This window comes from Jiangella endophytica (assembly GCF_003427025.1).
Taxonomy (GTDB): Bacteria; Actinomycetota; Actinomycetes; order Jiangellales; family Jiangellaceae; genus Jiangella; species Jiangella endophytica.
Map to the genome: position 1 here is coordinate 1 of NZ_QVAI01000027.1, position 55,234 is coordinate 55,234.

At 70.6% G+C, this 55,234-nt stretch carries 43 protein-coding genes, 1 tRNA gene and 1 pseudogene; 21 read left to right on the forward strand and 24 right to left on the reverse strand.

The annotated features are described in order from the left end of the window. The 8 genes from DZA62_RS32495 to DZA62_RS32530 form a co-directional block, all read right to left on the reverse strand. On the reverse strand, nucleotides 1-450 hold a 450-nt coding region (locus DZA62_RS32495), incomplete at its 3' end, for an alpha-L-fucosidase (RefSeq protein WP_198664435.1). 23 nt (nucleotides 451-473) lie between these two features. Further along, nucleotides 474-3,260, reverse strand: a complete 2,787-nt coding sequence (locus tag DZA62_RS32500) for a hypothetical protein (protein WP_116953129.1) — start codon at nucleotides 3,258-3,260, stop codon at nucleotides 474-476. 27 nt (nucleotides 3,261-3,287) lie between these two features. Further along, on the reverse strand, nucleotides 3,288-4,985 hold the full coding sequence (locus DZA62_RS32505; RefSeq protein ID WP_116953130.1) for an extracellular solute-binding protein: 1,698 nt from the start codon (nucleotides 4,983-4,985) through the stop codon (nucleotides 3,288-3,290). 26 nt (nucleotides 4,986-5,011) lie between these two features. Then, on the reverse strand, nucleotides 5,012-5,914 hold the full coding sequence (locus DZA62_RS32510) for a carbohydrate ABC transporter permease (protein ID WP_116953131.1): 903 nt from the start codon (nucleotides 5,912-5,914) through the stop codon (nucleotides 5,012-5,014). After that, nucleotides 5,914-6,885, reverse strand: a complete 972-nt coding sequence (locus DZA62_RS32515; protein ID WP_198664436.1) for an ABC transporter permease — start codon at nucleotides 6,883-6,885, stop codon at nucleotides 5,914-5,916. The genes DZA62_RS32510 and DZA62_RS32515 overlap by 1 nt, the downstream gene beginning before the upstream one ends. Before the next feature lie 28 nt (nucleotides 6,886-6,913). Beyond that, the gene (locus DZA62_RS32520; protein WP_116953132.1) at nucleotides 6,914-7,666 is read right to left on the reverse strand and encodes an SDR family NAD(P)-dependent oxidoreductase; all 753 of its coding nucleotides are present in this window, start codon (nucleotides 7,664-7,666) and stop codon (nucleotides 6,914-6,916) included. Then, nucleotides 7,663-8,670 (reverse strand): mannonate dehydratase, encoded by a 1,008-nt coding sequence (locus DZA62_RS32525; RefSeq protein ID WP_116953133.1) that lies wholly within the window; start codon nucleotides 8,668-8,670, stop codon nucleotides 7,663-7,665. Before DZA62_RS32525 ends, DZA62_RS32520 begins: the two co-directional genes overlap by 4 nt. Further along, a complete protein-coding gene (locus DZA62_RS32530) occupies nucleotides 8,661-10,682 on the reverse strand; it encodes a beta-galactosidase (RefSeq protein WP_116953134.1) in 2,022 nt (673 codons plus the stop codon). Before DZA62_RS32530 ends, DZA62_RS32525 begins: the two co-directional genes overlap by 10 nt. A gap of 222 nt (nucleotides 10,683-10,904) precedes the next feature. On the opposite strand from DZA62_RS32530, the gene DZA62_RS32535 reads away from it, so the two are divergent. From DZA62_RS32535 to DZA62_RS32565, 7 genes are all read left to right on the forward strand, one after another. After that, nucleotides 10,905-11,888 (forward strand): LacI family DNA-binding transcriptional regulator, encoded by a 984-nt coding sequence (locus DZA62_RS32535; RefSeq protein WP_269813950.1) that lies wholly within the window; start codon nucleotides 10,905-10,907, stop codon nucleotides 11,886-11,888. Beyond that, on the forward strand, nucleotides 11,885-12,988 hold the full coding sequence (locus DZA62_RS32540; RefSeq protein ID WP_116953136.1) for a Gfo/Idh/MocA family protein: 1,104 nt from the start codon (nucleotides 11,885-11,887) through the stop codon (nucleotides 12,986-12,988). Before DZA62_RS32535 ends, DZA62_RS32540 begins: the two co-directional genes overlap by 4 nt. Continuing rightward, nucleotides 12,985-13,896 carry a DUF6807 domain-containing protein gene (locus DZA62_RS32545; protein WP_116953137.1) on the forward strand — a complete coding sequence of 304 codons (912 nt, stop codon included), beginning with the start codon at nucleotides 12,985-12,987 and terminating at the stop codon, nucleotides 13,894-13,896. Before DZA62_RS32540 ends, DZA62_RS32545 begins: the two co-directional genes overlap by 4 nt. A 74-nt stretch (nucleotides 13,897-13,970) precedes the next feature. Further along, nucleotides 13,971-14,219 (forward strand): hypothetical protein, encoded by a 249-nt coding sequence (locus DZA62_RS32550; RefSeq protein WP_157988048.1) that lies wholly within the window; start codon nucleotides 13,971-13,973, stop codon nucleotides 14,217-14,219. A gap of 4 nt (nucleotides 14,220-14,223) precedes the next feature. After that, nucleotides 14,224-15,795, forward strand: a complete 1,572-nt coding sequence (locus DZA62_RS32555; RefSeq protein WP_116953139.1) for a C2 family cysteine protease — start codon at nucleotides 14,224-14,226, stop codon at nucleotides 15,793-15,795. Then, nucleotides 15,792-16,304: a hypothetical protein gene (locus tag DZA62_RS32560; protein ID WP_116953140.1), complete on the forward strand. Its 513-nt coding sequence runs from the start codon at nucleotides 15,792-15,794 to the stop codon at nucleotides 16,302-16,304. Before DZA62_RS32555 ends, DZA62_RS32560 begins: the two co-directional genes overlap by 4 nt. Before the next feature lie 35 nt (nucleotides 16,305-16,339). Next, the gene (locus DZA62_RS32565) at nucleotides 16,340-16,936 is read left to right on the forward strand and encodes a hypothetical protein (protein ID WP_116953141.1); all 597 of its coding nucleotides are present in this window, start codon (nucleotides 16,340-16,342) and stop codon (nucleotides 16,934-16,936) included. Nucleotides 16,937-16,952: 16 nt separating this feature from the next. On the opposite strand, the gene DZA62_RS32570 is transcribed toward DZA62_RS32565, so the two are convergent. After that, nucleotides 16,953-17,387: a DUF6069 family protein gene (locus tag DZA62_RS32570; RefSeq protein ID WP_116953142.1), complete on the reverse strand. Its 435-nt coding sequence runs from the start codon at nucleotides 17,385-17,387 to the stop codon at nucleotides 16,953-16,955. Between the two features lie 118 nt (nucleotides 17,388-17,505). On the opposite strand from DZA62_RS32570, the gene DZA62_RS32575 reads away from it, so the two are divergent. Next, nucleotides 17,506-17,940, forward strand: a complete 435-nt coding sequence (locus DZA62_RS32575; RefSeq protein ID WP_116953143.1) for a MarR family winged helix-turn-helix transcriptional regulator — start codon at nucleotides 17,506-17,508, stop codon at nucleotides 17,938-17,940. Nucleotides 17,941-17,976: 36 nt separating this feature from the next. Here DZA62_RS32575 and DZA62_RS32580 read toward each other — a convergent pair whose 3' ends face one another. Further along, nucleotides 17,977-18,819, reverse strand: a complete 843-nt coding sequence (locus DZA62_RS32580; protein WP_116953144.1) for a helix-turn-helix transcriptional regulator — start codon at nucleotides 18,817-18,819, stop codon at nucleotides 17,977-17,979. Nucleotides 18,820-18,967: 148 nt separating this feature from the next. On the opposite strand from DZA62_RS32580, the gene DZA62_RS32585 reads away from it, so the two are divergent. After that, a complete protein-coding gene (locus DZA62_RS32585) occupies nucleotides 18,968-19,903 on the forward strand; it encodes an SDR family oxidoreductase (RefSeq protein ID WP_116953145.1) in 936 nt (311 codons plus the stop codon). Between the two features lie 71 nt (nucleotides 19,904-19,974). On the opposite strand, the gene DZA62_RS32590 is transcribed toward DZA62_RS32585, so the two are convergent. After that, nucleotides 19,975-21,585, reverse strand: coding sequence for an FAD-dependent oxidoreductase (locus DZA62_RS32590; RefSeq protein ID WP_116953164.1), 1,611 nt, complete (start codon nucleotides 21,583-21,585; stop codon nucleotides 19,975-19,977). Between the two features lie 157 nt (nucleotides 21,586-21,742). Here DZA62_RS32590 and DZA62_RS32595 point away from each other — a divergent pair, with 157 nt between their 5' ends. From DZA62_RS32595 to DZA62_RS32625, 7 genes are all read left to right on the forward strand, one after another. Next, complete coding sequence (locus DZA62_RS32595; RefSeq protein ID WP_116953146.1) at nucleotides 21,743-23,050, forward strand: extracellular solute-binding protein; 1,308 nt, start codon at nucleotides 21,743-21,745, stop codon at nucleotides 23,048-23,050. Further along, nucleotides 23,047-23,997 (forward strand): carbohydrate ABC transporter permease, encoded by a 951-nt coding sequence (locus tag DZA62_RS32600; protein WP_116953147.1) that lies wholly within the window; start codon nucleotides 23,047-23,049, stop codon nucleotides 23,995-23,997. The genes DZA62_RS32595 and DZA62_RS32600 overlap by 4 nt, the downstream gene beginning before the upstream one ends. Continuing rightward, nucleotides 23,987-24,862, forward strand: coding sequence for a carbohydrate ABC transporter permease (locus DZA62_RS32605; protein WP_116953148.1), 876 nt, complete (start codon nucleotides 23,987-23,989; stop codon nucleotides 24,860-24,862). Before DZA62_RS32600 ends, DZA62_RS32605 begins: the two co-directional genes overlap by 11 nt. A 44-nt stretch (nucleotides 24,863-24,906) precedes the next feature. Next, entirely contained in the window at nucleotides 24,907-26,862 is a 1,956-nt protein-coding gene (locus DZA62_RS32610) for a hypothetical protein (RefSeq protein WP_157988049.1), read from the forward strand. Between the two features lie 67 nt (nucleotides 26,863-26,929). Continuing rightward, nucleotides 26,930-27,673, forward strand: coding sequence for an IclR family transcriptional regulator (locus DZA62_RS32615; protein WP_116953150.1), 744 nt, complete (start codon nucleotides 26,930-26,932; stop codon nucleotides 27,671-27,673). Beyond that, complete coding sequence (locus DZA62_RS32620; RefSeq protein ID WP_198664439.1) at nucleotides 27,670-29,043, forward strand: hypothetical protein; 1,374 nt, start codon at nucleotides 27,670-27,672, stop codon at nucleotides 29,041-29,043. Before DZA62_RS32615 ends, DZA62_RS32620 begins: the two co-directional genes overlap by 4 nt. Next, nucleotides 29,043-31,352, forward strand: a complete 2,310-nt coding sequence (locus tag DZA62_RS32625) for an FAD-dependent oxidoreductase (protein ID WP_116953151.1) — start codon at nucleotides 29,043-29,045, stop codon at nucleotides 31,350-31,352. The genes DZA62_RS32620 and DZA62_RS32625 overlap by 1 nt, the downstream gene beginning before the upstream one ends. 312 nt (nucleotides 31,353-31,664) lie before the next feature. Here DZA62_RS32625 and DZA62_RS32630 read toward each other — a convergent pair whose 3' ends face one another. The 7 genes and pseudogenes from DZA62_RS32630 to DZA62_RS32655 form a co-directional block, all read right to left on the reverse strand. Further along, entirely contained in the window at nucleotides 31,665-32,825 is a 1,161-nt protein-coding gene (locus tag DZA62_RS32630; RefSeq protein WP_157988050.1) for a GDSL-type esterase/lipase family protein, read from the reverse strand. A gap of 91 nt (nucleotides 32,826-32,916) precedes the next feature. Next, on the reverse strand, nucleotides 32,917-35,715 hold the full coding sequence (locus DZA62_RS32635) for a glycoside hydrolase family 99-like domain-containing protein (protein ID WP_116953153.1): 2,799 nt from the start codon (nucleotides 35,713-35,715) through the stop codon (nucleotides 32,917-32,919). Between the two features lie 106 nt (nucleotides 35,716-35,821). Further along, nucleotides 35,822-38,791, reverse strand: a complete 2,970-nt coding sequence (locus tag DZA62_RS32640) for an alpha-mannosidase (protein WP_198664441.1) — start codon at nucleotides 38,789-38,791, stop codon at nucleotides 35,822-35,824. Nucleotides 38,792-38,795: 4 nt separating this feature from the next. Next, a pseudogene (locus DZA62_RS37750) lies at nucleotides 38,796-38,897 on the reverse strand (fumarylacetoacetate hydrolase family protein); the annotation flags it as partial. A 222-nt stretch (nucleotides 38,898-39,119) separates the two neighbouring features. Further along, nucleotides 39,120-40,520 (reverse strand): ABC transporter substrate-binding protein, encoded by a 1,401-nt coding sequence (locus DZA62_RS32645; RefSeq protein WP_157988051.1) that lies wholly within the window; start codon nucleotides 40,518-40,520, stop codon nucleotides 39,120-39,122. Between the two features lie 100 nt (nucleotides 40,521-40,620). Further along, on the reverse strand, nucleotides 40,621-41,535 hold the full coding sequence (locus tag DZA62_RS32650; RefSeq protein WP_198664442.1) for a carbohydrate ABC transporter permease: 915 nt from the start codon (nucleotides 41,533-41,535) through the stop codon (nucleotides 40,621-40,623). Continuing rightward, nucleotides 41,532-42,482: a carbohydrate ABC transporter permease gene (locus DZA62_RS32655; protein ID WP_198664443.1), complete on the reverse strand. Its 951-nt coding sequence runs from the start codon at nucleotides 42,480-42,482 to the stop codon at nucleotides 41,532-41,534. The genes DZA62_RS32650 and DZA62_RS32655 overlap by 4 nt, the downstream gene beginning before the upstream one ends. Before the next feature lie 139 nt (nucleotides 42,483-42,621). Between DZA62_RS32655 and DZA62_RS32660 the strand changes: the two genes are divergently transcribed. Further along, nucleotides 42,622-43,608: a zinc-dependent alcohol dehydrogenase gene (locus tag DZA62_RS32660; RefSeq protein WP_198664444.1), complete on the forward strand. Its 987-nt coding sequence runs from the start codon at nucleotides 42,622-42,624 to the stop codon at nucleotides 43,606-43,608. Here the strand turns inward: DZA62_RS32660 and DZA62_RS36085 are convergent. Continuing rightward, nucleotides 43,605-44,423, reverse strand: a complete 819-nt coding sequence (locus DZA62_RS36085; protein ID WP_198664445.1) for an IclR family transcriptional regulator — start codon at nucleotides 44,421-44,423, stop codon at nucleotides 43,605-43,607. The genes DZA62_RS32660 and DZA62_RS36085 overlap by 4 nt on opposite strands. Nucleotides 44,424-44,481: 58 nt before the next feature. Between DZA62_RS36085 and DZA62_RS32675 the strand changes: the two genes are divergently transcribed. Together DZA62_RS32675 and DZA62_RS32680 are read left to right on the forward strand one after the other, a co-directional pair. Beyond that, nucleotides 44,482-45,600 carry an enolase C-terminal domain-like protein gene (locus DZA62_RS32675; RefSeq protein WP_116953156.1) on the forward strand — a complete coding sequence of 373 codons (1,119 nt, stop codon included), beginning with the start codon at nucleotides 44,482-44,484 and terminating at the stop codon, nucleotides 45,598-45,600. Beyond that, on the forward strand, nucleotides 45,597-46,640 hold the full coding sequence (locus DZA62_RS32680) for a Gfo/Idh/MocA family protein (RefSeq protein WP_116953157.1): 1,044 nt from the start codon (nucleotides 45,597-45,599) through the stop codon (nucleotides 46,638-46,640). The genes DZA62_RS32675 and DZA62_RS32680 overlap by 4 nt, the downstream gene beginning before the upstream one ends. Here DZA62_RS32680 and DZA62_RS32685 read toward each other — a convergent pair. The 3 genes from DZA62_RS32685 to DZA62_RS32695 are packed head-to-tail and all read right to left on the reverse strand — an operon-like array spanning nucleotide 46,621 to nucleotide 52,419. Further along, complete coding sequence (locus DZA62_RS32685) at nucleotides 46,621-47,454, reverse strand: amidohydrolase family protein (RefSeq protein WP_157988053.1); 834 nt, start codon at nucleotides 47,452-47,454, stop codon at nucleotides 46,621-46,623. The two genes, DZA62_RS32680 and DZA62_RS32685, sit on opposite strands and share 20 nt — an antisense overlap. Before the next feature lie 10 nt (nucleotides 47,455-47,464). Further along, the gene (locus DZA62_RS32690) at nucleotides 47,465-49,954 is read right to left on the reverse strand and encodes a hypothetical protein (protein ID WP_116953159.1); all 2,490 of its coding nucleotides are present in this window, start codon (nucleotides 49,952-49,954) and stop codon (nucleotides 47,465-47,467) included. Then, a complete protein-coding gene (locus DZA62_RS32695) occupies nucleotides 49,951-52,419 on the reverse strand; it encodes a glycoside hydrolase family 3 C-terminal domain-containing protein (RefSeq protein WP_198664446.1) in 2,469 nt (822 codons plus the stop codon). The genes DZA62_RS32690 and DZA62_RS32695 overlap by 4 nt, the downstream gene beginning before the upstream one ends. Nucleotides 52,420-53,144: 725 nt before the next feature. Between DZA62_RS32695 and DZA62_RS36600 the strand changes: the two genes are divergently transcribed. After that, nucleotides 53,145-53,291: a hypothetical protein gene (locus DZA62_RS36600; protein WP_198664447.1), complete on the forward strand. Its 147-nt coding sequence runs from the start codon at nucleotides 53,145-53,147 to the stop codon at nucleotides 53,289-53,291. A gap of 309 nt (nucleotides 53,292-53,600) precedes the next feature. Here the strand turns inward: DZA62_RS36600 and DZA62_RS32700 are convergent. Beyond that, nucleotides 53,601-53,676, reverse strand: a tRNA-Arg gene (locus DZA62_RS32700). A gap of 53 nt (nucleotides 53,677-53,729) precedes the next feature. Then, entirely contained in the window at nucleotides 53,730-54,497 is a 768-nt protein-coding gene (gene map, locus DZA62_RS32705; RefSeq protein ID WP_116953161.1) for a type I methionyl aminopeptidase, read from the reverse strand. A 162-nt stretch (nucleotides 54,498-54,659) separates the two neighbouring features. Here map and DZA62_RS32710 point away from each other — a divergent pair. Continuing rightward, on the forward strand, nucleotides 54,660-55,234 hold a 575-nt coding region (locus DZA62_RS32710), incomplete at its 3' end, for a hypothetical protein (protein ID WP_116953162.1).

Genomic DNA, 55,234 nt, shown 5'->3' on the forward strand with positions numbered 1-55,234 from the left:
TTCGACGCCGTCGCGTTCGAAGTCCGGGTGCAGGGCGTCTAGGGGGAAGTCGGGCTGCTGCCAGTCCAGCAGCGAGTGGTAGAACCCGACGCCCAGGCCCTCGCGGCGGAACGCGTCGGTGATGGGCCCGACGAGGTCCTTGCCCCAGGGCGTCGAGCGCACCGAGTAGTCGGTGAGCTCGGAGTCCCAGAGGCAGAAGCCGTCGTGGTGTTTGGTGGTGAGCACCAGGTACCGCATCCCGGCGTCGTGCGCGGCGCGGGCCCAGACCGACGGGTCGAACAGGTCGGGGTCGAAGCGGTCGAGGTAGGGCTGGTACTCCTCGCGGCTGAGCCGTTCGCGGTTGCGCACCCACTCGTGCCGAGCGGCCAGGGCGTAGACACCCCAGTGGATGAACATCCCGAAGCGCTGCCGGCGGAACTCGTCGAGGCGGGCCGGGTCGGCTGCGGTCATGACCTTCTCCTTGGGTTCGCTGATCAGTTCGTGGTGGCGCCGAGGACGGCGGCCTGGCGGAGCAGCAGGGCGGCGTGGTCGCGCGACACGGCGTCGCCGCCGGCCGCCGCCAGGGTCGCGGCGTAGTCGTCCAGTGCCGACGACCGCCCGGTCCGGCGGCCGCGCTGCTGGTACCGCTCGGCGGAGGCCAACGTGGTGGTCAGCCGGCGGGCCAGCGCGTGGTCGGTGACGAACCGCTCCGTGTTCGCGCGCAGGGCCGCGAGCGTCACGTCGAGGGTGAACTGCAGCGACCCGCGCGTGACCCGGACCGACGAGCCGTTGGCGGCCGGGAACGCCGGGTCGGTGCCGAACTCCCACACGTCGGTGACGCCGCCGGACCAGGCCACCTCGGCGCCGGCGTGGCCGGCGGTGACGGCGGGCAGCGGGTCGCCCGCGCGGTGCGGGTAGAGCAGCACGCGGTACCGCGGCTCGACGGTGGTCGTCGTGGCCTTCAGCCGGAACACCCGGCCCCAGTTCTCGCCGTTGTCGGTGCGGTGGCGGCGGAACGTCTCGGCGGTCAGCGTCACCGGCGCCGGGCTGAGCACCCGGACCAGGCAGCGTGGCGGGTTCGTGGCCGCCGGCAGCAGCGTCCAGCCGGTCGGCGCGGGCAGGTCCGACAGCCGCACCAGCACGCTCCCGGCGGGGAACGACGACGGCGGCACCGGCCCGGTGGGGTCGAAGCCGTCCGGCGCGACCAGTAGCGCGGCGTGCTTGATGACGCCGCGCGGCGTGAACGACGCGGTGTGCGCGCCCGCAGTCAGAGCCGTCGGCGTGTCGGCGGTGTTCATCGAGATCGGCAGCCAGTGCGGCTGGGCGGCGTCGCCGCTGCTCGGGTGCTCCGCGCCGCCGGCGTCGCGCAGGGCGCCGCCGTCGAGCGCCATCGACGTCTTCCAGGTGCCGTTGACCGGCGCCGTGTGCTCGCGGCCGGCCAGCACCCAGAACCGGTAGTCACCGGCGGTGGCGACGCTGAACGGCACGGACAGCGGCTGCGCGCCGGACTGGCTCGACTGCAGGAACGGCCCGGCGTCGACCTGCTCGAGCAGCCAGCTGGACGCGTCGGCCTGGGTGATCTTCGTGCCGAGCGGGACCAGCGCCTCCCACGAGTACGCGTGCGCGGCGTCGTCCTTGCGGATGTCGTCGCTGACGACGGCGTAGGTGTGCGCGCCGCGGACCAGCGTGCCGGTGCGGAACGCGCGCTGCACCGGGTTGAACGGGTACGACCACTGGCCGTTGACCTGCACCCAGCCCGGCTCGTCCGGCGGGTTCGCCGCGCACCGCCAGTCGTAGGCGTCCTTGGCGTCGCCCATGATGCCCGCCGCCCAGCCGCCGTCGTCCTGGGCCAGGACGTGCCCCTGCTGCGGGAAGTAGCCCTGCCCCTCGCCGTCGATCATCACCAGGTTGTGGCCGGTGGAGAACGGGAACCAGGCGGCGCCGTCGATGATCCAGACCCGGCCCTTGCCGTTGAGTGTGAACGAGTTGCGGTCGGCGTGCGCGTGCGTCTCGCCGTACATGCCCTGGTCGGACTGGAACTGGAAGTAGACGTCGTCGGTGCCCCAGTCGTCGCGCAGGTACGCCAGGCCGCTGCGCAGGAAGAACTGGCTGGGCTCGAGGTCCAGCGAGGCGGCCGTCAGCGCGAGGTCGGACGGCTCCAGCTCGCTGGCCCACAGGACGGCGCTCAGGTGGTCGGTCTGCTGCGCCGGCGCCTGGAGGTAGTTGGTGTAGACCCAGCGCATCAGCGGGTCGTCCGGGTAGGCCAGCCGCAGCAGGTGGTACACGGCCGGCACGCCGGTCCAGAAGTCGCGGGTGTCCTGCAGCGCGCCCCAGTCGCGGCCCCACGGATACAGGTCCGCCGTCCACCAGCGCGGGACGTTCATCAGGTGCGGGTGGGCGAGGATCGGCTCGCCGCGCTTGGCCATGGCGGCGGTGAAGTAGGACCCCTGCCACATGCCGTAGGCGAAGTAGTGCAGCAGCTCCAGTGGCGCGCCCTCGGGCCCGATGCCCCACTCGATGAAGTCGTTCATGCTGGTGACGGGCTTGTCGTACCAGCGGTCGAGGAAACCGGTCTCGCCCTCGATCGCCAGTGCGGCCGGGCCGAACGCGCCCATGCCGTGCGGGATCCAGTTGTAGTTGCGCTGCTCGGCCACGCCGGGCTTGAAGCCGTAGACGGCGTTCTCCAGCCGGGTCTCGTAGGCGGTGACGCGGTCGACCAGCCACTGCCGGGCGGCGGCGCGGCGGGTGGCGTCCATCAGCGGGGCCAGCCAGTCGTAGGCCAGGGCCGCGCCCTGCGTGGTGCGGCTGAAGTCCGGCGACGTCGACGGCGCGATGTTGGCGACCCAGACGTCGAACGCCTGCACCGCCTTGCCGGCGATGATCTCGTCCTCGCCGACCAGCGCGACCAGCGCGGACCCGGCGATCGCCTTGCCCAGCGTCTCCTGATCGCCCCACGACAGCGTCTCGCCGTTCTCCAGCCGGGCGAGCAGCAGGTTGACACCGCTGGTGGCGTTGTCGCCGAGCGTCGCGGCGACGTTGTGCAGCGCCGTGTAGGCCACCTGGGCCTGGCCGGTCAGGACGCGGGTGCGCAGCGCCGGCAGCTCCGCCGGGGTGAGGACGACGCGCGGGTGCACGCCGGTGGCCGGTGGCGGCGCGAAGCCGTACGGCGGATCGGGCAGGGGAGCGGCCGCGGCCGTGCGCAGCAGCGTGGACGGGACGGCGGCGACGCCGGCCGCGGCGGCGGAGAGCTGAAGGAAACGCCGTCGGTCGAGGGGTCTCATGATCGGTTCCTCCCGGGGGTGAGGGGATCAGCTGTCGACGCGTTCGAGGGCGTCCTGGAACTCGCGGCGCATGGCGTCGCCGCCGCCGGAGCGCCACCGGTCGCGCCATTCGTCGAGCTCGTCGAGGGAGCGCTGGCCGGTGACGATGCCGGTCTCGTAGTCGTTGTTGAGCTGGCCCAGCGCCGCGCCCTGGCGGATCGCGGTGTCGGAGATGAGGCCGGTGACGGGGTTAGGCGCCGACGACCGCACCACGGTCTCCATGGCGCCCTGTGCGAGCCCGGCGTCGGCCTGCGCGCCGGGGAAGTAGAACAGCGTCTCGCGCACCTGGGTGAGGTAGGGGACCAGCGCCTCGGCAGGCGCCTGGTCCGGCGGCACCGGCACCAGCTGGCCGGAGTCCTCGAACGTCACCTGCCGGCCTTCCAGTCCATAGTTGACCAGCACGTACTCCTCGCTGCCGAACGGCGCGGACCAGTAGTCGACGATGCCGAGCAGCTCGTGCAGCCGTGCGTCGTCCTGGGCCGCCTCGGCCGAGATGGCGGCCATGCCGTAGTAGCCGCGCTGCTCGTACGTGAGCGGGTCGCCGCCGTCGTGCCCGGGCGGCGCGAGCGGCTGCACGTCCGAGCCGGGGTCGCCGGTCAGCGTTCCCGGCCGGCGCAGCGCGAACTGGGCGTTGAGGCTGCCCGCGTAGAACCCGGTCTGCCCGGACTGCAGCAGGTCGATGGCGCGGGTGTAGGTGTCGCCGCCCATGGTGGCGTCGGGGTGGTAGACGCCGGCGTCGAACTCCTGGAGGTGGAACTCGAGGGCCGCGCGGTACTCGTCGCTCTCGACGTAGTGGGTGAGCGTGCCGTCCTCCTCCAGCCGCCACTCGTTGGGCACCCGGAACATCTGCCGGACGAAGCCGGCGTCGAGCACCGCCGCGCCCCAGCTCTGCCCGGACCCTCGCGGGGCGCCCTTCGAGAACGCCGTCATCAGCTCCAGGTACTCGGCGGCGTCGGCCGGTGCCTCCGGGAAGCCCAGCGCGGCCGCCCAGTCGGCGCGGTACAGCGCGACCGAGTTGTTCAGCAGCGGGATGCCGCGCGGGACGCCGTACAGCACGCCCTCGACGGCGCAGTTGCGCCAGGCGTAGCTCGGTAGCTGGGCGAGGTTCGGGTAGGCGCTGACGCCGTCGCCGCCGAGCACGTCGGAGAGGTCGGCGAACGCGCCCTGCTGGAAGTAGCTGACGGCGGCCGGCACCGTCTCGGTGTTCACCCAGGTGATGTCCGGGATCGACCCGCCGGCCAGCACCGTCGCCAGCTTGTTCTCGTAGGAGCCGATGGGCGTGTAGGTCGGCTCCAGCGTCACGTTGAGGCCACGCTGGAAGGCCTGGAACACCTCGCTGCCCTGCAGGTCGTCGGGCGGCGCGGTGAACAGCGGGTGCAGCGACGTGACGGTGCCGCCGCGGCCGGGCGGCTGGGCGACGCTCTTGAACGGCGGCAGCGGGAACTGCTCGTACGCCGGCAGCACGCCGGGCACGTCGCTGATGGTGGCGCCGGCCAGGTCGCGCGGCGCCGCGTAGTCGGGCAGCGAGAAGCCGGTGCCGCCGCCGGCCGTGCCGCCGCTGGTGGGCCCGGAGCCGCCGCTGGAGCAGCTCGAGAGCAGGTACGCGCCGGCGCCGAGACCGGCGAGGCCGCCGAGGAAGCGGCGCCGGCTCAGGCCGCCGCCCGGAAGGGGTCGCGAGGTGGTCATGGTCGGTCCTTTCGCAAGGGGCGAGGTCAGCCCTTGATCGCTCCGGTGAGCACGCCCTTGGTGAAGAAGCGCTGGAGGAAGGGGTAGACGAGGAGGATGGGGACGGTGGCGACGACCACCACGGCCATCTGGATGGTCTTGGGCGCGGCCTCGACCTGGCCCGAGACGGCCATCTGGTCCAGCGGCGAGCCCTGCAGCACGTACTGCTGCAGCACCAGCTGGATCGGCCACTTCTCGCTGTCGTTGAGGTAGATCATCGCGTTGAAGAAGTCGTTCCAGTACGCGACGCCGTAGAACAGGGCGATGACGGCGATGACCGCCTTCGACAGCGGGACGACGATGCGCCAGAGGATCTGCGCCTCGCTGGCGCCGTCGATGCGCGCCGAGTCGAACAACTCCTGCGGCAGGTTCATGAAGAAGTTGCGGACGACGACGAGGTTGAACGCGCTGACGGCGCCGGGCAGGATCAGCGAGGCGTACGTGTCGAGCAGCCCCAGCTCCTTGACCAGCAGGTAGTTCGGGATGATGCCGGCGCCGAACAGCATGGTGAACAGCACGAGGTAGAGCACGAACCTCGATCCGGGCACCTCGCGGGTGCGCGTGAGTCCGTAGGCCAGGGTCACGGTCATGACCACCGACAGCAGGGTGCCGACCAGCGTCACCCCGGCGCTCACCAGCAGCGCACGGGTCACCACGTCGCCGGCGAAGATGGTGCGGTAGGCGGCCAGCGAGAACTCGGCCGGAATGAGCAGGGTGTCGCCGGAACGCGCAGCGTCGGCGGCGGAGAAGCTGATCGCGATGACGTAGACGAACGGGTAGAGCATCACCAGGGTGATCGCCGCGATCACCACGCCCTTGGCGACGGTGGTGATGCGACGCGGCGGCTCCTGCCAGGCCGGCCGGACCGGTGCGGTGCGTGCGGCGCCCATCAGAAGACCCCCTGTCCGCCCATGCGCTTGGCCAGCCGGTTCGCCCCGATGACCAGCACGGTCCCGATGACGCCCTTGACCAGCCCCACCGCGGCGGCCAGGCCCCAGTCGCCGCCCAGGACGCCGCGGTAGTAGGTGAAGGTGTCGACCACCTGCGCGGCGTCGGCGCCGACGGCGGGCTGCTGCAGCAGCAGCTGCTCGAACCCGACGGTGAGGACGGTGCCGAGGCGCAGGATGAGCAGCAGGACGATGACGCTGGAGATGCCGGGCAGCGTCACGTGCCACAGCCGGCGCCACGGCCCCGCGCCGTCGACCGCGGCCGACTCGTAGAGCTGCGGCGAGATCATGGTGATCGCGGCGAAGAAGATGATGGTGCCCCAGCCGACCTCCTTCCAGATCACCTGCGCGGTGATGAGGCCGGCGAAGGTGTCGGGGTCGGCCATGAGGTTGAGCGGGCCGACGCCCAGCGGCTCGAGCATCCGGTTGAGCACGCCGGCGCCGCCGAAGATCTCCTGCCACAGCGACACGACGATGACCCAGCCGATGAAGTGCGGCAGGTACACGACCGACTGCACGATCCGTTTGATCCGGTCCGACAGCAGGCTGTTGAGCAGCAGCGCCAGCGCGATCGGCGCCGGGAACGCGAACACGATCTGCAGCAGCGAGAACCAGAGCGTGTTCTGCAGCGCCCGGATCACCTCGGGGTCGGAGAACATCGCGGTGAAGTTGGACAGGCCGACCCAGGGCGACTCCGCGAACCCGAGGAACGGCGAGTACTGCTGGAACGCGACCACGTTCCCGGCCAGCGGGATGTAGCGGAAGACCACGAAGTAGAGCAGCCCGGGGACGATGAAGACGTACATCCACCGCTGCCGCCAGGCCCGTGCCCACACCGAGCGCCCGGACCGCACGGGCCGGGGTGGCCGCTGCGACGCCTGCGCGCGCTCCAGGGTGTCGAGTCGTCGGTGCACCGTTGCCTCCTTTCAGGTGAGGGGCGCCTCAGCGCATGTACAGGCCGCCGTTGACGTCGAGCGTCGTGCCGGTGACGTAGCGGGCCTGCGGGCTGGCCAGGAACAGTGCCGCCGCGGCGACGTCGTCGACGGTGCCGATGCCCAGCGGGATCTGCCGGCGCAGCTCCTCGACGGTGTCGCCGCCGAGCGTCGCGGCGGACAGTTCGGTGGCGATGACGCCGGGCGCCACGGCGTTGACGGTGATGCCGTACGGCGCCGCCGTGCGGGCGAGCGTGCGGGTCAGGCCGAGCAGCGCGCTCTTACTGGCCGCGTAGTGCGCGTGGCCGTAGAGCGCGCCCTGGTGCGCGACGATGGAGCTGACCTGCACGATGCGGCCGTAGCCGGCCGGGCCCATCAGGTCGATGGCACCGCGGGCGCACAGGAACGCGCTGGTGAGGTTGTTGTCCAGCACCTCGCGCCAGCTCTGCAGCGTGATGTCGTGGAACGGCTCGGGGCGCGCGATGCCGGCGTTGTTGACGAGGACGTCCAGGCCGCCCAGCGCCGTGCTCGCGGTGTCCAGGGCGTGCCGGGCGCCGTCCTCGGTGCTGACGTCGGCGACGGCGGGCAGGCCCTCGACGCCGGTGGCGGCGATCTCGGCCGCGGTCCGCTCGGCGTCCTCGGCGCGCAGGTCGTTGACGACGACGTGCGCGCCGGCGCCGGCCAGCGCCAGCGCGATGCCGCGGCCGATGCCCCGTCCGGCGCCGGTGACCAGCGCCCGCTGGCCGTCGAGGGGGAGCGTCATCGGGTCTCGCCTTCGTCGTGGCGCAGCGCGGTGACCGCGGAACGCATCCAGCCGAGCGAGAACGCCCGGCCCGTGTGGCCCCACCGGGTGTCGCCGGTGACGCCGGGGGTGTGGTCGGAGACGAACGGGCCGTCGAACCCGGCGGCCCGATAGGCGCGCAGCGCCGCGAACAGGTCGAGGTCGCCCTCGTCGATGAAGACCTCCTGGTAGGCCGGCACCCGGCCGGTGACGGCCCGCAGGTGCACCAGCCGGATGCGCGGGCCGAACGCCGCGACCTGCTCGACGACGTCGACGCCCATCTCGGCGAACGTGCCCTGGCAGAACGTGAGACCGTTCGCCTCGGCCGGCAGCTCGCGGTGGAACCGGCGCAGGCCGTCGGGGGAGGAGAAGATCCGGGCGACGCCGCGCATCACCGGGACCGGCGGGTCGTTGGGGTGCATCGAGAGCCGGAGGCCGGCGGACTGCGCGGCCTCGACCAGCGGGCGGGCGAAGTGCAGCGTCCGCTCCCACATCTCGTCGGCGCCGACGGCGCCGATGTCGTCGAACGGCTCGGCCGGGATCCACCGGGCGTCGAAGGCGCGGGCGACGGCGCCGCCGCGACCCGGCATCGGGCGCACCCCGACAGGCTCGTCGAAGAAGAAGTCCGGCCAGAACCGCCACTCCATCATCGGCACGCCGGCCGCGGCCACGGCCTCGACGGTGCGGCAGACGTTGGCGATCTCCTCGTCGCGGCCGTGGGCGCCGCGCAGGGCGCGCGGGTAGAAGTCGAGCGGCAGCATGACCGACTCGAGCGTCACACCGGCCTCGGCGCACGCCTTGACCAGTGCGGCGACGTCGTCGGTGGTCCAGTACGGCTTGCCGCCGCCGACGCGGTCGTGCTTCTGCAGCCGCGCGGACGGCTGGAAGACGGCGTGCCGGCAGCCCAGCTGGCGCAGCCAGGCCAGGGTCATGGGCTCGAGGTCGTGGACGTTGTCGGACAGCTTGGGGTCCCAGGTCAGCGCCATCGCAGCACCACCGTGTCGTGAGCGCCGACGGTGACGGCGTGGCCGGCGACGGCGTGCGGATCGCCCCAGAGGACCACTGCAGCAGTCCCCGGCGGGCCGTCGAGGACGGTGGCGGCGGCAGCCTCACCAGGGTTGGCGACGACGGTGACGACGCGGTCGCCGTCACCGCGCAGGGTCCGGACCAGCAGCGAGGTGACACCGTCGCGGACCCGCACCGGCAGCCGGGCCGCGAACGGTTCGACGACGGTGGCGGCGTACCGGGCGAGCGGCGCGCCGTCGCCGGTGAACGCCGCCAGCCCCACCATCGCGGGCAGCCAGACGGCCCGGCCGCCGCCGAGTTCGTGGACCAGGGCGCCGACGGCCTCGCCGTCCTTCGCCAGCGGTGTGCCGTCACCGACCTCGACGTCGGTGAGCCAGGCCCCGGCCGGCACGTCACCCGCGGGCAGGGCGAGGACACCGTCGCCGACGACGCGCAGCTCGCGTGGCCGTCCGCCCACCACCGGCCCGAGGGGGAACTCGTCGGCGAGCGGCCAGAACCGCCCGTCGCGGTCGTACCAGCCGGTCAGCCCGCTGGCGAGCAGCGTGTGGCCGGCCCGGACGAACGCGCCGGCGGCCTCCGCCTGCTCGGCCGAGAGCACTTCGACGTGTGGCAGGACGACCAGCCGCGGCGGTCCGCCAGGGCTCCAGTCGACGTCGCCGAGGTGGACGACCCGGGGCGGGGCACCGAGCGACTGCAGCGCCTCGTACCAGCCGAGCGCCTCGAGCAGGTGGGCGTCCTTGCCGCGCGCGGGGTCGCCGCCGGCCGCCCACTGGTGCTCCAGCGCCATCGACTCGACGCTCAGCACGAGCGTGACGTCGGCCGTCACCGGCGCGGTGCCCGAGAACAGGTCGTCGTGCTCGGCGAGCGCCCGGCCGATCGACGCCACCGCCCGCAGCCGGTCGGTCGGTTCGCCGCGGTAGTCCAGCAGCGCGAACTCGCCCGGCTCGCGGCTCCGCCACCGGGCGTTGAGGAGCCAGAGCACCGCCCGCTCCGCGCCGGCGCCGAGCACCGTCCAGACCCGCTGGGCCAGCTCGCGCGGCTCGACGGCGTACCCGGTGGCGTGCGAGCGGATGGCCGGGCCGCCGGCCAACTCGGTCGCCCACACCGGCCCGTCCGCCATGGCGCCGCGGAGCAGGTCGACGCAGAACGCGTGGCCCAGGGCCAGCCGGTCCGGGCCGAACTCCGTCAGCGACATCGGGTAGATCGAGGCGCCCACGGAGTCGAGGAACGGACGCCACGACGGCAGATCGAACGAACGGGTGGCCAGGTTGCGGCTGACACCGTGCGGGTTGGTGTGCAGCGGGTGCGCGGCGTCGAGCCGGCGGACCCGCTCGGCCACCCAGCCGAGGTACCAGGCCAGGTGCGCGCGCCAGAACTCGTGCCAGTCGAGGTTCGGCACCGGCCACAGCCCGGCGTGCGACCAGCGCGGGTCGACGCTGACCTCGTCGAACGACGCGTACGGCGCCCGGAACGACAGCATGCTGGCGCCGAGCCAGGCGTGGTTGAGCGCGGCCGGCGTGCCGTAGCGCTCTCGCAGCCAGTCGCGGAAGCGCAGTTCGGCCAGCGCGGTCACCGCGGGCGGCTGACCGGGCTCGTTCATCAGGATCCAGCTGTCCAGCGCCGGGTGCGCGGCGTAGCGGGGGACGACGGCGTCGAGGTACGCCTCGCCGGCGGCCAGCGTGGCCGGGGTGTCCGGCACGCCGCTCAGCGCGGGCGCGGCCGCCTGCGGCCAGAGCGTGGCGGTGACCCGGACGCCGTGCCGTGCGGCGGCGTCGAACGCCTGGTCGTAGAGCGCGAAGTCCCACCGGCCCGGCGCGGGCTCGAGGTGGTTGCGCACCAGGCTGACGCGAGCCAGCGGGAGGTCGTGCTCGGCCAGCACGGCGAACAGCCGGTCGAGCTGCTCGGGCCGGTCGTACTCGCCGGGGGCGAGCCAGACCTGCGCGCCGAGCTGGACGCTGGAGGGCGACGGCACTGACGTCCCTTCATCGGGGTCGGATGAACGCGTAAACGTTTAGATGAGCTGGCCCACAGGATTCTCCGAGCGTGGCGACGCTGTCAAGACATGTCCGTGAAACACGCGGCTGACGTGCCAAGATGCATCAGCCGTTCGGCGGGCCTGGGCGTGGTGTACGATCTAAACGTTTACGCCAGACGTGGGAGGACGCAGATGTCGCAGGCCCGGCAGCGGGTGAGCATGCGGACCGTCGCCGAACGAGCCGGAGTGAGCATCGCGACGGTCTCGTACGTGCTGAGCGCGCGGCGCGAGGTGGCGCCGTCGACCCGTCGCCGGGTGGAGCGCGCCATCGACGAGCTGGGTTACGTGCCCAACCAGGTGGCCCGGAGCATGCGCACGCAACGCACCGACACGGTCGCGCTCATCGTGCCCAGCATCCTCAACCCGTTCTACCCGGCCGTCGCCCGCGGGTTGCAGGACGTCCTGGAGCCGGAAGGGTCCTACGGCATCGTCGTCTGCACCGACGGCGATCCCGGCACCGAGCGGCGCATGATCGAGCAGATGGTGGCCCGCCGCGTCGACGGCATCGGGCTGTCCAGCTACCTGCACCGCGGCCGGCCGTTCGAGGCCGCCGTCGAGGCCGGCATCCCCGTCGTCATGCTCGGCTCGCACGCGCCGGAGCCCGGCGTCGACGCCGTCGGGCCCGACGACATCGGCGGCGGCCGGCGCGCCGTCCAGTACCTGCTCGAACGCGATCGGCGCCGCATCGGCTTCATCACCGGCGCACCCGGCGAAGGACCGGCCGCCAACCGCGTCAACGGCTATCTCGCCGCGCTGCGCGAGGCGGCCGTGCCCGTCGTCGACGACCTCGTCGTGCGGGCCGACTTCAGCCGCGAGGGCGGCCGCGACGGCATGCGCCGGCTGCTCGAGCTGCCCGCGCCGCCCGACGCTGTCATCTGCACCAACGACGTCGTGGCCATCGGCGCGCTCGACGTGCTGCGCGACCGGTCGGTGCGGGTGCCCGACGACGTCGCCGTCGTCGGCTTCGACGACATCGAGGCGGCGACGCTGGTGTCGCCGGCGCTGACCACCATCGCCAACCCGGCCCGGCAGATCGGCCAGGCGGTCGCGCGCATCCTGCTGCAGCGCATGGCCGAGGACGAGCCGCAGCCGCCGCAGGCCATCGCGTTCGGGACGCACCTGATCCAGCGGGAGTCGGCGTGAGGCGCACGCCGGTGCGGTGCGCCGTCGTCGGCACCGGGCTCATCGCGCACTCCCACGCCCGGGCCATCGCGGCGCAGGGCGGCCGGGCCGGCCTGGTCGCGGCCGTGGAGGTCGACGAGCGCCGGCTGGCCGGGTTCGTCCGCGACTGGCCGGTGCGCCACGCCGGAGCCTCGCTCGCTGAGGTGCTGGCCACCGGCGAGGTCGACCTCGTCATCGTCTGCACGCCGCCGTCGTCGCACGTGCCGCTCGCGGTCGAGGCGCTGGCCGCGGGCGTGCACGTGCTGGTCGAGAAGCCGCCCGCGGTCTCACTCGCGGACTTCGACGTGCTGGCCCGGGCCGCGGCTGCGTCGGCGGCGGACGCGTTCGTGGTGTTCCAGCACCGGTTCGGCTCGGCCGCGCGGCAGCTGCGCCGGCTGGCTCGCGACGGCGTGCTCGGCCGGCCGCTGGTGGCCCGCTGCGAGACCACCTGGTACCGCGACGACGCCTACTTCGCGGTGCCGTGGCGCGGCAGCTGGGCGGCCGAGGGCGGTGGCCCGACCATGGGCCACGGTGTGCACCAGATGGACCTCATGCTGTCGGTCCTCGGGCCGTGGGCCGAGGTCACGGCCATGGCCGGGCGCCAGTCGCGGCCCACCCGCACCGAGGACGTCTCCTGCGCCGTCGTCCGGTTCGAGAACGGGGCGCTGGCGACCGTCACCAACTCCGTGGTGTCGCCGCGCGAGGCGACGGCGCTGCGGTTCGACTGGGAACACGCCACCGTCGAGGTCGAGCACCTCTACGGCTACGGCGACGACGACTGGCGGCTCACCCCCGTCGCCGGGCACGAGTCGTTGTCCGAGCGCTGGCGGACGGGACTCGACGGCGAGCGCAGCGGCCACGCGGCGCAGCTGCGGCCGGTGCTCGACGCGCTCGGGGCCGGCACCGCGCCGCCGGTGCCGCTCGCCGACGCCCGGCTGACCCTCGAACTGGCCGCCGCCGTCTACGCCTCGGCGTTCACCGGGCGGCGGGTACGGCGCGGCGACATCGGCCCCGGCGACCCGTTCTACGACCGCATGGACGGCACCGGCGCGCCGTGGCTCCACGAGGAGGTGCCGGCGTGAGCCTGGGCTGCCGCCACGACCTGAGCGGGTCGGCCGAGGTGACCCACGACGGCCGCGAGCTGCTGACCTACGTCTACGCGCCGGGCGACGCCCAGGTCGAGTCGCCGCGTCCCTACGTCCACCCGCTGCGCACGCTCGCCGGCCACCTGGTCACCGTCCACCGGCCGCACGACCACGTCTGGCACAAGGGCCTGGCCTGGTCGCTGCCGCACGTCGGCCCGGACAACTTCTGGGGCGGACCCACGTACACGCACGGTGAGGGCTACGTCCAGCGCGACAACAACGGTGCCATGCGGCACCGCCGGCTGACCGAGCTGACGGCCGAGGACGATCGGGTGCGGATCCGGCACGACCTCGCCTGGCGGACTCAGGCCGGCCGCCAGCTCGTCGACGAGGACCGGGCGCTGACGGTCGTGGTCGACGGCGCGCGCGACGCGTGGGTCCTGCGCTTCGACACCGCGATGACCAACGTGTCGGGGTCGACGATCATGATCGGCAGCCCGACGACGGCCGGTCGCGAGAACGCCGGTTACGGCGGGCTGTTCTGGCGCGGCCCGCGCTCGTTCACCGGTGGCGTCGTCCTGTCGCCCGGCGGCCCGGGCGGCGACGAGCTGCGAGGGCGACGATCCCCTTGGCTCGGCTTCACCGGCGCGCACGACGGCGTCTCGGCGGCGTCGACCGTGATCGCCGTCGACGCGGTCGCCAACCCGCGCCATCCGCCCCGGTGGTTCGTCCGCTCCGAGGGCTTCGCCGGCCTGTGCCCGGCGCCGTTCTTCAGCGAGGAGCTGCCGTTCGAGGCGGGTGCGACGTTGCGTTTCGCCTATGCCTACATCGTCGCCGACGGTGCGTCCGACCAGCACCGCGCCGCCGATCTCGCCGCGTTGGGCGCCGGGCTGCTCGCGCAGTAGCGGCGTGGCAGCCGTTGTGACTGTGGGACAGGCGGCATTGAATTGGCCGGAAATGACCCCGTACGATGCTGATCGTGTCGCCGCCGAACGAGATCGATCCGCCGACCGTCGAGGCAGCCGGCGACCGCCTGGTCGCGGTCGCCCCCGAAGCCGACCACGCCCTGCCCGACGTCTACGGGCCCGATCTGGACGGCATGCGCAGCGAGGAGTCGGTCACCGACGCCCGGGTCAAGGCCGTCGAGGTGCTCCAGGTCCTGCGCGACCGCGCCGACCACCAGGGCCGGCTCGATCTGGCCGCCTACAACGAGTACAAGGACATCTGACGCCGTGTTCGAGAAGCCCGACCCGTTCGAACACGACGCCGATGTGTGGACCGAGCAGGCGACCGGTTTCGACAACGCCGCCGAGGCCGCCCGGGCCATCGCCGACGACACCGGCACCGCCGCCACCGAAGCGGTCTGGAAGGGCCCGATGCCCGAGGAGCGGCTCAACCGCATGCTCCAGCAGGCACAGGACGCGGGACGCACGGCCGACACCCTGGCCCTGATGGCCGGCGCGTGCCGCACCATCGCCGGCGAGGCCGAGACCGCGACGACCGCCATCAACGAGATCCGCCAGGAGTGGGACGACGGCACGCTGTTCGACCGCGTCGGGTCCGAGGGCGAGGCCGACACCGTCCGCGACGAGTTCGCCGAGCGGACCGCCGCCGTACGCACCGATCTCGCCCACCTGGCCGAGAGGCTGCAGCCCGTCATCGACGCCGGCGACCCGCTCGACTACCTGTTCAGCCCCATTCAGGTTCACGGCGGTCCGGATCTCGGCGAACAGCTCGACGAGGAGACCGCTCGCGAGTACTTCGAGACCGGCAAACTCATCGACCCGACCCAGGTCCAGGAGATCGAGGACACCATCACCGGCCTCTCCGGCGGGGAGGACCCGCCGGCGGACTGGGACGAGTGGGCGGTGGCCAACGGCTACTCTCCCGACGAGGTCCAGGTCGCTCTCGACAACCTCGACGCCGACGAGCGCGCCGCCCTCGACCAGTGGCTGGCGGACAACAAGGGCGATCCCGGCAACGAGGAGCCCGACCCCGGCCAGCCGGCCCTGGGGCTCAGCTCGTTCCTCATGCGGAACATGAGCGCGGAGCAGGTCCAGGAGTTCCACGACGACGTGCCCAACCTGGAGCCGACGCTGCACGGCGATGCCGACGGCTGGGTCGACGGCGAGGTCGACATGAGCGCCGATACCGACTTCACCGACGGCGGCAACGGCTTCAGCGACATCGACCAGGGCGGCATCGGCGACTGCGCCACGCTGGCCTCCATCGCCGCCGCCCAGGCCGCCGACCCGACGTTCCTCGAACGGCACATCCAGGAGAACCCCAACGGCACCTACACGGTCACGGTGTACGACGAGAACGGCAGCCCCGTGCAGGTGACCGTCAACGGCTTCGTGCCCGCCGACGGCGACAACCCGGCCTACAACGGCGACGAACTCGACGGCGAGATCACCTGGGCGTCCATCTACGAGAAGGCCATGGCGCAGTACCAGGGCGGCAACTACGTCGAGATCGACGGCGCCTACACCCCGGACCGGCTGGAGACGACCATCGGCACCGGCAGCAACCGGACCGATCTGCCCAGGTCCTCCCTGATTCCGCCGCTGTTCACCTACCTGCAGATGCAGCAGGCGTTCGAGGACGGCAAGCCGATCATCCTGGGCGGCGGCGGCCACGCGTACTCCGTCGTCGGGTTCGAGAACGGCGAGGTTCAGGTGATGAACCCCTGGGGCGGCGACGGTAGCGTCATCTCGATGACCCCCGAGGAGTTCAACTCCGGGCAGTTCCCGGAGCCGGCCGACGACTGGCCCGACTACACCTACGTGGCGGTGACGAAGTGAGCGCACGACCGCGCGACGGGGGCGGGCTCGCCACGGTGGCGGTCGACCTCGTCGAGCCGCCGGTCGACGACCCGACCGTGCACGCCCGCACGGCCAAGGCGCGCGTCGTCGCCGGTGCCCCCGAGGGTACGAACCTGTCGATCATCCACATCGCGACGCCGATCAGTCAGCGGCCGTCGATCCAGGTGGGTTCCGCGCCGGACCGCGAGACCGCGCCGTGGGCGCATCTCACGACCACCGGGCTCTGGAGGGACGTCAGGGTCGCGGGCGGTCGCGCGACGCTGACCTACCGCCTGGCCTGGAGCCCGACGCCGAAGCGGTTCCTGCAGCGCGACACCAAGGTCGCCGTCGTCTACACCGACGACGTCGCCGTGGGCGACACCGTCACCCACGGCCCGCTCACCTACGTGGTCCTGGGCATCACCGACACCGGCGATGTCACCACCAGCCACGTCGACCTCGCGGTCCGCTTCGACCCGTCCGTCCCGCTCGCCGAGGACACGCCCTGACCTCCACGATCCGGCCGATCCTCGCCGCGGCCACCGTGGCGGTGCTCGCGCTCGGCCTGGCCGGGTGCGGCGGCGACGACGCGGGTGGCGACGACACCGGCCCGCCGGCGACCCCGACGCTGGGCGAGGGCGAGATCCCCGACGGCGAGCCGACGTCGCCGACGACCGCCATCGAGCTGTGCGAGCCCGACGTCGAGGGCGACACCATCCGCGACCGGTCCGACTTCGCGCTGGTCACCTGCGACGCCCCGGCGGGCACCAACCTGTCCATCGTCCACGTCACCCCGCCCGCCGGCCAGGACATCGCCGTCCAGGCGCGGTCGGCGGCCGGCAACGACGAGACCCCGCGGGTGACCCTTCAGGCGACCGGGCTGTGGCCCGACGTCGGCACCGGCGTCACCGTCATCGACGGCGACACCGCCACCTTCGAGTACACGCTGTTCTGGTACGCCGAGGGCGCCTCGGCCGATGATCGCGTCGAGCAGGACTTCGCCGACGAGGTGAGCGTCGGCGACGTCATGACGCACGGCCCGCTCAGCTACGAGGTGCTCGGCATCACCGACACCGGCGACCCGGAGACCAGCCACCTGGACCTCGCCGTCACGTTCGATCCCGCCGTGCCGCTGGGCTGACCCCGTCGCGACGGCCTTAGCGGCCGGCCGCCCCGGTACGCCGGAAGGCGGTGACGAGGACCGCCCCGACGGCGACGTGGGCGAGGGTGAGCGTCACGATCGTCGCGTTGCTCGCCTCGATGCCGAAGAACGGCAGGAACGAGACCGCCAGCACGCCGATCGCGACGATCGTCCAGATCGAGCGTGCGCGCGCCGTGAAGCGCTCCAGGACGGCCAGCAGGGCCCACCCGAGCAGCGCGGCGGCGAGCGAGAAGAAGACGAACGCGCCCGCGCCGAGGTCCCTCGCGTCCTGCCCGGGTTGCTCGACGACGAGGTCGTGGCCCAGCACGGGTTCCGCGACGACCCAGACCAGCACGGCGGCGACGACCGTCGCGGCGACGCCGGCCGCCCGGTCGCGGCCGCGGCGGGTGGCGGCCGGTGCTTCCTCGGTGTCCGGATGGTGACGTGGCATGGCTACTCCTTGAGGTGATTGGTTATTGAGGATGTCAACTATTGGGTCGCCAACGTATAGGGCATTGCTTGAGAATGGCAACTATTGTGGTCGTGAAGGACCGGGGTAGCATCGAGGCATGGGCGAGGACGAAGACCCCGCGACCGTCGTGTCGGAACTGACCGACCTGGTCTTCCAGGTGACCGGGCGGTTGCGGGCGGGCTTCAACGCGGCGGCGTCGGCACTCGATCTGCCGCCCGCTCAAGCGCTCGCTCTGTCCAATCTGCGGTCGCCGGCGCCGATGCGCGACCTGGCCGACTGGCTCGGCTGCGACGCCTCGAACGTGACCGGCATCGTCGACGGGCTGGAGCGCAAGGGACTGGTCGTCCGGCAGCCCGACGCCACCGACCGGCGGGTCAAGCATCTGGTGCTCACCGAGGAGGGGCAGCAGAGGCGGGCGGAGCTGCGTGCCAGCGTCTCCGCCATCGGCATGGACCTCTTCGGCCTCCCACGCGACGATCAGCTGCGGCTGCGCGACCTGCTCGCCCGGGTCCAGGCCGATTTCGCGCACTGATCCGGCCGGGCCCGGCCAGGCCGTCGGCCGGGGGCGTCAGCCCAGCGATTGCGCGCCGACGACGGAGAGCAGCCGCAGCTTGTCGTAGCTCTCGCTGCCGGGGACGGCGGTGTAGATCAGCAGGCGGTGCGACTGGTCGGGGTCGAGCAGCGCCTGACAGTGCAGTTCCAGCAGGCCGACCTCGGGGTGGATGAAGCGCTTCACCTCGTGGGGACGGACACCGATCTCGTGCTGGTCCCAGAGGGCGCGGAACTCCGCGCTGCGCTCGAGAAGCAGGCCGGCGTAGTGCGCCGCCTTGGAGTCGGGACCCCGCAACGTGACGACGGCGCGCAGTCCGGAGGCGAACATCCGGGAGAGCAGCGGGTGGTCGTCGGGTGCGTACCGGTCCCGGGTGGCGGGGTCGGCGAACCAGCGGTAGCCGAGGCTGCGCTCCGGCCCGGTGTACTGGGTCGTGTCGCCGGTGAGCGCGACGCCGAGAGGGCTCTGGCGCAGGGTCTCCGCCAGCTCGGTGATGATCTCGGCGGGGGTGTCGTCGAGGCGGTCGAGCGTGCGTAGCAGGCCGGGGCTGATGTGGTCGCTGGCCGCGCCCCGGACCGGCGGGTTGTGCCCCGCGAGCCGGAACAGGTGGTCGCGCTCGTCGAGGGAGAGGTGCAGGCCCTGCGCGATGGAGGCGATCATCTGCTCGGACGGCTGCGGGCCCCGCTCGCGCTCCAGCCGCGCGTAGTAGTCCGTCGACATGTGGCAGAGGGACGCCACTTCCTCGCGCCGCAACCCGTTGGTCCTGCGGCGCCGCCCGCGTGGGAGGCCGACGTCCTCGGGCTGCAGCGACTCCCGGCGGCGCCGCAGGAACGCCGCGAGCCCGGCCCGGTCGATCACCATGGGTGGTCCCTCTCGTCGTTTGGACCTTTCTACCGCCTGGGCGTCGCGGCAACCACGGATCGTCGATCCGTGGATCAGCGAGCCCTGAATCCGCCCGCGGCGAGCTCCCAGCATGGACCTACGACCTGATGCACGAAGGAGACCACCCATGGCTCGCACCATCGACATCGAGATCCCCGACCAGACCGGCAGGATCGCCGTCATCACCGGTGCCAGCGACGGCATCGGGCTGGTCATCGCGACCCGCCTCGCCCGGGCGGGCGCGGAGGTGATCATGCCGGTCCGGAACACGGCCAAGGGCGAGAAGGCCGCGGAGCGTGTCCGCGGTCTCGTGCCGGGCGCGAAGATCGCCACCCGGGCCCTCGATCTGTCCTCACTGGACTCCGTGGCCGCCCTCGCGGACCAGCTCGTGGGCGAGGGCCGGCCGATCGACCTGCTCGTCAACAACGCCGGCGTGATGACACCGCCCAGCAGGCAGCTCACCGAGGACGGCTTCGAGCTGCAGTTCGGCACCAACCACCTCGGGCACTTCGCTCTCACCCTGGGCCTGCTGCCGCTCCTGCGGCAGGGCCGGGCCCGGGTCACGCACCAGACGAGCATCGCCGCCCGGAGCGGCGCGATCAACTGGGGCGACCTGAACTGGGAGCGCACCTACGACGTACGCAAGGCTTACAGCCAGTCGAAGATCGCGGTCGCTCTGTTCGCCCTCGAACTCGACCAGCGCAGCGCCGTGGCGGGGTGGGGCATCACCAGCAACCTGTCCCACCCGGGCGTCTCGCCCACGAACCTGCTCGCCGCGCAGCCCGGCATGGGGCGGCAGCGCGACACCGGCTCGGTCCGCCTGATCCGCCTGCTCTCCCGGGTGGGCGTCACGGGCACCGTCGACAGCGCGGCGCTGCCGGCGCTGCTGGCCGCGACGGGTGCGGACTCGCGGGGCAGCGAGTTCTACGGCCCCAGCGGACGGAGCAACCTCGGCGGCGCGCCTGCTCGGCGGGATCTGTGGACCCCCATGCGCAACCCGGACGACGCGCGCAGGCTCTGGGACGTCTCCGAGGGCCTGGTCGGTGTCCGGTTCCCCGTCTGACCGGGGCACGGTGATGAATCCGGGAACGCCTCATCAGCCGTGGCGGCAGGCGAGCCACCTTGGCAGCGGCGCTACCGATCGTTCCACCGCAGGTCCGCCGGCCACCGCAGTTGCACGCCGCGGCGGACGAGGACGTCCTGGAACTGCGCCAGCAGTGCGGCGTCACCGTGGACGGCGTGCGGTTCGGTGCCACGGTCCAGGCAGAACGCGGCCAGCGCGCCGGCCGCCTCGCCGATGGACCACTCCACCGGGTGGAGGCGGTAGCAGCCGTTGGTGATCTGGGTGGTGCCGATGTTCTTGGCGGCCGGCAGCAGGTTGCGGACCCGCCGCGGCACCAGCGCGCCGAGCGGGATCTCGAACGGTTGCGGGCGGTCGCCGGGGTGGCGTCCGCTGACGGTGGAGGAGTGCCGGTCGACCCAGAAGTAGTGGCCGACGCCGACGCTGTCCGGGTAGGTCTCGGCGCCACGGTCGCCGCGATACCGGACCGACACGTCCTGCTCGACGATCGTCCGAAGTGCCAGGACGCGCCGGGATTCGCGGATGTACGGGTGCATCGCGAACCCGTCGTCGGTGCCGGCGACGTCGGCCCGCAGCCGCAGGCCCGGCCAGCCGGTGCCGCCGTCGGGCCGGGGCGCGTCGGTCTGCAGCCAGTACAGCAGCGACCGGCTCAGCGCCTTCGCGCCGGCCCAGTGCTCGGCCGCGTCCGGGACACCGAACAGCGGCCCGCCGACGTAGTCGTTCATCGGCCAGTTCACGACCACGACGTCGCTGCGGTAGAAGCCGTCGCGGAACTGCCGGCGCGCGGCGATCCGCCGGTATGTCCACAGGTTCGGTGACGGGCCCATGTTGCGGTGGTCGAGGTCGACGGCGAACGGGTCGTCGTCCGGGTTGGGATCCATCCGCCAGACCCGGGTGGGCCGGCCGCCGGCGTCGAGCCCGTCCTCCCAGCCGAGCAGCCGCTTGCCGTCCATCTGGTGCGGGTGCCAGTCGCGGAACCTGGCGTAGTCCGCCGGCCGGTCGATCGTGTGGTCCTCACCGTCCAGGTGGTCGACGGCGAAGCACCACGTGACGCCCTGCATGTCGGTCGGGTCGGCGGTGCCGGCGGCGCTCGGCTCACCGGTCATCTCCCGGGACTCGCGACCGGAGACGTGCTCGACGCCGCCGAGGTCGAGGACGTCGCCCAGCTCGGTCGCGTCGAGCACGTACGGCGCGACGAGGTCGGTGGCGCCGCGCTGTGACACCACGCGCACGCCCGTGACGCGGTCGCCGTCGGTCGCGACCCGCTCGGGGGAGGTCTCCAGCAGCACCGTCAACCGGCCCGAACCGACGTATGGCAGCAGCAGCTGGTCGATCAGCGTGACCGCGACGCGGGGGTCCGTGCTGATGGGGCTGACCCAGGCGGCGCCCGGGTTGAGGTACGGGTCGGCGCGGGCGGCGTCGGTGAGCGGGAACCGGGCGCGGTAGTGGTCGCGCAGTCCGTCCCGGAACGCGCGGTAGGAGCGGTTGGCGCCGTCCTTCTCGATGAACAGGTGTTCGTCCGTGGGGACGAGCTGGCTGGTCAGCTGGCCGCCCAGCCAGCGGGTGGGCTCGGTGAGCACGACCCGGCGGCCCGCTTCGAGGGCCGCGAGCGCGGCGGAGACCCCGCCCAGTCCGCCGCCGATGATGGCGATGTCCGCCTCGATCTCCACGTTGAACCCACCTTCGTCGATCGGTCTGTGTCGCGGCACCTCTACCGCCGCGCACCGAGTACTGCTATAAAAGCAACACCCGTAATGCTATAACAGCAACACGATGCGCTCTCGTCCCCCCGAGCGCCGCCGTCGAGGAGGAACTGCAGCAATGAGGCTCACACTCCGAAGCCGATCGCCCAGGGCCGTCGCCGTCGCGACGGCCGGCGCCGTGGCCGTCGTCCTCACCGCGTGCTCCGGCGACGACGCCGAGCAGGCGGCGGGCGGTCCCGTCGAACTACGGATGACCACCTGGAGCGGCAACGACGCGCACCACGCGATCTTCCAGGAGATCGCCGACGCCTACGTCGACCAGCACCCGGACGAGGTGAGTGGCGTCGAGTTCGACGCCATCACCGACGGCACCTACGTCAGCGCCATCACCACCCAGATCGCCGGCGGCGACTCGCCGGACCTCATCTGGGTCACCGAGTCCTACGCCGACGAGTTCGTCTCCAGCGGCGTCCTCGCCGACGTCGCGCCGGTCTTCGCCGACGCCGAGGGCTACGACGCCGGCGACCTCGCGCCGAACGCGATGGACCTGTGGACCGACGGCGACGCCACCTACGCCTACCCGTTCTCGACCAGCCCGTTCGGCATCTACGCCAACCTCGACCTGGTGACCGCGGCCGGCCAGCCGAACCCCCGTGACCTGATCGCCGCCGGCGAGTGGACCTGGGACCGGCTGGCCGGCGTCGCCGCCGCGACGGTCGCCGCGCAGGGCGTCGCGGGCATCCAGCTCAGCGTCGACGACCCCTACGCCCTGCCGAACGACGCCATCATGCCGATCGGCCTGGCCTGGGACGCCCGCCCGTGGAGCGAGGACGGCACCACCTGTCAGTACACCAGCCCGGAGACCGTCGGCTTCCTCGAGTGGTACCACGAGCGGGTCTACCAGGACCGGGCCTTCCCGGCCGTCGGCGAGGCCGTCGACTTCGCCTCCGGCCAGGCCGCCTTCCGGATGGGTCAGCTGAGCCTCTCCGCCGGTCTCGGCGACACCTTCGCGTGGGACTTCCTGCCGCTGCCGGACGGCCCGGCCGGCACCGTTCCGGTGATCGGCCAGGCCGGTGTCGGCGTCGTCGCCAACGGCGAGAACCCCGAGGCGGCGGCGGACTTCCTGGCGTTCTTCACCAGCCCGGAGAACGCGGCCAGGCTCGCGGAGTTCTTCCCGCCGCCGCGCGAGTCGCTGCTGGACGCGGCGACGCTGCAGGCCGCCGCGCCGTCGCTGACGCCCGATCAGCTCCAGGGAACGGTGATCGACCAGGCACTGGCCGCGCGGACGAAGGTCGGGCACCCCCGGCTGAGCCAGATGGCCGACACCATCCGGGCCGGACTCGACGCCATGTGGACGCCGGACGCGGACGTCGAGGCCGTGCTGGCCGACCTGTGCGCCCAGATCGAGCCGACGCTGGCCGAGTGAGCGGCATCGACACGGCCACGGCCGCCACGACCCGGACCGGCGCGGTCGGCTCGCGCCGGTCCGGGGGCCGGCGACCGGCCCGGACCGACGCGGCGGTCGGCCTGGCCTTCGTCGCGCCTGCGGTCGTCGGCGTGATCGGGCTCGGGCTGGTGCCCTTCGGGTTCGTGATCTGGTTCGCGCTGCACGACTGGAACCCGCTCATCGGCGAGTTCACCTGGACCGGCCTGGACAACTTCACCCGCCTCGCCGGCGACGACGTGGTGTGGGGTTCGCTGCTGACGACCCTCGCGTTCACCGGCCTGCTGATGGTGCTGAACATCTCGCTCGCGCTGTTCCTCGCGATCCTGCTCAACCAGCGGCTGCGCGGCATCACGACGTTCCGCGCGTTCTTCTTCTCGCCGGTCGTCGTCTCGACCGTCGCGTGGGTGCTGATCTGGGGCTACCTGGTCGCGGACAACGGCGGCATCAACGGCGCGCTGTCGACGGTCGGGATCGACGGGCCGAACTGGCTGCGTGACGCCACGTGGGCGCTGGTCACGGTCGTCGTCATCCAGGTGTTCAAGGGCGTCGGGATGAACATGATCCTGTTCCTCGCCGCCCTGCAGGGCGTGCCGCCGGAGCTGAAGGAGGCCGCGCGCATCGACGGCGCCGGGGCGTGGCGCACGTTCCGGTCGGTGACCATCCCGCTCATCACCCCGACGATCCTGCTCGTGTCGATCGTGACGATGATCGCGGCGATGGACGTGTTCGTGCCGATCCAGGTGCTCACGTCGGGCGGGCCCGGCCGGTCGACCACCGTCATCTCCTACCTGCTCTACCAGACGGCGTTCCGCCAGAACGACTTCGGCTACGCCGCCGCGATCGGCGTCCTGCTGTTCGTCGTGACGCTGGCGCTCACCCTGGTGCAGTGGCAGTCGCGCCGCCGGTGGGTGCACGATGAGGTCTGACGTCCGCCGGCCGGCCACCCGCCGCCGGCCGTGGAGCTCGGTGGCCACCCAAGCGGCGCTCTACCTGCTGCTGGCCGTCATGTCGGTCCCGTTCGTCTACCCGACGATCTGGATGGTCTTCTCGGCGTTCAAGCCCGCGCACGAGATCTTCGCCGTCCCGCCGCGGCTGTTCCCGCAGGACTGGACCCTCGACGGCGTCTCGCGGATCTTCACCGTCACGCCGTTCGCTCAGCAGTACGCCAACTCGCTGTACATCGCCGTGGTCGTGACGATCGGCTCGATCGTCGTGTGTGCCCTGGCCGGCTACGCCTTCGCGCGCATCCGGTTCCCGTTCCGCAACGGGCTGTTCCTGATGCTCATCTCGGCGTTGATGATCCCCAGCGAGGTGACGATCATCCCGATCTTCCGCTGGGTCTCGCAGCTGGGCCTGATGGACACCCATTGGCCGCTCATCATCGTGCCGATCTTCGGCCCGCAGTGCGTGGTCGGGATCTTCATCTTCCGCCAGTTCTTCCTCTCCCTCCCGGGCGAGCTGGAGGAGGCCGGCCGGCTCGACGGCCTCGGCCGGGTGGGGATCTTCCTGCGCATCGCCCTCCCGCTGTCCGGCCCCGCGATCGCGGCCGTCGCGATCATGAAGTTCCTCAACTCGTTCAACATGTACTTCGAGCCGCTCATCTTCCTGCGCAGCGAGGAGCGGTTCACCGTCGGACTGGGCCTCACCCAGTACCAGGACACCTATGGCGAGGCGATCTACAACACCCAGATCGGCGCCACCGCGCTCACGATCATCCCGGTGCTCATCGTGTTCCTGTTCGCGCAGCGCCAGTTCGTGGAGGGGCTCGCGCGCACCGGCATCAAGGGCTGACGCCCGGCTGCTTCCACCCGTCCCCATGCCTCCGGAGGTCGACGATGACTGACGAAACCCGCCTGCCCGTGCCGCCGCTGGTGACCCGGCGCACCGTCCTGCTCGGGACCGGTGCCGCCGCCCTGGGCGCCGCCCTGCCGCTGGTGACCGCGCCCGCCGCCCGCGCGGCGCTGCCCACCGTCCCGGCCCTGCCCGCGGAGCCGGACCGCGCCCTGTTCGCGCCGAACGAGCAGGTCTTCGCCGGATACCTGAAGATCCTCGCGCCGATGGCGAACGACATCGTCACCGACGGCTCGGCGAACCACGGCTGGATGGCCGGCGGCTGGTGGCGCACCCCGAGCGAGCCGTTCAACGCCCGCGTCATGGAACACGTCGCGACGTTGAGCTGGTTCCTCGCCAACGACCGGCCCTGGAACCCGTACCACGGCGACACCGCGCTCGAGGCGCGGTTGTCCGCGGCCGTCGACTACTACCTGAGCCTGCAGCACGACGACGGGTCCTTCCCCGAGTACTCGATCACCGAGCACAGCCTGGCCGCGACGGGGTTCGGCACCGTCGCGCTCGCCCGGGCGCTGGTGGAGATGCGCGCGGCGGGCACGGACTACGACCAGCGGGTGCGGATGCGCGACGCCATCGCGGCGTCGTCGGCCTGGCTGGTCGACACGTCGAACGGCGCGCCCTGGAGCAACCCGATCGTCGCGGCCAACCAGACCGCAGCGGGCCTGGCCGGTGCCGCGGCCGCCGCCGAGGCGCTGCAGGACGACGCGCTGCTGGCCACCGTCCGGCAGCGGGTGACGCTGCTGGGCCAGCGCGGCCAGGCCCCGGGCGGCTGGTTCTACGAGCTGCGCGGCTTCGACTCCGGGTACAACTTCAGCGTCCAGCTGCCCGACCTGGGCGAGTTGCACGACCGCATCGGCGGCACCGAGCTGGAGGCCCAGGCCACGGCGTGGGTGGACTTCTTCCAGTACACGACGGTGCGCGAGCCGGGTGCGCCCGGCTACATCCGGATGGGCGCGGCGTCGTCGCGGACCGACTCCCGCCCGCCGGTGCTGGACGTCGTCGCCGACTCCGCCGACCGGTACGCCTTCGCCGCCCGGTTCCTGGCGGCACAGCCGAAGCTGGCCGCGTTCCTCACCAGCCGCGAGGACCGGGCCGCCGAGCGGTCCGCCTGGGCGTCATCGTCCGAGCCGATCCCCGCGCGGGCCAAGCAGGACACGTCGCCGAGGCTGTGGATGCACGTCTCGGCGGCGCCCGCCGGCCCGACCCTCGCGCAGAAACAGGCCGGGCAGGCGCTGCTGTCGCACGTGCGGTCGTCGCGGTGGACCCGGCTGCGCTCCACCACCGTGCTGGGCATGCGGTTCGTCTTCGTCCGCCGCCCGCGCTACTACGCCGGCGCGTTGTTCGGCCAGCGGGCCGGGGCGATGGTCCGCAACGGCGTCCAGCTGGTCTGGCACCCGGCGATGGGCGCCGTCGTCGTCGGACTCAACGGCGCCGGCGTGACCGACGACTTCTGGGCGACGGTGCTCGGCGCCGGCGACGACGCCCGGACCACCCTGACGGCGGCGTTCACCGACACTGCCGGCACCGCCGTCCCGGACAGCGGCGTCGACGCGATCACCGGCGACTTCCGGATCCGGCAGACTCCGGCCGGCGTCGCCGTCGAGACCACGACGACGTTCACCGACACCGGGCTGATGCGCAGCGTGAACGCGGACGGGGCGGCGACGGAGATGATCCCGCTCGTGCTCCAGCCGGGCGACGATCTCGCGTTCGCCGGGTCGTCGACGCCGGTCACCTACAACGCGCCGGCGAGCACCACCGCCACCGGCTTCACCATCGTCCGCAACGGCGTCACCGCGACCCTGTCGTGGGGCACGGCGCGCTCGGTGACGCTGACCCCGACGTCGCGCACGTTCTTCGCCGACAACGCCCGGCGGCAGCACGTCCTCCGCGTGACGCATCCCGGCACGCTGGAGCTCACGCTGGGACTCTCGGCGTGACCGCGGCGTCGAGCGGGCGCGGCCCGGTCGCTATCGGACCCGGCGACGTTAGTGCTATAAAAGCAACATGTTGCCGGCACAGCCCAATCGCTCCCTGATGGACGGCCTCGCCTGCCTGCAGGCCCTGGCCACCGCCGAGCGCCCGGTCGGCACCCGTGAGCTGGCCCGCCGGCTCGGACTGGAGCCCACCCGCGTCAACCGGCTGCTGCGCACGCTGGCCGCGATGGGCCTGGCGGAACAGGACGAGGGCCGCCGCTACCGGCCGGGGCCGGCCATCCACGTGCTGGCGGCGCAGAGCCTGCACGGTTCCGGCCTGGTCGACCTGGCGCTTCGGCACATGCGCGGGCTGCACGAGTTCGGCTACGCCGTCGCGCTCGGCGTGCTCTGGCGCGACCAGGTCAGCTATCTCTACCACGTCGGCTCGGAGGACCCGTCGTCGCACGTGTTGCAGGGCGTGCCGTACCCGGCGACGTCGTCGGGCGTCGGGATCGCGCTGCTCGCGCACGAGTCCGAGGACCACGTCCGGGCGCTCTACGCGCCGACCGAGCCGTCGCTGTTCCAGCTGAACTCGCCGCCGCCCGAGCTGGACGGCGATCTGGGTCTGCTCGCGCTGCTGGAACGTACCCGGAAGCAGGGCTTCGCGCTGGTCGAGACCGACCCCGGCATGCGGACCGTGGCCGTGGCCGTCGGCGACCCGCCCTACGCCGCGGTCGGCATCTCCGGCACCTTCGGCGACGCCGAGGTGCCGGAGCTGCGGACCGCCCTCGTCGACGTCGCTCAGAAGATCGCCAAGGGAAAGGACGACACGTGAACATCTCCGGTGTCATGCCGCAACTCGCGCAGGTCGCGGACCTCGGTCCGCCGCGCAGCGAGATCGGCGTCGGCGCGCTGATGCCGTGGGCCGGCAAGTTGTACGTGGAGAACTACGTGTCGCACAAGCGGGGCAGCGGCAGCGGGACGAGCCTGCGCCGCATCAGCGACGACTTCTCCATGGAAGTGGTGCCCGAGACCGTCGGCGTCGACGGGACGTACTCCAACCGGTTCGTGCACTTCCCGTCGAACCAGCTGGTCATCGGCCCGCACGTGATCGATGCCGACCACAAGATCCGCACCGTCCCGGAGCTGGAGTCGCTGCGGGTCTGCGGCACGTCGCGGCACCTGACCGACCCGGACAACCTCGTCTACGTGCTGTGCATGGAGGGCGAGCTGTTCGAGCTGGACGTGCGGACGCTGGAGTGCCGGCAGGTGGCCGACCTCAACGACGAGCTCGACTCGGCTGGTGAGTTCCGCGTGCACTACAAGGACTGCTACACCGCGTTCGGCCGGCTGGTCGTCTGCTCGAATGAGTACCACGAGCCCGACTGGGCCGGCGAGCAGGCTGAGGGCCGGCTGGCCGAGTTCGACGGGCGGGAGTGGCGGATCCTGGAGCGACGGCCGTACACCGCGATCGGCGGGCGGCACGAGTTCGGCGGGACGATCTTCGCGTCCGGCTGGGACCAGGCGTCGGCCATCCTGTCCGTCTACACCGACTCCGACGGCCGGTGGACCCGGTACCGGCTGCCGAAGGCGTCGCACACCTTCGATCACAAGTGGCAGACGGAGTGGCCGCGGATCCGCGAGGTGGAGCACGAGCGGTTCCTGCTGGACCACCACGGCATGTTCTACGAGCTGTCGCCGTGGGCGTACGGCGGGCGGGTCTGGGGCGTGCGGCCGGTGTCGACGCACCTGTGGGTGCTCGGTGACTTCTGCTCGTGGCGCGGGCTGCTGGTCGCCGGGATGGACAATGCGTCGCCGAGCCGTGGCGAGAGCCCGACGACGGGTGAGCCGCAGTCGGGCCTGTGGTTCGGCAAGACCGACGACCTGTGGGGGTTCGGGAAGCCGGCCGGGTGGGGTGGCCCGTGGTGGTTGTCCGAGGTGCGGGCCGGTGAGCCGTCGGACCCGTATCTGATGACGGGGTTCGAGCACAAGTGCGTGCACCTCGAGAACGCCGGCGACACCGCCGCACGGTTCACCATCGAGATCGACGTCCACGGCCACGGCCGGTTCGCCGCCGGCCAGACGCTCGTCGTCGAGCCCGGCCAGACCATCACGCACGTCTTCCCGACCGGGTTCAGCGCCCACTGGGTGCGTCTCGTCAGCGACACCGACACCACCGCCAGCGCGCAGTTCTTCTACACCTGATGCGCCGACCGCGCCCTATCCGTGAGGACGTCCACCCCGTGAGCTCCGAGCGCCCGCTCCTCGTCATCGAACCGGCCACCGAACAGCGCGACTTCCGCACCGAACAGCTCGACGCCGACCTGGTGATCGTCGGCGGGGGACTGGCCGGGACGTGCGCGGCGATCACCGCCGCGCGGGCCGGCATCAGGGTGGTGCTGGTGCAGGACCGGCCGGTGCTGGGCGGCAATGCGTCCAGCGAGGTGCGGTTGTGGGCGCTCGGCGCCACCGCGCAGCTGTCCAACAACAACCGGTGGTCGCGCGAGGGCGGCGTCATCGACGAGATCCTGGTCGAGAACCTCTTCCGTAACCCCGAGGGCAACGCGGTCGTCGTCGACACCGTGCTGCTGGAGAAGGTGGTGTCCGAGCCGAACATCACGCTGCTGCTGAACACCGCCGCCGTGGGCGTGACCAAGGACGGTGCCGACATCGCGTCGGTGACGGCGTTCTGCAGCCAGAACTCCACCCGGTACGAGCTCACCGCGCCGTTGTTCTGCGACGCGTCCGGTGACGGTGTCCTGGGGTTCCTGGCCGGTGCGGCGTACCGGATGGGGGCGGAGTCGCGGGAGGAGTTCGGTGAGCTGTTCGCGCCGGAGGAGGAATTCGGCGCCCTGCTCGGCCACTCGATCTACTTCTACACCAAGGACGTCGGGGTTCCGGTCGCGTTCACCCCGCCCGGCTACGCCCTGGACGACGTCACCGCGATCCCGCGCTGGCGCAGTTTCAGCACGGCGGAGCAGGGGTGCCGGCTGTGGTGGATCGAGTACGGCGGGCGGTTGGACACCGTCCACGACACCGAGGCGATCAAGTGGGAGCTGTGGAAGGTGGTCTACGGCGTCTGGAACCACCTGAAGAACTCCGGGCGGTTCCCGGAGGCGGAGACGTTGACGCTGGAGTGGGTGGGGCTGATCCCGGGTAAGCGGGAGAGCCGCCGGTTCGAGGGCCTCTACATGCTGCGCCAGCAGGATCTCGTCGAGCAGCGACCGCACGACGACGCCGTCGGCTCCGGCGGGTGGTCCATCGACCTGCACCCGGCCGACGGCGTGTTCAGCGAGTATGCGGGCAGTCACCATCTGCACGCCCGCGGGGTCTATCAGGTGCCGTATCGGTGCCTGGTCAGCCGCGATGTCGGCAACCTGTTCCTGGCCGGGCGCATCATCAGCGTCACGCACGTCGCGTTCGCCTCCACCCGTGTGATGGTGACGAGTGCGCACCTGGGCCAGGCCGTCGGGATGGCCGCGGCGGCCTGCGTACGCGACGGAGTGGCTCCGGCGCAGCTGACCGAGCCGGACCGGATGCGGGCTCTCCAGCTCGACCTGCTGCGTACCGGCCAGCACATCCCCGGGCACCGTCTCGACGATCCGGACGACCTGGCCCGGCGGGCTCGGCTCTCCGCCTCCAGCTCGTTCGCGCTGTCCTCGCTGCCGGGTGACGGCCCGGCGGCGCCGCTGGACACGTCTCTGGCGCAGCTGCTGCCGGTGCCGGCCGGCCCGGTCCCGCAGCTCGGCCTGACCGTCGACGTCGCCGCCCCCACCACCCTCCGGGTCGAGCTGCGCACCGGCAACCGCCCCGACGACTACACCCCCGACGTCGTCCTCGCCAGCCGGGAGTTCCCGCTGACCCCCGGGCCGGGTCAGCGGCTGAAGCTCGACCTCGACACGGACGTCGACGAGCCCCGCTACGTGTTCCTGACGCTGCTGCGCAACGAGCACGTCGCCGTACACACGACGCTGACCCGGGTCACCGGGCTCATGTCCGTGCGGCACCGGTCGACGCAGGAGGCCGACCCCGCGGTCGGCCGCCCGCGGGTCGAGTTCTGGACTCCCGAGCGCCGCCCCGGCGGCCACAACCTCGCCGTGACCGCCGACCCGCCGCTGCGCGCGTGGGAGGTGGACAGCCTGGTCGACGGGCACGCGCGGCCCACGTCGCACCCCAACGCCTGGCTCGCGGCCGTCGGCGACCCCGCACCCAGCGCCACCCTGCGCTGGGACTCACCGCAGACCATCGCCCGGGTCGAGCTGACGTTCGACACCGACCCGGACCACCCGATGGAGACCGTGCTGTGGGGGCACCTCGAGCGCACGACCCCGTCATGCGTGCGCGACTACCGCCTGCGCGTCGGCGACACCGTGGTCGCGGAGCGTTCCGGCAACCACCAGACCCGCGACACCGTCACGTTCGATCCGCCCCTCGTGACCGACCATCTCGCTGTCGATGTCCTCGCCGGCCACGGGTCCGGCCCGGCGGCCGTCGTGCAGCTCCGCTGCCACTGAGCCCACAGCCGGCACACCCGACCGATGCGGCGCCGCGCGTGCGACAAGATCACTGCCTGTCCTGCGCGGCTCGATTGCATGTCGCGGTGGGCGCGAAGCTCGCCGTCGGTGAAGACGTGTGCGTCGTTCGGCACGACGATCGGTGGAGCGCGCAGGCGCGCGAGGGTGCTCCGTGACGTGGTCGGCGCCGCATCGGTCGTGCAGATCGGCTCAGTCCTCGGCGGCATGACGATCCAGTCAGATCTTCACACTTGCGGGAGATCCCCGTCGGTTCTGCCTCCGCAGGTTGAGTGGCGTTGTTCAGTGAACCGCCTATGAGCCTTGGAGCGGCTGGCCTGGGCGCGGCTGTCGAGGCCGGCGGGCGAATAGCCCGAACTCACGTATCCAACTCACGAATGCCGCCGTCATCGTGCGGTAACCGTCCAGATTCGGGTGCAGGGTGTCCGTGAACTGGTCGGCGTGCCCCGGCCCGAGCAGTTCGGTGCCCGCCAGGTAGTGGAGGTGGGAGTCGGCTCGTGCGCTGACGACCTCGGCGATGAGTGGCCGGATCGTGCCGACTGTGAGGTGCGGTAAGTCATCGGTCGGTGTCGTGCCGATGAACCCGCCGGCGCCGTCCGGACGGATCGGGCCCGCCTGGTGCTCATGCGGCATGCAGTAGACAGGGGACATGACGACGATGGACGTCTCCGGGTGCGCGTCACGGATGCGATCGAGGAAGCCGTGTAGTGCGGGGACGAAGACGCGCTCGCGCATCGCGTCGCCGTTCACGATGTTCACGCCCACCTCTAGGGAGATCACCTCGTAAGGTTGCGCTGCGATCGCTTTGGCGACGAACGGGTCGAGCAAGGCCTGTCCCGCCAACGCGTAGGAGCTCAGCTCGACGTCGAGGCGCACTGCGGCAGCGGTCGGCCAGGCGTCGATGGGATCGTCCACCTCGTAGCAGTGTGAGATGGAGCTGCCGTAGTGGGCCCACCTGGGCCGCGTCGACGGAGCCGGCGCGACCGGGGCGTCGGCGTGCAGGCTGATGATGTTCGTTTCGGCTCGATGCGGCAGCCACACGGTGACATCCCTGTCATCAGAGGCGTCACCAAGGTGGAATGTCAGGCGTCGCCGCCCATCGACCCGCGACCAGACGCCGTCCTCGTCCACGCTTGTTCGCCCGTCCGTCGGGACGCTGACGGACTCGCGGTGATCCGCCGTCATCGCCGTGAATACGGTCGGCCGACCCGACGGCCGCTCTTGGCGTCCGAGCGAGGCGAAGGTCTCCACTTCAAGCTCGATCCGGGTCGCCTTCGTGCGCAGGCGCAGGCGAACACCGGCCGCTTGTCGGGAGAGCCGGATCACGCGGTCGTCCGCACCGCGGGCGGCAACGCTCGGCGAGAGCCGGATAGGGAGCACGCCGCTCGCGGTCTCGTCCCGATACCCGGCGCCGGCCACGGCTGCGTCCAGCATCGCGCGATCGACCTTGTTCACGTGTGCTCCTCTGCCGATTCGAGGTGCTCTCGGTGTCCTCCGACGAGACAGATCTGCGGGTGCGCGAACGCGCACCCGCAGATCATCCCGCTCACCAGACGCGCAGGAGACTACTGTCCAGCGCATCCGCCGGTGTGAATTCCGCGGGGCGATAGGCGCGGATCATGCTCGTGCCAGGGGTGATCGTCGACATCCGCAGCCGCACCGTGAGATGAGTGGCGTCTGCGTCGAGCTGGACGTTGACCCAGTCAGTGAGATCGACCGACTGTACCGACGAGGTCGTTGTATCAGTAGCCGACGTGCCGGCCGCGAGCACCTTCGAGGCGGAGCTCGCCGCTCCGTAGGCCGCCGAGGTGATCGTCGACGCCGGCGGGAGATGCTCGATGACAACCTCGCCGGGCCGGATGTACTGGAACTGGGTGAGGTCGAGAAGCGCCGTTGAGACCTGGTCACGCTGGATGCCGTCGAGCGGGATCGAGAGCACGACCCGGTACTCGAGATCACCCGATGACGTCGCCGAGTTGCCGACCTGCAACCGGTCCGGGCTGGAGAGTTCGACCACGCCCGTGCTGCGTATGGACGCATCCAGCGCCGCCGAAGTCGGGACGATCTGCTGGTGCGGCTGCGCGGTGACGACCTCCAGCGCGAGCGGCCCCCGCTCAACCGTGTCGAACACGAGGTCGAGGTCCTGCGCCTCGGTGAGTGTGTTCGTGATGGTGACCTCCACGCTCCGGCGCTCGCGCGGCTGGAGCGTGAACGGCGCGTCCGAGAGGTCGTCGGTGACGCCGGCGACATCCTCCAGCTCGAGTCCGCCGGTGATGGGCTCGTCTGAGAGGTTGTCCAGCCAGATCGTCGCCACGTTGTCCTCGCCCGCGAACGGGACCGTCACCACCTTCGCGTCGACTGGCGGCACAGTGGTCAGCTGCACGGGCACCTCGGCGACGTGGTCAACCCCGCCGATGGTGAACTCGGCCGTGACGGACAGGTCCTGGAGGCTGCCGACGAGCGTGGACGGCGTCGGCAGGAGGCTGTCGAGGACATAGCTCACGTCGCTGGTCGTCCCGGTCGGCACAGCGAAGTTCACTTGACCTGCTACGCCCTGAACGTGCAGCGGCGCGAGTTGCCAGGAACTCGGGAACTCGATCGTCCACTCGGCATCCGTCGCCGTGGCATTCCCGCCCCCCTCGGACTCGAGGGCGAGGTTCAGGGCGACGTCCTGGTCTTCCACGACGCTGTAGTCCGAGGCCGCGACGGCGACGCGTACGCCGTAGATCGCGGCGACAGTGCTGTCCCACTGGGTTCGGACGCTGCTGAGGAACGTGGGTGCGTCGACGGGCCAGGCCTCTGGCTGGCCCTGCACCGACTGCTCGAGGGTCTTCAGAGCCGTGGTGATGAACCGCACCTGCGTGTCTGGCACCGATTCCGCGTCCCCCACCTCGAGTGAGCGTCCCAGCAGGCGAAGCTGGATCAGCAGGGTGGCGACCTTGCGCCGTGCGGTCGGCGATTGGCTGGGCAGCGCTTCGTGCAGGGCCTGGACCGCCGCCACCGTGCTCGCGAGTTCGTCACTCGGCGCGGTCGCCGCCGGGCGAGTGCCGAAGACCTCGCCGACCTGCGACACCCAGGCGTCGCCCTCGGCCTTCGTGGGCACGATCGCGTGCCCTTCGAAGAGCTCGTTCCAGCTCGCGATGACCGCCATCTTGAGGTCGCTGCCGCCCGAGAGGCTTTGCTGCGGATGCTCGTCCAGAAACGCCTTGGCCTCCCGGAGCATGCTGCCGAACTCGAGCGGTGTGTGCTGATCCACCCAGCGTTCACGATCCGTGCGGAGGATGTTGTCCCACCCGGCGGAGATCACGGGTATGTAGTCGGTCTCCGGTTCCACGTTCGCGGCGTAGTAGTCCCAGACGTAGTCGTGGTGGGAGCGAATCATGTTGTGGTAGCTCAGGTCGAGCTGATCGGTCCACTTGAGCGGCGCCCAGTTGTAGGAGCTGAAGAAGTCGTAGACGTCGTCGTCCTGGTCGTGGGCTGCGACGTATTCGCCGCTCGGGCCGGGCTGAGTGAGGCCGGCACCGAAGAGGACGTCGGCGAAGCCGGCGTCCTTGGCCTTCTGCCTCAGGATCGCGATGGCGTCCGCCAGAACCGCACGCTCCTCCGGAACGCCGGCCAGCTGATGCGGGTTGAGATTCGGGCGCGTGCCGGTGCTGAAGTCCTTCTGCATGCTCTGGACGTCGAAGGTGCTGATGACAGGCTTGTTGTCGATCTTGAGGTACTGCGGGTCGGCGAAGAGTTCGACCCACTCGTCCGTGATCGTGTCCCACTCGGCGGCGCGGGCGGCCTCGTAAGCGGCCTGGGTCATGCCGGGGGTCCGCAGGCTCTGCATGTCGAAAGGCGCATGATTCGCCCAGATGAGCGAGAACTGCATGGAGGACTTGTTCGGGGAGGTCCGGAACAGGTTCAAGCCGTTGTGCAGCCCGTAGCTGCCGCCTTGGCCCATGCCGCCCTCACGGTCGTCGAGGTCGGGGCGGTCGGGGAACCAGTCGAAGACGAAGTAGTCGACGCCGTTCGAGCTGGCGTCGATGATCTGCTGGTCCATGACGGTCTGGCTGTCGTCGTACCAGCCGTAGGCCGGCTCGCGCTCAGGCGCGTCGAGACGCCAATCCCGCCCGCCGTTGATCAGTGGGTTGGAGAAGTGCCGATTCGGCTCCTGGTACCAACCAGAGAAGTAGTACGTGCCGATCACGTAGTCGTCGTCCGGCACTGCCGACGTCTCTGCCGGGGCTCTCACCGCCGCCGGTCTCGCGTCGCCTGCGGTCGCAGCCGTCGCCGGCAGGAGCGCGAGCAGGACCGCTGCTGTTCCCACGATCGCGACCGTCGTCTTCCTGATGACCCTCATCGCTCATCCCGTCCGTCAGGTGTGCGCGCCACGGTGCACGCAGTGCGAACCTACCGGTGTTCGGAATGCGATTCAATATCTGGTCGCATTGTTCGTAATGCTGAACTCACTCGATCCGGAATCGCAAGGTCGCGAGTTCGAACGGTCGCAACTCCAGGCGCAGGGCATCGCGCTCGATCGCGAGCTCCGGCGCGTCGAGCGGGCGCTCGAGAGCATCCGTCGCGTGGCCGGCACGCGCCGGCACCTTCAGCTGCAATCGCGTCCGGGTATGTCTGCCGAGTGTCTCGCACAGGCGGACGACAAGGTCACCTGAGCGGTCGTCGGCGAGTTTGACCGCGGTGATCACGATCCCCCTGTCCGCGCAGGAGACGAGTTCGGCGGCCGCAGGCAGGGGCGCGATCGCCAGGGTCTCCAGTCGTTCCGCCTCAGCTCGCGCGTCACAGACGTCTGCCGCAGCGCGGATCGAGCAGGTGAGGATGTGCCGGCCCGCATCCGTGTGCGGATCGGGGAATCGCGGCGCCCGCAGGAGTGAAAGCCGTACCTGCACGCTACTTCCGCCGCCGCTGCGGGACTGACGGGAGACGTCGTGACCGTACACGGCGTCGCTGCATACGGCGATGCCCTGGCCCGCCGTTCCAACCCAGACGAACCCGTGGGCCGGGACCTCGAATCTGGCCCGGTCCCACGACGTGTTCCGGATCGTCGGGCGGTCGATGTGCCCGAACTGCGTCCCGAACGACGCCACTTCGGCCGCCTCGTCGAGCGCGATGGCGAGCTTGAGCAGGGTGCGCGTTTCCTGCCAGTCGACTTCCGTCCGGATCTCGAGTGCGTCACCGCCGTGCCGGAGGAGATAACGCTGTCGGAACCTCGATCGCCCGTGCGACCGAGTCACCTCGATACCGCATCCCTCGCCGTCGTCGATGCTCGCGATCGCGTCGACGGCGAGCAGGTCCGTACGCACTCGCGTGTAGTCCGAGTCGAGCTCCCAGGCGTCGTAGTCGCCCGGCGTGTCCGGATGCACCTGTAGCAGACCGGCGACACCGTCGGGCGGGACGAGCTCCCGATCGGTGACGAGGTCGCGTACCGAGGTGACCAGCCCTCGCTCGTCGACGACGACCACGAGCCGGTCATTGGCGAGGATGTGCAGACCGTCCGCTTCACGGATACTGGAACGGCTGGCGGCCGGCGGTGAACTCGCCGCGTCGTCGGGCAAGGCGGCGAGAGCGTGGGTGACGAGTGCGCCGGCACGCTCCTGCTCGCGCGCGTACTGTTCTCTCGCCTCCCGATGCACCCAGGCGATCGAGGTGCCGGGCAGTATGTCGTGAAACTGGAGTAGCAGAGTGGCCCGCCAAAGACGCTGCAGCTCGTCGTAGGGGTAAGCAGCCCCGACGCGGAGACTGGCCGCCGCGGAGGCGAGCTCGGCACGGGCCAGCAGACGTTCCATCCCGCGGTTGCCCACCTTCATTGCCCGCTGCGAGGTGTACGTGCCGCGGTGGTACTCGAGATAGAGCTCACCTACCCAGGTGGCGCCGGCCCGCTCTCCCTCGGCCTCGGCGGCCTCGAAGAAGGTCGCAGGCGTCGAGAACCGGACGCGCGGCAGGCCCTCCAGGCTTCGGGACCGGCGGCCTCTGGCCAGCATCTCCGGCGTCGGCCCCCCGCCGCCGTCGCCGTATCCAAATGGGACGAGCGTGTGCTGCAGGGCAGCGCGCGGGCGCAGCTGCCGTTCGGCACGGACGAGGTCCTCCGCTCGGAGATCGGTGTTGTAGATGTCGACCGACGGCAGGTGGGCGAGGAGGCGGCTGCCGTCGCGGCTCTCCCAGGTGAAGGTGCTCGCCGGGATCCGATTCGTGTCGTTCCAGGAGACCTTTTGGATGAGCGCACGACGCTTTCCGGCGGCCGCGGCGATCTGGGGGAACGCACCCGTGTATCCGAAGGAGTCTGGCAGCCACACCTCGTCCGTCTCGATCTCGAACCGATCGAGGAAGTAGCGCGTCCCCTCGACGAACTGGCGCACGAGGGACTCGCCCGATGGCAGGTTCGTGTCCGACTCCACCCACATGCCGCCGACCGGGAAGAACCGGCCTTCGCGGATCTTCTGCGCGACGCGCTCGAACAGCTCGGGCGCGTCGGCCTCGAGCCAGGCGAACTGCTGCGCCGAGGTGGCGACGAAGGTGAGATCGGGGTCGTCGTCCATGAGGGCGACGACATTGGCGAACGTCCTGACGACCTTGCGTCGGGTCTCTCGGAGCGGCCACAGCCAGGCGCTGTCGATGTGCGCGTGGCCGACGGCATGCAGGATCGCGGAACTAGCCGTCGCGCTGGCGGCAAGTACTGGCTCGAGCACCCGCCGCGCGGCCGGTGCGCACCCGACCGGGTCGCGGGGGTCGACGAGATCGAGCATGTCCCGGAGTGCCGCGCAAATGCGGGCGTGCCGGCGAGAATCGTCCGCGACCACGCGCAGGATTCCTTCGAGCACCTCGACGTCGGCGATCAGCTCCGTCAGCGTCGGCTCGATCGGGCGCCACAAGACGCCGCCGAACCGGTACAGCGACTCGGAAGGGGCAGTCAGCCGATCCCCGAGAGGAGTGGCTGAGTTGTTGAGCCCCGAAGTGCCGGTGCCGTCGGCGGCGAAGAGGAGGTTCGGGTTCGCGGACGCCTCGAGGTAGATCGGGCCGGGTGGGTCCTTCTTCGCCACGAGTCGGATGCGGGCGTTCATGGGCTCGACGGCCTTGAGGATCCGTCCTCGGTCGTCCCATGCGGTCGCCTCGCTCTGGAACCCCGGCCGGTCATGGTCGAAGCCGAGATCGACGACGAGCTCGGTCGGCGACGATCCGTCCCCCTCGCCGAGGTCCAGGCGGAACCACGCGGTGCCCCACGGCCGGCCCCACGCCTCGCCCTTCTCGATCGGCAAGAAGTCCTGTGACACGGCGACCCGCCAGCTCACGGGCTCGCCCGCTGTCTCCCACATCGACACGGGGACGCGGAGCGCCGATGCGTTCATCGCTGGCCGGAGGGTCTCCTCCACCAGCCGCCGGACCCGGCGCAGCAGGGCGGCGACGCCGTCGGGATCAGTCACGATGGCCGGCGTTCACGAGGTCCCCGGGTTCGAGCACCATGACCTGGCTGAGGTCGTCGACGATGCGCTCCACGTCGAAGGAAGGATCCGCGGTGGCCGAGTCCTGCGGCGTTCGGGTGCTTGGGGCGACTGGAGCAGTAGGCGTTGCCCGAGGAACTCGAGGTCGAGGTCCGCGCAGTGTGGGCGGAGCTCGAAGAGGCGGTCGCCGCCGAGCCGCGCGACCGGGATCTCATCGCACGGCGCGCCGAGCCGGTACAGCTGCATGTCAGCTCCTTCAGCGGTGGGGCCGGGACGCCTCGGCTTCCCGGCCCCACCTTCAGACGTTCTGCTACCTGGTCGCCCAGTCCTCGGTCCATCCGCCGTCCTCTGCGAGCTCGAACGAGTTCTCGACCCAAGAGGACTGCAACTCGGCAAGCTGGTCCTCGAGCGACTTCGAACCCGTCAGATAGCCGGTGTAGACGGCTTGGCCGGCGAGGGCCTTCGGGATGAGAGCGCGCGCGGGAACGCGCGGCGCCTCGAACCACGATCCGGTCATCAGCCCCTCCAGACCCGGAGCCGGGGTGGCATCTGCGAGCGCCGGGATTCCGCCCGTGCCGTCGAGCCATGGCTGCACCCGCTCGGGCGCCGACACGAACTGGAGGAACTTGACGGCCGCGTCGAGCTGCTCGGCTTCGGTCGTCGCGGGGATCATGTAGCTCGTCCCACCGACGTTCGCGCCGGACTGCGCCTCACGGTCGGTCGAGAGCGGCGAGTCGTCCTTCGTGATCGTCGGGAACGGCATGGTGCCGTACTCCCAGTCCACGTCGGCGAGGTTGCTGGCCGCGAAGTTCGAGCCGAACGCCATGGCCGCTTCGCCGCCGACGAGGTCCTCGCCACCGGTGAATGCGCCGGTGCTGGTGACTCCAGACCAGTTCGGTGTGCCGCACTCGTCGAAGACGGTCTTCATCAAGCGCATGGTCTCAGCGATTTCCGGCGTACTCGTCGCGTCGAGCGCGCCGGTCAGCACGGCGTGAGCGAAGCCCTTCGCGCCGATCTGCGCCGAGGTGCCAGGTGTGCCGTCCGGGGCGAAAACGTTCCACTCGTCGAAGTACCTGTCCTGCAGCTGTGACCGAATCGGCGCGTACACGGAGTTCTGCGCTCCGTAGCTGTTGTCAAGGGCGAGTGGGACGTAGCCTGCGTCCTTCAGATCGCCGCAGGCCTCGATGAATTCGCCGAAGGTCGCGGGCGGCTCGTCGACGCCGGCCTCCGCGAAGGCGTCGGCGTTGAAGTAGAGGCCGCTGATGAAGAGGTTGAACGGGATGAACTCGTAGTTTCCTGCGGCGTTCCTCGCGTTCGTGGCGGTGGGTCCGAAGTAGTCGGGTTTGAACACGTCCACCCACTGTTCGTTGCCCTCGACGTACGGGTTCGGCTGCTCCAGGTACCCGTCGAGCGCCACCACCTGGTCGGGCGTGTGGGGGGCTTGGTTGAAGATCAGCTCCGGGGCGGTGCCTGCCGAGAGCTGAGTGGAGAGGGTCGTCGCGAACTCGGCAAGAGGCAGCACGACCGTCTCGACCTGGATGTTCGGCTCGGCCTCTTCGAACGCCGCGATCAGCTCCTCCCACTCCGGGCCGAACGAGCTCGGGTCGCTGCTCCACTGATTCGGGCCGGCGAGCGTGATGGTCACGGCGTCCCCGGACGCCTCATCCGCTCCGGTGCAGGCGCTGAGGCCGACGGCGCCGAGCGCGGCCACTGTCAGCAGGACACCGAGGCGCAGGGATCTAGTGGTACTCATGCCGGACTCCTTTGATCGGTATGTTGAGTGCCGTATTGGGGCCAAGGGCTGAACGTGGTCAGTGCGATCCCGGCAGGCCCCCCTGGACGCCTGCGAGGAAGTATCTCGAGAAAAAGGTGAACAACAGCAGGAGCGGCAGGCTCGCCAACATGTACCCGGCGAACATGGCCCCGAAGTCGGTGCCGCTCTGACCCTGGAAGAAGAGCAGCCCGACGGAGATTGTCTTCAAGCTGTTCTCCGTGATCGTCAGCAACGGCCAGAAGAAGTCGTTCCAGATCGCGATGAGGTTGATAAGCGCGACCGTGCCGATCACGGGAAACGAGAGCGGAAGCATGATCGAGAAGAACAACCGGCCTTGCCCCGCACCGTCGACGCGGGCAGCGTCGAAGAGCTCCTGGGGGATGCCCTCGATGAAGGTCTTCATGAGGACCGTGCCGAGCACGAGGCCGCCGGCGACGTAGGGGATCACGAGCACGGGGAAGGTGTTCAGCATTCCCAGGTCGCGGGCGAGCGCGAATCGCGGGATGAGGGCGGCGATGTTCGGGACCATCAGCAGGGCCACGACCATGAGGAAGAAGAACTGCCGGCCAGGGAACGTGAACCGGGCGAGGACGTAGCCGCTCAGCAGGCTGAGGAAGATGATCGCGACGACGGAGACGGCCGCCACAAGAAAGGTCATGAATAGATATGGCGCCACCTGCTCGAACGCCTTGCCGTAGTTGTCGAGGGCGAGCGGCCAGGCCGGCAGCCAGTACTGCTCCGCGAACTGCTCCTTCGACTTGAACGAGGTGAGCAGCATGAAGAGGTACGGGAAGAACGCGACGATCACCAGCGCCGTCAGCGCGACCATGATGCCGACCTGGGGCCGGTTGCGGCCCTTCTGAGCGGTGTGCGCCGTGCCGGTGCTCTGCTCCGGATCCCGCGGGTCGAGGGGCTCGGCGGGAATCACCGGGTGCTCTGCATGGAAGGTCATCGGCGTCCTCGCACGTTCGAGATGGAGCTCCGCCTGCCGACGAGGGCCGCGATCGCGCTGAAAGCCAGGGTCAGGAGGAAGAGCGTCGTAGAGAGGGCAGCGGCGAATCCCCAGTCCTGCCCCTGAAACGCCACGTTGAGCATTCGGAGCACAGGCACCATGGTTGCGTTGTCGGGCCCACCGGCAGTGAGGAGATAGGCGACGAAGCCGTACTGCAGCGTGTTGATGATCGTGAGGACGAACAGGAGCCGAACTTGGGTCGCCATGAGGGGCAGGTCAATGTGCCAGAACCTGCGTAGGCGTCCGACACCGTCGATCCCCGCCGCCTCGAAGATCTCCTTCGGCACGTTCTGCAGAGTCGAGTAGAAGACAAGGAACTGCAAGCCTGCGACGAACGGGAATCCGACGAAAAGCAGGGCGATGAGCGCTATAGACGGGTCGCCGAGCCAGTTCTGCGCGAGGTTGCCGAGCCCGATCGTGGTCAACATGGTGTTGATGACGCCGTCGTTCGGGTGGTACATGAAGGACCACACAAGTGCCGTCACGACGCCGGGGAAGGCCATCGGTGCGATGAGCAGGGTCCGGTACACGAACGCGGCCCGCTCATTGCGTAGGCTGATGAGTAGCTCCGCACCGAGTAATGGGAACACCCAGGATGCGATGGCGAAGAGGAAAATGGCGCCGAGCACCCGGAACGACTGCCACCAGATGTGGTCGCCCATCATCCGCGAATAGTTGTCCAGGCCGATGAACGGTGAGTCCCCGCCGGGGTTCCAGTCGAAGAACGAGTACCAGATCCCACTGAGGGCGGGGTAGTACTCGACGACGCCGAGCACGAGCGCGAGGGGAAGCAGCGCGAGGTACAGCGGTGCGACAGATCGCCAGCGCGGGCGACGCCGGAGCTGTGTCTCCTCTGTGCTCCCGACCCCTGCGACGTTGCTGGTCACTGGCACCTTCCTCTCGCCTCTTCGCGGTCTCGGCTCGCCCCGTGCGGATGTGGGTTGCAGGAGCGAGTGTAACATCTGTTCAGCAGTGTAAAAGACAGTTCAGCATGTCGAACAGATGGGGATGGGAATGCGAGCATTGGTGCTCCAGGACTTCGGCCGGATCGGTGTCGAGGAACGGCCACAACCAACCGCGGGCGAGGGCGAGGTGCTCATCCGTACGATCGCCACGGGCATCTGCGGGTCGGACGTGCACGGCTACACCGGGCAGAACGGCCGCCGTCACGTCGGTCAGGTCATGGGCCACGAGACCGTCGGCGTCGTCGTCGGGCAGGGACCGGGAACTGACGGGACCGCCGCGGTCGGCAGCGTCGTCACGGTGAACCCGCAGTTGCGGCCCGGACCAGGTGGCGGCGCGCGCGTCCTCGGTGTCAATCCTGAGATCTCGAGCGCATTCGCGGAGTACTTCGTCATGCCTGCCGAGAACGTCGTTCCGCTCCCGGTGGGCATGCGAGTCGAACACGGTGCCCTCGTCGAGCCCCTAGCGGTCGGCTACCACGCCGCCATTCGCGGCGAGGTCGCACCCGGTCAGCGCGTCCTCGTGCTGGGGGCAGGCCCCATCGGCCTGGCCTGCGTCATCGCCGCCCGGCGACTCGGGGCCGGCGACATCCTCGTCAGCGAACCCGTTCCCGAACGGCGCCGCCGGGCGGCGCGCCTTGGCGCGGTCGTGATCGACCCCTTTCAGGAGGACGTCGCCGCGTTCTGCGCGCGAACGGGCGCGGTCGACGTCGCGATCGACGCCGTCGGACGCTCGGAGACGATCGACGCCGCCCTCACTTCGGTGCGCGCCGGCGGCAGGGTCTCGCTCGTGGGCATGGCGTCGCCCATCGTGGAAATTCCGGCGTACTCCATCTCCGTCTCCGAGCGACGGGTCGTCGGCTCCTTCTGCTACACCCCCGAAGAGTTCCGCGAGACCGCGGCCTGGGCGAGCGGCGAGCCAGCTCTCCTCGACCAGCTGATCGACGGCCGTGTCACGTTTGACGAGGCCGACGCCGCGTTCTCCGCGCTCGCGCAGGATGATGCCTCGGCCTCGAAAGTGCTTGTCTACGCCGAGGCGATTCCCGCTTAGCCACGCCCGATGACGGCGTGCCCAGCCCCGAGGCGCCGGGAGACCTCTGCGGCGGCCTGCAGCAGCGAGCTCCGTGCCTGCTCTGCCTCCGCGTCGAACCGGTCGACCGGGAAGCTGACCGACATCGCGCCGACGACAGCCTCCTCGTCGTCCCGAATCGGAACCGCGACGCACCGGATCCCAGGGACATACTCGCCGTGATCCTCCGCCCAGCCCTGGCTCCGGACACGGTCGAGCTGCTGCTGCAGCTCATCGACCGTCGAGACCGTCGATGTCGTGAAGACGTCCAGGGCGTCCTCGGCGTAGAGCGCATGGATCTCCGCTGCGCTCAGGCCGCTCAGCAGCGCCTTGCCGAGACCGGTCGCATGAGCGGGCAACCGCGCCCCGACCGGCTGGTCAAAGATCAGCGGATGGGGTCCCGGGCTCTTCGCCACGCAGAGATTGTCCTGATCGACGAGAACCGAGAGCCGAACCGTCTCCCCGAGCAGATCCCGCAGCGAGTCCATCACCGGCTGAGCCCGCTGCGTGAGCGGCTTCAGCGTCAAGTAGGCGTGCCCGATCTCCCAGGCGCGGACGCCGAGGCTGAACTCGCGAGTGCGCGGATCACGCTCAAGCCACCCAGTACGGGTCAGGCTCGCCAGGAGGTTGTGCGCGGTCGACTTCGGCAATTGCAGCTTCTCTGCGATGTCGGTCAGCCGCAGCCGGCCACCGGAGGCGGCGGCGAGGGCGAGCACACTGAGCGCCCGCTCGACCGCTCGACCGCCGGACCCGGCATCCCGAGCGGACTTTTCCGAATGAAGACCCGCTTGTTCCATATTCCGAACTTTACCCCGTGGCGTCGTAGTCTCGCCATTGACTCGAGGAGGCCCCATCATGCCCACCATCACCGCCGTAGAGACGCGGGTCGCCCCCTTCTCGTCGGCAACGTGGCTCGACGAGGAGCGCATCGCGACGCCCCTCTCGTGGTATCCGCGTTTCGCCGAACGGCGGAGCAGCTGGCGCGGTCCCGGCGCGGACGTCGTCTGGGTGCTCTTGCGCGCGGGCGACGAGCTCTTCGGGATCGGGCAGAGCCGTGGCGGCGCCGTCACCGAGTCGGCGATCCGCGCACATCTCGCGCCCCTCCTCATCGGCCAGGACGCGGCCGGAGTGGTCGAGCTCACAGATCAGCTCCGGCGGGCTCTGGCCCCGTATGCGGGCGGTCTCTTCGGCGCGATGGCCGTCTCCGCCGTCGAGCTCGCCCTCTGGGACCTCGGCGCTCGCGCTCTCGGCGCGCCGCTCCATCGCATCCTCGGCGGCCACGGACGTCCGCTGCCGCACTATCTCACCATCGGCTCTGCGGAGCTCTTTGGTGATGCAGCCGCCTTCGTCGAACGCGCCGGCGGCGTCGAGGTCGTCAAGGTGCCGATGGCGTACGGGCCGGCCGACGGCCGCACCTCGCTGCGCCGCAATGTCGACCGGGTCGAGCGCCTGAGAGCCCTACTGCCGACCGCGGTCGGCATCGCTGTCGACTGCTTCTCGTCGTGGAATCCGCCCTACGCAGTCGAGTTCGCCCGCGCATGCGAGGGGCTCGGTCTCGCCTGGATCGAGGAGCCGTTCGCCGCTGACGAGGTCACCGGGTACATGCGGCTGCGCGACGGCCTCGCCGGAACGGTCCGAGTCGCCACCGGCGAGCATCTCGCCGGCGTCCGGACCGCCGAGGAGCTGATCGCACGCGAAGCGATCGACGTCATTCAGACGGACGTCACGTGGTGCGGCGGACTCGGCGTCGCCCGGACGATCGCCGCCCTCGCCGCCGAGCACGGGGTGCGATTCGTCCCGCACGCCTCCGCGCTCCAGCCCTGGGCCCTGCATCTACTCTCGGCCTGCGCTCCCGAATCGATGGCGGAGACGCTTGTTCTCGACATCGCGGCCGACGTCGGCGCCCCCGCCGCGCCGGGCGCTGTCGGCGTCGGACTGTCGCCGGAGGACGCTGGATTCGGGAGCCGGGCATGACCATCCGCATCGGATTCGTCGGAGCGGGATGGTGGTCAGCCACCGTCCATGCACCCGCAGTGGCGGCATCCCCCGACGCGGAGGTCGCGGGCATCATGGATCCGGACCGCGACCGCGCCGACACATTCGGCCGCCGATTCGGCTGCCCAGTGCACCCGGACCTCGACGCGCTCGTGGCCGACGGGTCGATCGACGGCGTGGTCGTCGCCACCCCGCATGCGACCCACGCGGATCTCAGCTTGTCGGCCGTGGATCGCGGCGTCGGCGTCCTCGTCGAAAAGCCGATGGCGCTGCGTGCGGCCGATGCGATCATCCTGCGCGACCTGGCGGCGCAGCGACGCGTACCGATCGTCGTGAGCCATCCGTATCTCTTTCACCCATACGCGCGGCTCGTGCGATCGCTCCTCTCCGAGGGCCGGATCGGCAAGGTCGTCAGCGCCACCGGTGCTTTCGATAGCGCGGTCGCGCACCTCATCCGGGGCGACGACGCCTCGGCGCCACCACGAGATCACCAGGGCTTCGTCCCACTCAGGTCGACCTACGCGAACCCCGCCCTTTCGGGCGGCGGTCAGGGGCAGACGCAGCTCGGCCACCTCGTCTCCCTCCTCGTTGCCGAGCTCGACCAGCCGCTCACCCGGGTGAGCGCCAACATGTACTGGGAGCAGCCGCCGATGGACCTCGCCGTCGGCGCCAACGCCTCGACGCCGGCAGGCACCACGATCGTCCTCTCCTCGGCCGGCACGATCCGTGATTGGGACGACCGGACAGCCTGGCTGCGCTACACAGGCACGGACGGATGGATCCTGCATGATGCGCTGCACGGCCGCGTCACCGCGTCTGCAGGAGTCCTCGCCGGGATCGAACTGGATACGTCGATGCGCGCCTACCCGTCCGACGCGCCCGTCCTCGCTCTCATCGACCTCTTGCGCGGCGAGCGGCTCGAGGGACACCTCGCTAACGCCGCCAACGGCGTCGAGACCGTCGCCTTCGTGGAGGCGTGCTACCGCTCAGCACTCGAGCTCAACGACCTCGGCGTATGAGCCGCGCGGCGTTCGAGCCGGTCACCGATATGCGCTCGGTGGGACTGAAGGGCTCGAGCAACTGCGCACGCAACTGCAGCGCCTCGTCAGCCGTGACGTACTTGCCGTCGACGGGGGCGTCGGATCCCCAGACCAGCCGCTCCACGCCGAAGACCTCGGCCAGCCTGGCCGCGACGTCCCGCACGCCGGAGGGTTCGGCGAGGATACGTGGATCGAGGTAGTGGGCCCCCGATAGTTTCACGGCGATGTTCGCGGTCTCGGCGAGCGGTTCGAGCCCGTCGAGCTCCTCGGCCATCGTGACCCCGGCGAGATGATGGAGGACGAACGGCAGATCCGGCACCGCTTGCGCCGCGGCAGCGAGCGTCCGGTGCCAGGCCGGGGTGAGCGCGAGATTCAGCACGAGGTCGCGGCGCTCGAGCTCTCGTAGCCACGCGATTCCCTCGCCGCCGGCGAGCCAACCGTCGACCTCGGCTGCGAGGTAGTGGACGACCCCTGACGCCAGAGGGAACCGCTCGACGAGCCTCGCCAGGCGATCGCATGCGCCGGTCGCGTGATACGACGGCGCCCATCGACTGTCGACGTCGACGAAGAGCCGGACGCGTGCGGGCGCCAGCACCCTCGCCGCCTCCGCGTACTCGTTGTTCGGCGTGGGGGTCCGGCCGCCCGGCACTTCGGCTGCGATGAGCCAGCACGACTCGATTCCTTCGTCGTCCAGGCGGCGGAGAAGCCGAGGCGCCGACGCGTCGTCTCGACCGTCGCGGCGAGAAATCGGGTACGGCCACTCCGGCCAGGCGTGCACGTGCGCGTCGATCATGGCGACAGCACTACCAGATGAACTCGACGGTGCCCGTGACGCCGTCCACGGCGAGCCCATGACGGGTGGGCTCGAGGCGATCCCGCTCGAGTTCCTCGCCGTTCACGCGTACCTCGACGCGGTCGTCGTCGAGCGCCCGCTTCGGCGGATGCACCTCGATACGAGCGTCGACCACGGGCGAGACGGACAGCACCCGCCGCACGTGCGGGTTCAGTCGTGTGCTGATCGGATGCCCCTCCTTGCAGGCGACGGGGCCTGCGGCCGTCTGCTCCAGGTACACGCGTACTTCCCGGCGAAAAGAGCTGTCCAACTGGTAGGTCGCGAGCCCATCGTTGATCTGGGCCGTCTGACCGACGGCAATGGGAGCTCCTTCGGGGAGGCGCAGGGAGAGCGACGCGGTCGTGTCCTGCTCGTAGCCGGCGAGCCACAGCGCGTTGTCTGACCGCGATGCGGTGAACTGCACCGTCCGCGCCGGCTCCCGGTAGATGGTCCGGTCGTGAAACACCACGGACTCCGGCGTACGGGCGTGCCGTACGACAATTCGGAAGTCTTCGAGAAGGGTGCGGACGAGGATCGCCGGGTCGACGTAGGTGTCGGGGAGCCGCTGTGGGAGATCGCTCGTGCCGTGCTCGTCGATAGGAAGGGAGCCCCGCAGCCAGGCTGCTCGTCCGCCGGCCCAGTCTGCGTCGCTCCTTGTGACGGCGAAGGTCCGTTCGTCCCCGCCTATGCGGAGGCTCGCGACAACGCCCGCGCTCGGACCGGCGAGCTCGCCACTTCCCCCGGCCGAGCACGCCTCGCTCAGCCGAATCGTTCCCCACGGACCCGCGGGGTGTTCCTCGACCGGCCGGGTGATCGTGATCGCAGCATCTCCCGCGAGCGCCGGGACCTCGCGCAGGTCCAGCAGAGTGCGTACAGCCTCGTCTGCCGGCGCTCCGTAGAAGAGGACTCGTCCGCCCGTCCGCACGTACCCCGCAAGGGCCTCGGCCAGCGACGCTCCGATGGTCGCCGCGCAGGCGATGAGCACGGTGTCGTCAAGTCGTCCGGGGTCGGAGCGGAGGATCGCGGCGAGCTCGCCGGAGGCCACGACGCTGCTGACGGGAAGGCCCAGGGTGATCGCGTTCGCGAGGAACCAGTCCTGGAAGAACGCTGCGGGCGCCGCCGACGGGTCCGACCCGATCCGAGCCGAGAGCTCGTCGAAGGGGTAGACCCAGCAGAGCGGACCGGGCCGATCTGGCGCCGTGTCGATCGCCTCGAGCAGATGAGGCACGATCTCCCTCGCGGCACGGCCGTCGAGGGTCCCGTGCTCCGTGTCGACGCTGAGGATCTCCACGAGCGTAGCGCGGCGCATCGTTCCGTCCCTGCGCAGTGCGGCGACGGACATCGGCATGAAGATGTCGTACGGTTCGCGGCCGTAGCAGTCTCGCCACGGGTTCTGCCAGAACCACGGGTCATTGGCATAGAAGCGGAAGGGGAAATCGTCGGCTGGCGCTGAGGCGGCGCGGCTCATCGCGCCGGCAAGCTCCACCCCGAAGTTCCGGTTGAGTGCTCCCCACGGCGAGTTCGGTGCTGGCCAGCGAAGATGACCTCGTCGGTAGAGCTCACGAAGCGGCAGGAGGTCCTTGGCAAGCTCGACGCCGACCGGGAAGTTCGTGCCGCGAGCCTCCAGCGGGATCCGGCACGCCGCCGCGAAATCGCTCCAGAACGAGAGGGCGAACGTTCCCGCCTCGCGAGCGTCGACGCCGCCGAAGGCACGACCGTCGAAGTTGATGCCGCGATACGACCACGGATGGAACGAGAACCCGAACCCGTTGGAGAGCCACAGGTAGTCGAACCCGACGGCGGGAAAGTACTTCGCGCACTGTGCGCCGAGAAATGAGCCGAAGCTCAGCCCCTGCGGAATGCCGGCGGGGAAGGCCGCGTAGCTACGGTCGTCGGCGTCGAGCCGCGACCAGCTGCACGTGACCCGGTAGTGGGTGCGGACCGGCGCATCCCCGAGGTCGAGGGGCGACTCGCCGGATTCCGGGTGACGCTCGAACTTGAACGACGAGGGCACGAATTCCGGTCCGGGGTCGAAGGCCGTGCCGATCGTCGCCTCCTCCGTGTGACGCGTCGCCGCCGATCTGAGTGCGGACACGATCTGACGGAGCCGGCGGTAACTCATCGGGCCGGTGTCGACGCGGTACGGACGAGCGCTCATCGGCGCATCTGCTGCGAGGCCGAACTGCTCGGGATTCGAGAACCCGATGAACCGTGCCCACTCGAACGTCTCATCAAGATCGCCCGACCAGTCCAGGATCTCGCTCCCGTCGCCGACCCACACCAGGATCGCCACGCCGTTCGCCCCGGCGACGAGGTCGTCCCACTGACGGAAGAGCTCCTCGGCGACCTCCTCGTCCGGACGCCCGGTCTCGAACGGTTTGAGGGTCGTCTCCAGCGTGACCCGCTTCAGTCTGGAAATCTTGCCCCCGCCTGGTCGATCGGATGGTGTTCGCGCGGTCACGACGCCAGCTCGATTCTGACGTGGGCGAGTTCACGAGAGCTCGTACCCACGCCGACGAGGTACGCGCCGGGACGGACCATCCACCGCGACAGTTCGGCGTCCCAGGCCTCGAGTTCACGCACGCCGAGGCGGAACTCCAGGTCCGCCGACTCCGCCGGTTCCAGGTGCACTTTCTCGAACGCCCTCAACTGCCGCACCGGACGATCCGGGTTCTCCGCGGCGTACGCGAGATAGACCTGGACGACCTCGGCGCCAGCCGTGGTTCCGACGTTGCGGATCGTCGTCGCAACGCGGACGTCCGGCACCCCGAGCGTCTCCGTCGCCTTGGTGACCTGGGGCGGTGTGAGCTCGAACCGGGTGTAGCTGAGCCCGTGGCCGAACGGGAACGTCGGCTCGATGCCGTGAGCGTCCACGAAGCGGTAGCCGACGAGGAGATCTTCGGCGAACACCGAGCGATGATCGCTGCCGGGGTAGCCCGCGAGCGCCGGATACGCGCTCGCCTCCGCCATCGTGTCCGGAAGCTTCCCGGAAGGATTGACGTCCCCGAACAGGATCCTCGCCACCGCCCGGCCCCCCTCCTGCCCCGGATACCAGGCTTCGAGCACCGCTGGGGCCTTCGTCAGCCACGGCAGCTCGAGTGGTCCGCCATTGAAGAGCACGACGGCGAGGTTCGCATTCGCCTCGGCAACGGTCTCGATGAGCCGCTCCTGGATCTCGGGAAGTCGGAGGGATTCGCGGTCTCTGGATCCTCCCTCGAGCTGGTTCGAGAGTCCGACGCAGACGATCACGGCATCGGCCCGCGAGGCGGCGGCGCGCAGCTCGGAGTCCGCGTCCCTCCCAGGCGGCTCCCACTCGAAGCGGAAGGCGCCGGCCGATCCCGTCTTGCGGTAGCGGAGCGAGAGCTCGTATCGGACGCCGGCGACAAGTTCCACCACGCCTTGATCGAGATGATCGCGGTAGTCCGCTTCGAAGCCCTGCGTCGCGAGCGCCGCCTCCGAGATCCGGCCCAGTCGGCACGTTCCGAGCTCGGCTTCGGCGACCCCGTGGCTCGCGCTGAGGCCGATCCGGTAAGCGCCCGTCACCTGCGGCACGAGCAATGCGCGGATCTCCGCCGTGAAGCCGCTCTGCGCGATCCCGTCGGCAGGCGAGGCCCAGCCCCACGCCAGGTCCGTCGTCGGCTCGACCGCCCATTCCGTCGTGACGGCACCTGACCGGTCCCGATACCTCACCCGCACGCCCGGTCGTAGCACGCCGTCCTCGCCCAGGTGCCGAAGCGCAGACGTCGGCGGGACCATGGCCCCGGTGAGACCGGTGCCCTCGAGGAACTCGACTTCGGCTATCCCGTTCAGAGCTTCCCGTATCCCGTCGAGCGGGCTGATGGTGTACGGAGGAGTGACGGAGGCACTCCCGCCGCCACCCAATCGGGCGGCGGCGGCGTTCGGGCCGACGACGAGGACACGCCGGAGGGCGTCCCGCTGGAAGGGGAGGGTGGAGGCCTCGTTGCGCAGCAGCACGATCGACTCTTCGGCGACGCGCAATGCCAGTGCCCGATTTCGCGCAGAGTCGACCATGGGCTCCTGATCAGGGTCCTCGCGTCGGGCCGAGGTCCGCTGGTGCAGGCGGAGCATGCGCCTCGCCGAGTCGTCGAGCGCCGCCTCGCTGACAAGTCCGCGCTCGGCGGCTGCCAGCACCGATCCCGGGTCCAGCCAGTCGCCGGGGCCCGGCATCTCGACGTCGAGGCCCGAGGTCAGTGCCCGCGGGCTGTGGACGGCTCGCCAGTCCGAGACGATCACGCCCGGGAAGCCCCACTCACCCTTGACGATCCCCTCGAGCAGCCACGCGTCCTCGGAGGGATGGTTGCCGTTGATCCGGTTGTAGGACGTCATCACGGCGACCGGGTCGGCGTACTCGACGGCGAGCTGGAACTGGCGTAGGTACAGCTCCCGAAGTGCGGTTTCCGAGACCTCTGAGGAGATCGACTCTTGGTCGGCTTGCTGGCTGTTGGCGGCGATCGCCTTGATGCAGGCGCCGACCCCTTCCGACTGAATGCCGCGCACGACTGCCGCACCGAGCAAGCCGGCGAGCCATGGGTCTTCCGAGAAGGTCTCGAAGCTGCGTCCGTTCAGCGGCACCCGGTGCAAGTTGAGCTTCGGGCCGAGGACCACGGCGACGCCCAGTCCGCTCGCCTCCCGTCCGATCGCGGCTCCCGCCGCTTCCAACAGGCGGGGGTTCCACGTCGAGGCCATGCCAACCCCCGTCGGGAAGCTCGTCGCAGTCGTCGATCGTTCGCCCATGATCGTGATGCCGTGCCCGCAGTCTGCGACGCGGACCGGAGCGATTCCGAGGCTCGGGACGCCGGGGAAGTGCCACGCGTCGGTTCCCGACCGCAGCGCCGCCTTCTCCGCCAGGTCGAGGCTTCCGAGCATCGCTTCCACGTCCGGTTCGGAAGCCGCAGCCGTGCACATATACGAACTGTACATCGAGATGTCGAACTCATGCGTCCATCACTAGCTCCCTGCGAGGGCTCAGCTGCTAGTCAAAGAGGTGACCAGGTCCGAGGACCACGGAGGTGCCGACCCTTCATCCGCGGGTCGGCCGCGACTTCAGCCGCGCCCAGGACTTCACCAGAGGGTGCATGGAGGCCATCGTTGCCCGAGCACCGGAAGCCGACGGGGCCACGTCGTGCTCATCCGCGAACGCATCGCGGTGGCTGAGGGCGCGATCGAGGAACCGCAAGGGTGATCGGCGTCCCTGTCGCGGCGGTGGTCAGTGCGATTCCGGCCGTCGCGCTCTTGATCAACAGTCACCTGATCGTCGTCCTGCTGATGGCTCGGCGGCGAAGTCCCTGGAGCGCCGATCGTCCTACCGCGACGCAGGCCCACGGCTCCCGGGCCCTTGGGCGACCGCAGGAGCAATCGGAAGGACCACGATGCGCCGGCGACCGGGCGGAGGCGCCTCCGGCCGACATCCCGGAGGCCGCCACCGAACTCGCTCGGCGAGGCAACGGAGGGCCGCACGGGTCACGCTGGTGTCTCCGCCGTCGCGTTGACGGTCGAGGTCGCGGTGACCGTGGTCGTCGCTGCCGTCACCGAGCCGCTGCTGCGCGGCCTCAGCGGTGACGGGGTGCCGCTCATCGGGGCGCGATGTCAACCCCGGTGCTCGGCCCTTGGCGCCGAGCCGGCGGCCGAGCTTGAACAGGAAGAGTTGGACGGCACCGGCGCGCATTGGCGAGGCGCTGGGGGTTCGGCAGGCAATCGTAGACATCGACTACGGCGTGATCGAGATCAGCACCAAGGCGGCGTTCCGGATGGTTCAGGGCGGCGTGCTCGACGAGTAGACGAAGACCGACGCCGGGCGGCGGGTTGTCGCCGTGCCCGGCCGCGTGATGGACCTCTGCGTGAGACGGACGCGCATGAGCTGGCTGGCCGATCCGCGGGACCTGCTGTTCCCGCGGAGTGGCGGCCTGTCGGCCAGGGAGATAACAGACCATCTGGCCGCGAGCAGCCCTCGATGACCCAGAACGTCTTCATGGGCCGCAGGGTGGCCTCTGCGGCTGCGGCAAACGCCCTCGAGCGGACGAAGTGCATCAGGGTCGTCAAGTGGTCGGGTGATCTCGCTGTGATGATCGACTTGCCGACTGACCTGCTGGTGCCCGCGGTAGGATTCGAACCTACGGCCTTCTGCTCCGGAGGCAGACGCTCTATCCCCTGAGCTACGCGGGCTCGGGCTTGAGAAGGGTATCAGCACCGGGCGGCGCCGAGCTAACCCGTTCCGCTCACGGCAGCGTGAGGATGCGCGGGCCGTTCTCGGTGATGGCGACGGTGTGCTCCACGTGCGCGCTGCGGCTGCCGTCGTCGGTCACGAGCGACCATCCGTCCTCGGCCATGTGGTAGCCGTCGTGGCCGCCGGCCATGAGGCTGGGCTCGATGGCGATGACCAGCCCCGGCCGCAGCCGCAGGCCGCGCCCGGGGGAGCCCTCGTTGGGCACGAAGGGCTCCTCGTGCATGGCCCGGCCGATGCCGTGGCCACCGAAGTCGTTCTGCATGCCGTAGCCCGCGGCCCGGCCGACGGCGGACATCGCGTGACCGACGTCACCGAGGTGGGCGCCCGGGACCGCGGCCGCGATGCCGGCGGCGAGGGTCCGCTCGGCGGTCTCGATCAGCGCGATGTCGGCGGCCGACGGCGTCCCGACGACGAAGCTGACGGCGCCGTCGGCGTGCCAGCCGTCGACGTGGGCGCCGCAGTCGACGCTGAGCAGGTCGCCGTCGCGCAGCCGGTACGACGTCGGCAGGCCGTGCAGCATGATCTCGTTCACGGACGTGCAGATGACGCCCGGATACGGCGTGGCGCCGAACCGCGGGTGGTAGCCCAGGAAGGACGAGCCGGCGCCGGCGCCGTCGATGACCTTGCGGGCCAGTTCGTCCAGCTCGGCCAGCGACACCCCGGGCGCGGCCTGCGTGCGCACCTCGGTGTGCACGGCCGCGACGACGCGGCCGGCGGCGCGCATCGCCTCGATCTCGGCGGGGCTCTTCAACTCGATCATGGGGCACCTTCGCGGTCCGGAGCCCTCCGGGCTCAGTCGGCGATAACTATACCGGTGAGGGCCTCGTCCGCTGGTCGCACGGGCCGGCCGTGCGAATCGCACGGTCCAGAGGTGACATCGCGCGGATACCGGCGTGCGCGGAACCGCCCGAGGCTCGAGACCATGACCACCACGCCTTCGCCCACGCTCCATCCCGCCCCCTGGTACACGCGGATCGCCGCGCGCTGGCCCACCGGGCTCGCCCTCGCCATGTCCACCCTCCTGGCCGGTGGCGCGGGCACCGACGACGGCACGCTGCTGTTCGCGGGGATCCTGCCGCTGCTGCCGTTGCTCTACCTGGTCGTCGCGACGCTGGAGCGGCGGCGCGCGACGTGGCCGCTGCTGGCGGCCGGGTTCGCGGTGGTCTTCGTGCTCCGCGGCCTCGACCTCATCTCGCCCGGCGTCGTGTTCTGGGCGGTCGCGCTGGTCGTGCTGGTCTGGAACACCGCCGGCGGGCGGGTGTGGCGGGACGCGAGACTGCGGGCCCAGGCCGTCGGCATGCTGGTCTTCGGCGGACTGGGCCTCGCCGGTCTGGTCCTCGACCCGGATGTGGGCCGCTATCTGGTCGCGGCCGGCTGGTTCCTCCACGGCGTCTGGGACGTCGTCCACCTGAGGCGGAACCTGGTGGTGGCGCGCTCCTTCGCCGAGTGGTGCGCCGTGGTCGACGTCGTGGTCGCCGTCGCCCTGGTGCTCCAGCT

Coding starts and splice junctions, on each gene's coding strand:
- DZA62_RS32500 (WP_116953129.1), bottom strand. CDS start 3,260: ATGAGACCCCTCGACCGACGGCGTTTCCTTCAGCTCTCCGCCGCCGCG.
- DZA62_RS32505 (WP_116953130.1), bottom strand. CDS start 4,985: ATGACCACCTCGCGACCCCTTCCGGGCGGCGGCCTGAGCCGGCGCCGC.
- DZA62_RS32510 (WP_116953131.1), bottom strand. CDS start 5,914: ATGGGCGCCGCACGCACCGCACCGGTCCGGCCGGCCTGGCAGGAGCCG.
- DZA62_RS32520 (WP_116953132.1), bottom strand. CDS start 7,666: ATGACGCTCCCCCTCGACGGCCAGCGGGCGCTGGTCACCGGCGCCGGA.
- DZA62_RS32525 (WP_116953133.1), bottom strand. CDS start 8,670: ATGGCGCTGACCTGGGACCCCAAGCTGTCCGACAACGTCCACGACCTC.
- DZA62_RS32535 (WP_269813950.1), top strand. CDS start 10,905: ATGCGGACCGTCGCCGAACGAGCCGGAGTGAGCATCGCGACGGTCTCG.
- DZA62_RS32570 (WP_116953142.1), bottom strand. CDS start 17,387: ATGCCACGTCACCATCCGGACACCGAGGAAGCACCGGCCGCCACCCGC.
- DZA62_RS32575 (WP_116953143.1), top strand. CDS start 17,506: ATGGGCGAGGACGAAGACCCCGCGACCGTCGTGTCGGAACTGACCGAC.
- DZA62_RS32580 (WP_116953144.1), bottom strand. CDS start 18,819: ATGGTGATCGACCGGGCCGGGCTCGCGGCGTTCCTGCGGCGCCGCCGG.
- DZA62_RS32585 (WP_116953145.1), top strand. CDS start 18,968: ATGGCTCGCACCATCGACATCGAGATCCCCGACCAGACCGGCAGGATC.
- DZA62_RS32595 (WP_116953146.1), top strand. CDS start 21,743: ATGAGGCTCACACTCCGAAGCCGATCGCCCAGGGCCGTCGCCGTCGCG.
- DZA62_RS32605 (WP_116953148.1), top strand. CDS start 23,987: ATGAGGTCTGACGTCCGCCGGCCGGCCACCCGCCGCCGGCCGTGGAGC.
- DZA62_RS32610 (WP_157988049.1), top strand. CDS start 24,907: ATGACTGACGAAACCCGCCTGCCCGTGCCGCCGCTGGTGACCCGGCGC.
- DZA62_RS32615 (WP_116953150.1), top strand. CDS start 26,930: ATGTTGCCGGCACAGCCCAATCGCTCCCTGATGGACGGCCTCGCCTGC.
- DZA62_RS32625 (WP_116953151.1), top strand. CDS start 29,043: ATGCGCCGACCGCGCCCTATCCGTGAGGACGTCCACCCCGTGAGCTCC.
- DZA62_RS32635 (WP_116953153.1), bottom strand. CDS start 35,715: ATGAGGGTCATCAGGAAGACGACGGTCGCGATCGTGGGAACAGCAGCG.
- DZA62_RS32650 (WP_198664442.1), bottom strand. CDS start 41,535: ATGACCTTCCATGCAGAGCACCCGGTGATTCCCGCCGAGCCCCTCGAC.
- DZA62_RS36085 (WP_198664445.1), bottom strand. CDS start 44,423: ATGGAACAAGCGGGTCTTCATTCGGAAAAGTCCGCTCGGGATGCCGGG.
- DZA62_RS32675 (WP_116953156.1), top strand. CDS start 44,482: ATGCCCACCATCACCGCCGTAGAGACGCGGGTCGCCCCCTTCTCGTCG.
- DZA62_RS32680 (WP_116953157.1), top strand. CDS start 45,597: ATGACCATCCGCATCGGATTCGTCGGAGCGGGATGGTGGTCAGCCACC.
- DZA62_RS32685 (WP_157988053.1), bottom strand. CDS start 47,454: ATGATCGACGCGCACGTGCACGCCTGGCCGGAGTGGCCGTACCCGATT.
- DZA62_RS32695 (WP_198664446.1), bottom strand. CDS start 52,419: ATGTGCACGGCTGCGGCTTCCGAACCGGACGTGGAAGCGATGCTCGGA.
- map (WP_116953161.1), bottom strand. CDS start 54,497: ATGATCGAGTTGAAGAGCCCCGCCGAGATCGAGGCGATGCGCGCCGCC.